The following is a 52,873-nucleotide window of genomic DNA, read 5'->3' as shown; positions in this document are numbered from 1 at the left end:
ATTGAAGATATGCTTGTGGTGACGTACTAATGACAATAGCTGTTTTACTGAGGAGCGCAGTGATGGGAAACTATCATGCTGCGTTCTGGAGAGCAGTGGAGGGGGCGACCTCTTCACTGACTTTAATCTCAAATTGTGGCTTTAAAGGTGGTAAGCTAGACCTTCAGGTAAGAGAATGGGAGTGTCTCAACTGCGGTGCAAAACATGATAGAGACGAAAATGCAGCAATAAATATATTAGTCGCGGGCGGGCAGTCCGAGACATTAAACGGACGTGGAGGCAAGCGTAAGACTACTGCAAAAGTAGCAGCAGCCTGTGTTAGCGGAGCTTTGCGCCAGCAAAACGTCAACTCGCCGAGGAGCTACGGCTCAGTAGGAATACCCGCGCCTTTAGGCCGGGGAGGATGTCAAAAGTAGGTGCTGAAGACTTATCGCATGCTGCTGGTTCTGCACTAGCATTCGATACATTCATTGCCAATGCTACCGTCAAGGCTATTATGAGCAGACAAGCAACGATCAAGCAACGATTTTCAAAGCTTTTTTCATTACTTTCTTGATCCTTGTTTCTTTTTTTTGTCAAGCTTGTTCTATCCTTAAGACGAACTTACTCGGCTTTTTCTGACAACTTTCCTAATACAGCGGTTTTCATTTGGGTAGACCACAGTAGGGACGTTCCATGGAACGTCCCTACAATGTTTTGCTTGTGAAGATGTGGTTCATCAATTTGAAAAGCGCTGTAAGTTTTTCAGTACTTGAATAATAGACTTGTCGCTTAATAAGGTAAAGTAAGGGTTGGTATTTGAAGATGGGATGGGAAAATGCTGGACATCAATCGAGTGCTAAAAGAAGATCGACTGTTAAGGGCATTAACGGGACTAAATCGTAAGGCATTTAATGAATTGTTGGAAGCTTTTTCTGTCCAGCTTGACTTGGAAGCGATCGCTAGTACTCAAAAGCCACGACTCCGAGCCTGAGGGGGAGGTAGAAAAGCCAGATTGCTGGAAGCTTCATAAAATCGCTATTTTTTATTTTGTTCTACTTCAAATGCTATCCCACCTTTGATGTGGCTGGAGTATTGTTTGACTTGCACCGCAGTCGAGCACACCGTTGGATGTTAAGACTACAACCAATATTGGAAAAGTCATTGGGAAAAAAAATGGCCTTGCCAGAACGTAAGTTGGAAAGCATCGGAGAATTTATGACCAGATTTCCATCTGCCAAAGAAGTAATGATTGATGGTACAGAACGCCCAATTCAACGTCCCAAAGAGCAGCAGAAGCAAAAAAATCATTACTCAGGTAAAAAAAAGCGTCATACTCGTAAACATTTAATAATGACAGACGAGAATAAAAGAGTTTTAGTGCTTTCCAAAGCACGAGAGGGTAAGGTGCATGACAAACGGCAACTAGATGAAGAAAAACTGGTAGAATTTGTACCAGATGAAGTAACAATTCATGTAGATTCAGGCAATCGCGGGATTACAGAAAGAATTTGTGAACATCAAAATACCGACGAAAAAGCCAAGAAAGAAAGAATTAACATACAAAGAGAAACAATCAAACACAGAAAAAAGTAGAGTTCGTGTCAAGTGCGAACACACGATATCAGGTGTCAAGAGATACAATGCAACAACAGCAATCTATAGAAATCGGATTAAAGATTTAGACGATCGCTTCATGTTAACTGCTGTAGGACTCTGGAATTTCTACTTGATGGTAGCATAGGTTGGTGGGTACAGCCGAAAATTTGACAATATTATTTTCCTACTTTTAAGATTTTATTTAGCGACAAGTCTAATATATCCCACTTTTGTCAAAGACAATAAGTATTAACACTCGCCCGTTAAATCAAAGATTATAACGGGAGATTCTTGTTTGAGATCCCGAAAATATCAGGAAGGGGAAAATATCAGGAACGGGCAAGATGCTCATTTCACAAAACTATTAAAATCATCCTGCATTTTTGGAGCTTTGCTCAAATCCTCGTTACAAAAATAACTTCTGACTTCTGACTTCTGACTTCTAAATTCGTTAAATCATGTCCGGTTGAATAGTTATAATTCAAGCTTGTAGTAGGACTTTAGCTCTAAGAATAGATATTGCTCAAACCCTACTACAAACTATCACTGATTATCCGGACATCATATTCATTGATGTAACTCGATCTTAAACATACTCTACCTGGATCGAAATATAAGGAGAATAATCAAACACCTTAATGAAACTGATGTTGATATGATCGTTATAATACCAAGCATTGCTGGTAGCATTTTGCAGATGCTGACTGCGTTCTTCTGGAGTAGCACCTTTGATCGCTTGTAAGTATTGATCTTGGAGAATCACACCCCTCAAAGGACCAGTAGCACCCCGCTGCTCGCTTGGATCATGCAATATGGCCACGAAGAAATACTTCTCGAAAGGCGGCGTATACCCGTCGTGGACGCGCTCCACTTTAATTTCCCGCATCTTTTCGCTAGTATAGCTGTGGGTAATCTTGGTCTCGCGATATTCGTCGTTGGCGTTTGGATCGTCCACATCTGCTTTGGGAGCAGAAGAACGGCTCACCCCGTCGTCCAAATACATACTGTATTCCCCTTGCTCCCCTGGATAGACATTCAGGGTAATAGGATTGGGCTTACCTTCTGCATTCAACTGTCCCACATATTGTTCCACTTCGATAGTCGGAATAATTGCCCCTGCACGGACGTAGATTGGAACAATAAAGTGAATGTGATCGCCATTGACATTGATGTTGGCATCAAAATCCCGTATCGTTGTGCCTCCTTCTGTCGCAGCACCAAGAGGCATAACGTTATCCACAAAGCAATACCAGTTGCTACCTTTGGGCAAATAGACATCCCGCCGACCATTGTTGTTGTCTTCATATTGAGGGCGCAACACTGGAGCAATCAGCAGATCCTTGCGGACAAAGAATTCGTTGTTTAGGAATTCGTCTTTATCATTGTAGAGGGATTCATCTTGAGGATCGTTGAGGAATAAAGGACGACAGATGGGCATTCCATTCAGAGTGTTCTCAAACAAGGCATCATAGAACAACTGCATCAGTCGGTAGCGCAATGTAATGTAATGCCGACAAATATCGGGAACCATGCGATACAAATCTTGGGGTTCTGGGATATTACCGCCCTTATAGTTATTAAACCACTCTACATATTGGAAGGGTTCTTGGAACTCTTTGCGCCCTTTACGAACGTAGTGATTACGGAACCAGGGTAAGAAAGCCCCTGCACCAGTCCAGCGGATCAGCAATTCTGGATTCGCCCACTTGCCGCTATCATAAGCTGCCTCTTCAAAGCCACCGATATCTTGACCTGTGACTGCCAAGGCGTGCATACCTAGAGACAGGACTTGGGAAATATTCATCTGGAGGAAATCCCAGTCGGAAGAGTTATCCCCAGTCCACAACCCTGCATATCGGTGAGAACCAACATAGCTACCACGTCCAATGATAAAGTTGCGCGTGTTCTCCCGTCCGGGTAGTTTATTGAGTCCTTCGTAGGTGGCTTTGTGCAAATTGTAGGAGTACAAGTTCCAGACTTTGAGAGATGGCTTCAACTCCACTGTTCCTTCAAAGTCGCTGTTCACCAGCAGTTTGAATGGTAAGCCCTTCATATCCCCACGGTTTTGACGGATCGCCGGAGTGGTCATATCCTGCCAGACAAATTCTAGTCCCTGATCGAACAGATATGTATATTGCTTACCCCACCATTCACGGACTTCTGAACGGGCAAAATCTGAGTAGTGACCTGGGCTTCCCATAGGTTGGCCATTGGCATCTGGTCCGTAGTACACTTCACCGATGTAAGGTTGGCCACTGTTGTAACTGTCACCTTCAACCCAGCCATTATTGGGACAGCCTACCGTACCGGGACCATAGAGACCCCACAGTTGGTAGTATTTGCTGTCTGGATTGTCCGCATCGTACCGCTGGTCTGTGATAAAGTAGCCCTTCTCTAATCCCTCTTTATAGGTTGAGTAGTAACCAGGGTTGTTTTTATCTTGGCTGCTGATCACGGGGGTGATGTTGGTGCTGCACTTGACACCTTGTGAACGCAACCAACTGAACATCTCCTTATGACTGCCGAAGGTTTGCTCGTAGGGCGCGTTCTTATTCGTTTGGTAATCTGGCTTGATGGTGAAAGTCCGGTAGTTTTCTTGGATATCCACATCCACCGCCAGACCATCAAGGGGAATTTGATACTGCCGATATTTTTCCACAGCCCACTTGAGGTCGGCGGCACATTCGTACCCATAGCAACCTTGGTGATATCCCAGGGCATAACGCGGTTTCAACTCGGCGCGGCCAACAATTGCGGTAAAGCTATCCAAGATGTTCTTCGGGTCTTCTCCCAAGAGCAGATAGTAGTCCATGTCCCCAAAGCGGGTGCCTAACATATAGCGACCGGAGTTACTATAGCCAATATCAATGAAGACTTGAGAGGGGTTGTCCAGGAGAACAGCATTGACGTTCTTGCTGCCGGGAATGCCATTGAACTCGTAAAAGAACGGCTCCGAGTGGTAAAGAGGCTCGCGGTTATCTAAAGGTCCGCGATTGTAGACCTGTCGATACCGCATATTATCGAAGTTGAAATAATTCAACTGGTCGCTATTTTTGCTGAGTTTGGTTCCTCCCTGTTCCCCAAACCCAATATATTTGCCATTAGAAGGCTTCTTCACCGCTTGGATGATGGCATAATCTTCTGGGTTATTGGGGTCTATTGAATGGGGAGTGTAGTAAATTGGTGTGTCTGCGGTTTGCCAGACTGGAATTTCTGCATATTCCGAATTGGATGGGGAGTTGTTGAAGACATTGATTCCAAAGGGAGCCAAGGTGACAACTACTTTCATCACGATCTGGTTATATTGAGACTTCGTTGTCAAGACGATCTGGCCGTTGTCTTCTTTATAATCTAGATCGAAGATATATTGTTGCCTGGTTTCCTCGTCCGCCTCATCGAAGTTGCGGTGTTTCAGCAAGTGACTGAAACTGCTGTATTGGGCCTCTGTTGATTTGGTTGGGTTAAAGCGCACCCGCAATGTATCGTTCTGAATTACCTCGATCAACATCAGGCAATCGCTGCCATTGGCCTTCTTGAATTTCAGGCTCAAAGTCTTTTTATCCCCATTGAAGGAATGACTTTCTACCGATCCCAGTTGCTCCCATTCTTTGTAGCGGTCAAAATATTCTTCTACCTTGAGAAATTTGTATACGCGATCGCTGGGAAAAATTTCGTTGGACATAATTTGACTATTCTCCTTGGTTAGAATTCTTTTTTTGGGTGATATTCTATAGCCATCCAGATACAGTCTGTATCTGAGTAATACTGGTGCCACGGATAGGTATATTGCTGGTTTTCGTGGACTTCACAGAAGGGTACTATCTGAGTGTATCCCTCAGTCATAATCAAATCTTCATAGAGACTATCAAACTTTTTGACTTTGAACTTCTGCATTCGTCCTTGTCCAAAGACTTGAGTATGAATCTCCAAAAAGTCATGTTGATTGTGGATAGCACAATCAGTATGAGAAGGAGCATACCATAGGTTGACCTTGACAGCAAATTTTTCTTGCTGACTTGGCTTTGTTGATTGCCTTGCCATAAAATATGGATCGACCTCTATGATACCCGCTTCATCTTGGGGAGACTTCCAAAGGGTTACATCTTTAGGAAAGTCGGAACCAGGGAAATTGCCTAATAGATCCCATCCAGATTCAAAAACAATCTTACCAATGTTTTTAGTTTCTACAACCTCAAGCAAAAGTAGAGATTTTGCTTCTTTAATGACTGTATCACTAAGGATAGTTGATGAGAAAGCTGGAATAATACTTAAATTAGTTTCGTTCAGATATGCATCTGACTCTTGAGTGTTGACGACAATAGTACGGTTTTGACACTCCACGGACTAAAGTCGCGTGGATTCTTCAGAGGAGCTGTAAATCGGGTTAAAATCAGGATTTTCACATTGCTCGAAACAACCACATTGCCAGTACCGTACCGTAGTACGTATACAGCAGCAGTCCACGCTTACGGTGCCAATTGCCACTACTCTCTCCGACCAAAAGGCCACTGAGTCTACTTTTTAAGTTATTAATTAATAATAACACATTTTTTTGACTACGCTTTATTGCCCGTCGAGTCGTTTCCATCCACCGCTTAAAAGACGGTGGTTTCCCACTTACCGAATTTTTATGATGAATGTGATAGTTTTCAACATTTTCCACATACTTTGCGTCTATGTATCCACCAGAAAAAAAGTTAAGATGTTTGATTTTGTTAGCTGTCATCAATTTTTAACTAATTTTTTTGGGGACGGATCTTTGTCACATTGAATTAAATCTAACAAACTCATCCTACTCACCGATCTATCCAAGTGTCAAGAGAATTTTGTTGATTTTAAGAAACAATACAATCTAGATAATTTGTATTTTTTAATACAGTTTTTTTGATCAAAAAAAGAGGAAATAATATAAAATAAATATAAATAAAATATAAAATAAATATAAAATTTGATAGCTTGATATCATCTCCGTTTAATTAGCCATCGAAAAAGTTTCTCCTCCTAATACTTTCTTTCTCCCTGCTGATCTCATGTCCGGTTGAATAGTTATAATTACAGCTCGTAGTATTGCTCTAGCCTAATATAGGTATCTCACTGGCTCAAGCAATTCTAAAAACAAAAACTTTTTTGGTCACTAATTATCCGAACATGATATAATGCACCACCACCGTAATATCAATTCTATCTAACTTGAAAATCATTAGCTACTAACTCTGGACTGCCGTCTAATGTGGCAAATTGAGCGCCACTACCAAACCCATCTTCAGTACCGTTGGCATTATAATACAATGCTCCACTAGCGGAGTTGTAAACAATTTCAGCTTCAGCAGTTGCAGCATCAACTTCACTAGAAACAATGGCAAAATCATCTGTAGATAAACCAATACCAGGGGAACTATCTAGAGCAGTAAAGGTTCCCAAGCCAAGCAAAATTCTATCTTGCCCACTATTAAAATCATTAATTTGGTCTATACCTATGTCTTGAGAATCAAACTCATCGTTAGTGTTAAAGATAAATCGGTCTATGCTAGCTCCACCGTTTAACTCATCGTTTCCAGGGCCACCATTCAGGCGATCGCGACCTTGCCCACCATTGAGAGTATCATCACCATCTCCACCAAGCAATATATCGAACCCAGGGCGACCTACTAAAAGATCATTACCATCCTGGCCTAATAGAGTATCGTTTCCATTAGCACCAATTAGATAATCCCTACCATCACCACCAATGATGCGATCGTCACCTGCGAGTCCATTTAATCGATCGTCTCCAGCAAAACCTCTTACTATATCGTTAGCAAAACCTGCATCAATATTGTTATCCCGGTTGTCTCCATTAAAAACCACATCCTCTTGAGGAATTACAGTATCCAAATCTTCTAATATCACCTGTCCGCGCAACTCACCACTGGGATTATTTACTGTGTGCAGATTAAGATAAACTTCTCCTGACTCTACTGCTGCAACTTCAGTTTCATCCAGAGTAAAACTACCAGAGAAGAAACCTTCACCAACACCATCAGTTTCAACTACAGTCAAGTTGCGTAAAATATCACCATTCTCGCCAAGTCCACCCAAATGAAGGTGAACTGAACTTTGAGGGTTTCCCTCTGAGTCCTCGGAGGGTCCGACATTCAACAAATCACTTGATACAACGGAAAAACCACCGGATATATTGAGAGTATTGCCAGAGAGAGCCGCATAAAAAGATCCTGAACCGTCGCTAGGCGCGACTGGATCGACTTGTTGAACAGTTGATATCGGTAAAAATGTTACTAGCTCGTCTCCTGTTGGATCTGTTTCGTTGAGCAGAACCTGAGTGCGTAATTCTCCACTCTGATTATTGTCTGTATGGAGGTTGATGTACAAATTCCCTGACTCAGCAGCGACTACTTCATCGGAACTTAAAGTAAAATTACCAAAAAATCCACCTGACCCATCACCATTATCAATTACATCGAAGTTACGAATAATTCCACCATTAGAATTAGCTAATCCCTGATGCAGATGAATGGCGCTCTGAGGATTTCCTTGTGAGTCTGCATTGCCAACTGGAAATAAATCGCTTGATAAGTCTGAAAAAGTTCCTTGTATTAATAAGTTATCACCAATCAAAATGGCATCTACTATTCCTTCTGCGGGGGTATCTGCTACTGGTGGTACCTCAAAAGCTTCTGACATGGGCAACCCTAGACTTACTGCTACTTCTAGATCGTCTAAAAAAATGACCTGTCCCCGTAGCTCTCCACTTTGATTATTATCTGTGTGTAGATTTATATAAAACTCGTCTGCTGCTGCTGCTTCTGTTTCTGCATCTGTGAGAGTAAAAGCACCATTAAATATACCCGTAGTATCATCAAACTCTGATACCGTTAAGTTGCGGACAATATCCCCATTCTGACCTGCTTCAGCCTCATGAACATGAATTGCGCTTTGAGGATTTCCCTCTGAGTCTACTGCTCCTACAGGAAATAAAGGGCTTGATAGTCCGCCATAGCGTCCCTCTATTAGTAATGTATTCCCTGGTAAAAAAGCATTGAAACTTCCTAAAGCTGGACCATCTGCTATTGGGGGGACTTCTTGTAGTTCTGACATTGGCAAAGAAAGCCCCAAGAAGTTTTCAAATAAATAAGTAGTCATTATTAATCTCTGTAATTTTTCAGTATGGTTAATACTAAACTATGATAGTTATATTTATTTTAAATATAAAATTTTTTTGGTATATATTTCTTACTTTTTGCAAACAAATATGACAGCTTGTCTTATTTTGATATTTATATTCATAAATTAGATTATTTATAGGTAAATTCTCTACAACAAGTTTGTTTTATTAAATATTATTAAATGCTATAATAAAAAATTACAGGTGAGATAGTAATTGCTCTCTACTATGTAAGCATTCAGCTGTCAGCCATCAGCCATCAGCTATTGTTTTTGGTTTTAGATAAAGCTTATTAATTAACGCCAAATTAGAACTTACTAAACTCATCTGAGTCTTATTGCTGTTTGCGTAGCATCCGGCAGGGAAGCGCTGACTTCTAATAGCTGTTTGCGCAGCAGTCCGTAGGAAATGCTTACCTACTATTGATCGATTGACAAAAAGACTGATGTATAGCACGATCAATTAAAGTTAGTATAAACAAATATTTAAACATAAGATATGCAGATAAAAGACATAAACACCGAAAATGATCGAGCAATTCCTGCAAAAGAAAGCAACTTTTTACAGCAAAATCCACATCTAAAATCTTTAACAGATAACCCTAGTTTTGACTCTCAAAAACCACCATCACCTGAATTAATTGATGCTTGTGTTCATTGTGGGTTTTGTTTGTCAACTTGTCCGAGTTATAGGGTAATTGGTAAAGAAATGGATTCTCCCAGGGGCAGAATTTATGCTATGGATGCTATTAACAAAGGAGAAGCACCGCTCAATGAAACTACCTCCCAACATTTTGATACTTGCTTAGGTTGTCTTGCCTGTGTAACTACTTGCCCCTCTAATGTTAAATATGACAAATTAATTGCTGCAACTCGTCCGCAAGTAGAACGAAATATTAAACGTTCTTTACCTGACAAATTAATTCGTAATCTCATCTTTAATATTTTCCCATATCCTCAGAGGTTACGACCATTACTCATCCCTCTATTAGCGTATCAAAAATTAGGATTCCAGAAATTTATTCGTGCTACTGAACTACTGAAAAAAATATCCCCCAGATTAGGAGCAATGGAATCTATTTTACCAGAAATTACTGCTGCTTCTTTTCGGGATAATTATCCTACTATTATTCCTGCTCAAGGAGAAAAACGTTATCGAGTTGGTTTGATTTTAGGTTGTGTACAAAGAATATTTTTCTCACCAGTTAATCAGGCAACAATTCGAGTTTTAACTGCTAATGGTTGCGAAGTTGTGATTCCTAAAAGTCAAGGTTGTTGTGCTGCTTTGCCAGAACATCAAGGGCAAACAAAACAAGCTCATACTTTGGCAAAACAAATGATAGATAGTTTTGCTAATACTGGTGTTGATGCTGTTATTATTAATGCTGCTGGTTGTGGTCATACTCTGAAAGAATACGGCAATATTCTCCAAGATGATGCTGAATATTCTGACAAAGCAAAAGAGTTTTCTAGTAATGTTAAAGATGTGCAAGAATTTTTAGCAAATGTGGGATTAACAGTCAAACTTTCTCCTTTAACTGAAGAGGAAGAATTGACCATAGTTTATCAAGATGCTTGCCATTTATTACATGGTCAAAAAATTAGTTTGCAACCCAGACAACTATTACAAAAAATTCCCGGAGTGAAGTTGCGCGAACCAATAGATGCTTCTTTGTGTTGTGGTAGTGCTGGTGTTTATAATATGTTGCAACCGGAAATAGCTGATGAGTTGGGACAACAAAAAGTAGAAAATTTATTGAATACAGGTGCAGAACTAATTGCCTCTGCTAATCCTGGATGTTCTTTGCAGATTAAAAAGCATTTAGAATTGCAAGGAAAGAAAATGATTTTAATGCATCCAATAGAGTTATTAGATTATTCAATTCGAGGAGTTAAGCTATAGAAAAAGTAGTAGATGCTTCCCATTGATAAGTAATAGATGCTTCCCATTGATAAGTTATAGCAATGCGTGCTTGCATATTTACCGAAAAATTGTGGGTATGCGCCTCCCCTTGGATAGGGGATAATAAGCGGTCGTTTGCGCAGCATGACCTAGGATGGGATGGCGAGGTCTCCTCGCCATATCCAATCGACTCCTGTGAAGAAAAATTTTCATGAATTTGTCAATCCTCTTCAATTTCTTTTCAAGGAGAGGTAATTATTCATTATTCATTATTCATTATTAATTATTAATTGTTGAAACATTGTTTGTTGTACACCTTTTCTAGATGCACTTATAGCTCTTAGTTGTAAATACCTGAGTGCGCAGCGCTATAATTTAAAATATGGAGAGCGGTCGCTCTGTTTTTTTTCACACAAATATTAACGACATGACTGCCCATTGCAAAGCAAAGCAAAGCAAAATTGTAGTAGCTTCAAGAATATTTATTGATACAAATGATGATATTCAGCTTTCTACTTTAAAAGTTCTTGCACCAGACTGGCGATCGTTTAAATGTACGGCGTTGCATAATTGCGGGATGATAATCACATTTGCACCCATCTGAAAATGTTGATAGGTTAAAACAAATTTTTTGACACATATCAAAATCATTCCATGATGATTTAACGCCAAATTTACAAATATTAACTTATCTGTACAAGCAAAATCAGCATCAGCATTATGCAATTGAATAGCAAAAAGCTATAAACAAAAAAGTCTATATTAATTCCAAAATAAAATCGATCATTTGCACTAAATGTTTCCGTGACAAAAGAATAAGTTAATACCTTTTGATTATTGTTAACGAATAAATTGGTAATAGAATAATTATTAGTATTACTTAGCTCAGAAGCAAATCCGAATTCTCCTGGGGAGAAAAATCTGTTATTCAAATCAAAGGAAACATTTGGATTTGGTGACAGGTCTAGAGTTAGCTCTGTAATATTTGTTTCATCAGGATATTCATCAAGGTTAGCCTCAAAAGAATTATTTTGGCCGAAGAAAGAATTAGTTCCAACAATTTTCTGAACTATAGCAGCTTCTACTATTCCTGCTGATAAGGCAATAATGACCGTTCCAACCGTAGTTAAAAATAGTTTTTTTGCAGTTATCATTCAAGTTTTCTCTTATTTATATTTTATATTTAAGGGTTTGATAAATTACTTAACACACCTAATGTATTAAGAATTGCAAATCTATCAAAGATTTGTCTAGGGGGTTGATGTCATCTTTACAAAATCTTGATAATTTAAAACTGAATAAATACTGTTATAAACGGTTGTATAGATTTTGTAGCAAGACTTACAACAAATTGCTGATGATTTCTGATATATGAAGAATTTGTAAAGTATTACAGCACTTTTTAGGATAGTGAGGTACGGTTGATTAATTCTCTGTTGCCTTCCGCAGCTGTGGCCTAAAGTCCTAAATTTTGTACCTCACTAACTCCGAAACTGCTGTAATATAGCAGGGAGCAAGCAACAAGCAACAGGCAACAGTGGGAAAAACATTGCCTAGTGTCAAATTCATCATTAGTCTATGTCCTAACCAACTAGTTCCTTGCTATAGTAGATAAAAAGAAAAAACTCGTAATCAATAGTTGAAAAAGAGATTTGTGACTATGGAAGGTCTCTAAATTGTGGTTAATTAATGTGACTTAATGTTATAAACTCAAGCTATCTCAATCAATAGTTATTTCTATACTAGAGTTGTTGGGAATTAAGCTAAAAAAATGGCTAAAACCTTTATTAGTCAACGTTTATAGTGTTTTTTTAACCCTCCAATCCTGAAAATCTTATATAGTAAGCTTTTGAGGCTTTTGAATTTTTATTTCCCAACAACTCTACTACATATATATACCATGTCCAGATGATTAAGTATAATAAAAATGTTCTCCTCTAAATGTTGAAGAAATATCTGGCATTTCCGGCAGTTCCAGTTGTTATCTCTTGAATTTACCGAAAAATTGGGTTTAAAGCCTCGCCCTTGTAGGGCGACTTTTTATTTTATGGGCAAGTGAATTGAATATGTGGTACAGTGCTATTAGTTGCCGGGGGGCACTCGGAAACTCTAAACGGATGTGGAGGGAAGCGTTAGACTACCGCCAAGGAAGCAGCACCCTGTGAAGCGTCAACCCGCCGAGGAGCTACGGCTCAGTAGGAATCCCCGTGCCTTTAGGCCGGGGAGGATGTCAAACCTACTACCTAACACCTAAGAATTTGATTATCACACTATTTATTAAGCAGAGATGATATTACTCAATCTAACAATATACTCTCAGGACCACCAGAAGGTTCATCCCTAATCATATTCTCCAACTCAAACGTATACAGTTTATAAATATCATCAACAACATCATTAGGGTCATTAAACAGATCCTCACTCGCGTCAAATTCTACTTGACCACTACTACTAGCAACTTCTAGATTTTGAATGTATGTGATACCAGCTTTTATAACTTCAGGTCTAGGTAACTCTCGTCTGAAAGTCAAATCAAAATCAAACTCTTTGAGCAAACTCTCAAAATAATTAACATTTTGCCCACTGCTATAACGCTTTTGCAACTTATTAAAATCAAGACTCTCACCACTCGAAACATTATCAGAATCAGAACTAGAATCAGATTCACCTCCTGCCTCAAGACTCCCGCCACATAAAGGTTTACTCTGACTACCTAACCCATGACTGCCAACGACACGACCATTACTATCAAACACAGGTCCCCCACTCATACCAGCAGCAGTTTCATCAGTATAAAAAATACTATAACCCAGATGCTCAGGAGCAGGGTTAATCTTTCCCCTAACTAAACCCCAAGCTAAACGGCGTTGTCTGCGAGCTACTCTGTTACGACATCTACCTGTCTGCGGGTCTTGCTCTCTTTCTGGGTCAGGCCAACCGGAAATATATACTCTATCGTTGATATTGACCTGTTTAGGGTCTCCTAAAGGAGCAACTGTATAATTGTTTGTGCTTTTAAAGGTGACGATCGCTAAATCTACACCTCTTATTTGATCTGTACCAATGCTGCGTTCAACTATATCTGTACCTGCAATAAAGCGATCGCGACAGCCAAATCTCACCAATACTGTTAATTTCGGATTGCCTTTTAGAGGACACCCTCGGTAGTCATTAACATCTTTAACAATATGAACTTTCCCATCATAAGTTCTAATTCCATAATAAGGAATACCTCCCAACTGCTGCCAATACTGTTTACTATCAAGGTGTCTTTGTATAAAATTATGAGCTACAGTTAAGACATAATATTTATTTCCTGTTTTAGCAATAATTACCCCTGAACCTGGATTCCAAATCCCTGATTTTTGTAATGGGTTATTACGATTTTCTTCTAAATCTTGTCGTAATTCAGGGGTTAGTGCAGGAGCAATTAATACAGTTGTTTGTCTAGCTATAGAATTAATTTCCTCTATTGAAAGTTCTGCCACAGCAGGAGTTGATGCTAGACAACTAAGGAAGATTCCACCGATAAAGATAGATAATTTTTGAGTTTTTTTTATGAAAAAATATAGCATTTGCCCTGCCTGCATCTATTACATAATTTTTTTCATTAAACCTACTTTATATTTTATGATGTTTCAATTACCTATAATAGATCTGGTTTTTTATCCCGAATACGAGTTTCTAGATCAAAATTAAAAATTTCATATATATTGTCTATCTTATCATTAGGGTCTTCAAACCACCCCTCTTTTGTTTGATTTGGATCGATCAATTCAGGTGTTTGGTTTGGAGTTATCAATTCAGGATTTTCTAGTATTGTTATATCTGAATTTCTCGACATAGAATTTTCGATTTGGCTACTTACACCAGGAATCTTAATTTGAGGAATTTTTGTTATTTCTGATTGAATTATCCTTTGTGAAGGAGCCTCTAATTTAAAAGATAAATTCATTTCTATCTCCTGAATCAACTTTCGAGAATAATTAACATTTTGGGCACTACTATACATTTTCTGTAAATCATAAATTGATTTTGAAGTATCATCCAAGTCTAATGTAGAATTATTTTGATTTTTATTTGAGCCATTCTCTAAGTTCTTTTGAGATTCAAATTCTGGATATCCTGGGAAATCACCTTGCCTCTTCTGCTCTTCATTTTTCAACCTAGTATTTTCAGACTCAAACACGTTAAAAGGGTCTGAATTATTTTCTGCCTCAAATTTATTTTTTGAAGTAGAATTATTATTAGATATTGGTTCATATATTTGTCCACAAATAGGTTTATTTGTCGAGCCTCGTCCGTGAATTCCAACTAGCTCTCCGCCACTATTAAACACAGGACCACCACTCATTCCTGGACGAGTATAATCTGTATAATATAAGCTATAACCATTATCCTTTTCAGTAACAGGAATAGAAGCTTTTAATGGTCCCCATGCTAGGTGTCTTTGCCTTTCAGGTGCAGGATCTTTACAAATTATTTTTCCTTCGGAATCTAATTGCATAGTTCCATCAAGTTTTAGCTTCGGTTCCGCTTCAATTTTCGGCCAACCAGAAATATAAACAATATCTTCTTCTTGTAATTTACTAGCATCTCCTAAGGTCGCAACAGGATAGTTTTTTTTACTTTCAAAACTAACTATTGCTAAATCATAACCATTTATTTCTTGATTGTTAAAACAACCAAATCTTACTAAAGCGGTTTCTACTTTTTTATTTTTTATTGCTTCTAAGAATCTATTAGTACATTCTCTACCATCGTTGATTTTTGTAACTTGATGAACTTTTTTGTCACTTGTTAGTATGCCATAATGTGCATCTTGACTTACTTGTTCCTGACTAAAGTTATGAGTTACTGTCAAAATATAGTATGTTTTATCTTGTTTAGCAATAATTACTCCTGAACCTACTGTCCATCTAGCTACAGGTTTTCTTTTTAATAAATCATCTTTTTCACGTTCACTTAACCTGGGGGCAATTAGAACAGTAGTTTGTTTAGATATGGAGTTAATTTCTTCTACTGTTAATTTTCTAGGAACTGCATCTACTCCCTTACCAATACTGAGAATAATTCCAGTCAGATAGGCAGTAAATATATGTCTTTTTTTTATCATATTTTTTCACACCTATTCCAAATTTTTGTGTCAAAAAAAATCTCAAATAACTAATTTTAATCACCCGATAAATCACTAATATTTGTCTTTACTATCTCTGCAAAATCATCCCGTTGATTCAACTTAGCAATAGGAATTGCCCAGCTAGCACTCAGGAATTCATCAAGTAGCTCTTCTGATGGTTGACTACCATCAGAAAATCGATAAGCATCAAAGCCACCAAAAGCATATTTTGCCCGACCAATAATCCCAACTAACTCACCATTTTGATTCAAAACTGGTCCCCCACTCATCCCAATTTCAATCTCATTACTCATGCCAATTTTATAACCTCTCTCCAAGGATAAATTAAGTAGATGAATAACCTTACCCTTAGTCAAATTGTATGGTTTAATTCCTAAATCTACAGTAGTAACTAAATTTACTGCCTTCCTTTCATAGTTAGGAAATCCAGCCACATAAACTTGTTCTCCTAAACTTAAGTTAAAATTAGCATTGACAACAGCAACTTTATACTCATTATTTGTGGAAAATTTAACTATTGCCAAATCCAGTTCTCTAAAATTAAATCTAGTATCTTTATGAGCAGTATATTCTTTTCCATCTACAGTTAAAACTGCGAATTTATTTTCTTGATTTGAATCAAGTACATGAGCGCAAGTTAGAACAAAATATTCGCTACCTTTCCGAGAAATAATCACTCCTGAGCCAGCAATATTTTTCCCTATCAATCTAACAGTCAGAGGTCTAGCGATCGCTTCCACAGTTGGATTATACTTAATAGTAGAAACAGAAACTGCCTGAATTTGCGGGAGATTAACTCTGAAGGAGTTTGATGCTACCTGAGAAAGGCAAAGTTCCCAAAAAGTAGGAATTATTGCCATTAAACTTATCAATTGTTTCATTTGAGTTAGTAGGAGTTTCTTTGTCCCTAAAATTTTTGTTTAACAATTCTCATTTCCAGCCTTAAAACTCCTGATTTTCCATTTTTTTTTGTTCTTCTATAACTTGAAAAATCAACTTTGCCATATCCACCTCCAGCATTTTTTCCTGATTTACTGATGATGCTTTCAACCCATCAATAACTGCTAATTTTTCTACCCATTCAAGGCCTTGATTTTCCACAACATCGCTACTTTCAATTATTAACGAAGCACTAGCATTACCTCTGAGAGAACTTACTAAATTCATCAGAATTTTACCGTTAGTAGCTCTATTATTATTTCTGAGAGTCCACAACAAATTACTAGAGTTACAACCTCCTGCTTTAGCAGCACAAACTACAGCCATACCATTAACAACTCCTTCACTTAAAGGAGGCATCTTTGGTTTCTCTCCCTGTATAAAATGCTGATTAAATCTATCTGTAACTGCCTGACAACGAACTTCCGGAGTATACTTGTCACCAAATTCTACGGAACCTCCCTTTGTCCATTGAATTAGAGGTCTTTTAGTCGCTTCCTTCCAGGATGTAACTATTTCACCCTGACGACTACGACGTGCTTGATATATGACTAGCGCAGTTTGATTTTCTGGTGTACAATCAAACTTATATTTGTATGCGTAACGGCGACTGTAACGTATATTTTTAGGGTTGACTGCAGGAGTGGGACTATTATCTGGTTTTTCATCAGATTTACTAAGTTGAGTAACTGTAGTATTTAAGTTTGTTAGTTGGGCAAAACTGGACTGTACTTTGATAACTAAGAGTTGAGCAGCGATCGCTACTGCACAGACCATAGGTAATATTTTTCGGTGTTCCATAATTAATATTTCCTAGCTTATAGTTGAGCAAAAACTTTAAGTTTGCTATTTTTTTCATCGTTCCTTTCTCTGTTCTATTATTCAGGACATTCCTATTCCTCATCAAATTTTTCGCTTTGTTCTTCAATTTAACTTCCCTGGGGGGAAGTCCCGCGCTCTCCCGCACCTTTAGCGTCGTATGGTCAAGCCAGGGCCAAGATTCGGATACCTTCATAAGCTAAACGTTCATATGCCCTTGACAAGCTAGGTACATTTTGTTATGGTAAGGTCCAACACAGGGAGAGGACATCACCTCTGTCTAAACAGCGGTCAGGGTTTCCCAGACTGAAGAATCCCGCGTTGTCCCGTAAGGGCAACGTCGGGAGTATGTCAATACTTGCATTTAGGTTTCTGTGTATAGATATGCCACAGTCAGGACAATCATAAGTTCTCAGATTTAATGGCATATCTTTGATTTTACCGCATCTACTCCCTCTGGTTCGGTAATTTTTTCCACAACTCTAATATATTCCCTCTACGGTCTCGTCGTGCTTGATAAATAGCTAAAACTGTTTGATTATTTGAGTTACATTCAAATCGGTATCTAATAGCACGAGGACTATAACCTGTAGTTTGACTATTAGGAGAGTGAGTAGAAATACTCGTTCGAGCCTTTTTAGGTTTATTTTCTGGAACTACTATGATATTAGGCTATGATATATATAGTGCCTATTTAAGCTTGTGCTGTTAATATTATTGCTAGTAATTGATAGGTTACTGACCTGCACAAGCTAGAGATAACAGGTATTGATCCATCAAAAAAAACCTCAAATATACCCCATTTGCGTGACATACTCCCACACTAACCTTGCGGTATAGTGTGGGCTTCTCGTTTCGCAGTCCCGGTACCCCGTCGGACAAGCGCGTGCTTTAAGGACGGAATGCCCTACCGCCCTATTTTTGATATTTATTGCTGCATTTCCTAGGTCATGCTCCGCAAACACATCACGATCGATCACAATACCGCAATGCGGACAAGAATGAGTTCGTATGTTTAATTTTTTGGGAACTTTTTTTCCACAGTTTGAGCAATTTTGGCTGGTATTTTTGGGGTTCACTGCTATAGTTTTCACCTCCAGCATTTGCCTCCTCCGGAGGAGCTGCGCTAACGGCTTTGACAGTTAAAATAGTTAGAAATTGTCCCCAGCCAGCATCATTAATTGATTTACTCAAACGAGTCTTTGCTAGCCCTTTAATGTTTAAATTTTCATGGGCGATAACTTCGGCTTTTGATAACAATTCATTAGCTGTTTTGAAATGAAAATCTTTACGTTTATCGGCTACCTTTTTGTGTTGTTTCGCTACAGATAGAAGAGCTTTTAACCATCTTTTACTACCTTTCTTTTTACGAGATAAACGTTTCTGTAGAGTCTTTAATCGCTGCTGAGATTTTCGATAGTATTGAGGTATGGGGACAGATTCTCCAACACTTGTTACTAAGAATTCCTTGAGTCCCATATCAATTCCCAGAGTGTTTTTTAATGTAGGTTCAACTTCAGTTGTTAAAGCTGGAACTGATTTGTCTTCTAGGGATAAAGTCACATAATAACCATCTGCTTTACGACTAATTGTCACTGTTTTAATTTGAAAACCTTCTGGCAACGGTCGATGTTTAATTAACTTTACCTTGCCTATTTTGGGCAAATTAATTTGATTTTCTTCTATGCAGTCAAGTTTGATTTGAGGATAAGTAAAACTGCGATAACGCCCTTTTCCTTTAAACCTTGGTTTTCCTAATTTATGTCCATTTTTGTCGGCCTTCAACCATCTATCAAAGGCAAGTTTTACTCGTTTTATGCAATCCTGCAGGACCTGAGAGTGAATTAGCTTGTATTCCGGAAATTTGTCTTTGGTATTGACTAAATCTTTTTTTTGAGAGTAATAATCTGGATGGTCTCTTAGTTGAGGAATTGGCATGCACCTTGGGGCAGGCGTTAACTGGGCAGCGATTTTCTGACCACCATGAGAATCTTTCACCTAACCGATAGTTGTACTGCCGACGCAACAATTCCAACCACAATTCTATGGTGGCTATTTGTTCTTTGTTGGGCCTTAATTTATATTGGTAGGCAGTGCGCATGGTGGAAAATTTCCAGGGTTATTGCAATATCATAATACAAGTTTTTCAACTAGGGCGAAGATTTTTGCTGGGATAGCATGCAAATTGAATGGGCATCGAACCCATTAATCGGCCGCCGATTCATCTCACACTCCTCTTTAAAATTATGGTGTGAGGTTCAAGCGCGGTTTAGCTAAATTCTTCTGATATTAATTTTTGATCGAAAAGCCAGACTTAAAGTAGCAAAGATCCACGTCCAAATTCAAGATTCAAGGCTTGAGTATACACACAAGCTAACATACGTCACCAGTCCGACAGCTTCTCTACAACTAATTCAGAGAAAATCAAACTGTTGTGGTTGAGGATTTAGCAGTAAAGAATATGGTCAAGAATCATCACCCACCCCCATCCCCTCCCCAGGGTCAATTTATTGTCACCCTGAGAAAAAGGGAGTGGGGGAGTAGGGGAGCAAGAGGGGTGGGTAGTGATGCCAACTGGTCCGAGTTAGTTAGACAATTAGACTATAAGAGCTGATTTATCAAGTGAATATTAAGAGGCTAAATTCCTTGCAATACAAGGGTTTGGGGAATTTCACTAAAAACGGCTAAATCCCTGAGAGTTAGATTAAATAAGGGTTTTAGCTAAGTTTACAAATCAGCTCTAAAGCTGAATGGTATGGACGGAAATTAATCAAGATTGATCGATACTTTCCCAATTCTAAGCTTTGTTCTGATTGTGGGCACATAGTAGAAAAATTACCTCTATTTAACATCCAGTCCGCTTAACCATGAAAAATATTAAAAAATATAAATTATTTTTACTGTTTTGCAGAATGTATGTTAAAAATTCATCCAAATTCAGATAGCAAGGAAGGACTTGGTTAGGACACAGACTGATGATGAACCTTAGACAGGGAAATACTTTTCCCACTCTTGTCTGTTCCCTGTTCCCTGCTATATGCAATCTAATTTCGATTCTTGTTTAAATTATTTAGTCAAAAAAAGCAAAACATTTGATAGCCTCTATAAGGCTGTAAGTATTATGCAAAGCAGAGTATAGCTTTTTTTATCAGTAAATTACTTTGGATTAAATGTAAACATATGTTACAATATTAGAGTCAAAACGGTTTAACTGCTTGACATTCCCTAGAAGAATAGTTAATGTAATATACATACCCGGGTAAACAAGTTGACTGTCATATGCAAGACAAGCAAAAAGTTACGTTATACATCCAACCAGAACTGCATCGCAAGCTCAAAATCAGGGCAGCAGTTGACTCGGAACCAATGTCATCAATAGCAGAGAGAGCTATCCTTTTCTATCTGGAACACCCAGAAGTGGTCGATGAACTAAGTTCAATATATGGACAAACCCACCGGGTATACACTTGTCCAGAATGTACGAGTTCAGTTGTAATGCGAGAAGGAGAACTGGCCTCCCTGAAAAATCAGCCAAGTGTATTGGCAGACCAAAATATTCCAGTTAAAGAAACCCCGGAAACAGAAAAATCTAAAGCTCAACCGGGAGAGCAAGAGTTAGTTCCCTGCTGATGAATGTAGAAACGACTACATCTGATGACTATAGAGTAGTAGAAATGACAGTTAAACCTCTAAATAATTGCTCATCATACTGCTAAGGGTCGTAAGCATAACCTCAATTAAGCCGTAATCAATTGTACCGTTTCTATTGGATCGAGGACTATGAAAGAAGAAATTAACATTCTAATCCAAGCTCAATATCCCTTGATCTACCTCATAACATCTGAGGAAGAGCGGTCAGAAGAGGCAATTGCAGCTATAGCTCAACTTAAACCCCAGTCTCAGAAAAAAGTATTTGTTTGGACAGTAACTCACGGAATAGTAGAGTATGGTCAAAGCAAAAACACCACTCAGCATAATACAGTCTCACCAGAGGCAGCTATAGAGTGGGTAATCAGACAGCGAGATACTAGCAACAACGCTGGAATATATATATTCAAAGACTTACATCCATTTATTGACTCACCGCCAGTTACTAGGTGGTTAAGAGATGCGATCGCTAGTTTCAAGGGCACAAATAAGACAATTATATTGATGTCCCCAGTGCAGAATGTTCCGATAGAACTAGAAAAGGAGGTAGTTGTACTTGACTTTCCACTACCAAATATGAAGGAGTTAAATAGAGTCCTATCACAACATCTAGGGAAGCGTAACATTTCTACAGAGACAAGGGAAAAGCTCCTCAAAGCAGCTTTAGGTCTGACAAAAGACGAGGCTGAAAAGGTATATCGCAAAGCTCAAGTAACAGCAGGACGTCTAACTGAACAAGAAGTTGAGATTGTACTGTCTGAGAAAAAGCAGCTAATCAAGCGTAATGGCATATTAGAGTACATCGAAGAGGATGAAACTATTAATGCTGTAGGTGGGCTAGAAGAACTTAAACACTGGTTAAGACAACGTTCTGATGCTTTCACAGAGAGAGCTAGAGAATATGGCCTACCTCAGCCAAAAGGTATGTTAATCCTGGGAATACCTGGATGCGGGAAATCTTTGATAGCAAAGACTACATCTCGCCTGTGGGGTTTACCATTATTGCGCTTAGATATGGGACGGGTCTACGATGGTTCAATGGTAGGACGTTCTGAGGCTAATTTACGAAATGCTCTCAAAACAGCCGAGTCAATATCACCAGCTATACTATTTATAGATGAATTGGATAAAGCTTTTGCTGGTAGTACTGGTTCCGCAGACTCTGATGGAGGTACTTCCAGTAGAATATTCGGTTCATTCCTGACTTGGATGCAAGAAAAAACTTCCCCAGTATTTGTTATGGCAACTGCCAACCGAGTAGAACGTTTACCGGGAGAGTTTCTGCGTAAAGGTAGATTTGACGAAATTTTCTTTGTGGATTTACCAAATAAAGGGGAACGCCAAGATATCTTCAAGATTCACCTAGCAAAAAGACGTCGAGAAATTGAACGCTTCGATCTAGATCAATTATCTAATGTTTCCGAAGGCTTTTCAGGTGCAGAAATAGAGCAAGCTATCATCGCTGCTATGTATGAGGCATTTGCTCAAGATAGAGAATTTACACAGCTAGATATTATTGCCGCGATTAAATCTACACTACCGTTGTCGAAAACCATGACAGAGCAGGTAACTGCACTACGAGATTGGGCAAGACAACGTGCGCGGCCTGCTGCAGCTTCAGTCGCCGAGTATCAAAGACTGGAGTTCTAAAAGCTTTCTCCTGGTCCAAACAGGAGTAAAGGCTAGTAATATGGATAAAGTTACTAGCAGTGCCTAAAAAAAACCACTTTGACTCGATATCAACTTAACGATTCTGAGCAGTGGTAATATTTCATAAAAACCGTTGTTGTTTCTGTTTTCAGTTTAAAATTAGGAGGAAACTCGAATGTCTCACTTCAGCACACTGCGTACCAAGATCACTGACTCTGAAATCTTAAAAACTTCTCTGCGTGACTTGGGCATCACAGTTAAAACTAACGCTGATGTTCGTGGCTACAATGGCCAACGTGTACGTTCAGATATCGTTGCTGTTCTCGAAGGTGAATATGATTTAGGTTGGTCTGCCAACAGTGATGGTTCTTTTGACCTAATCGCTGACCTGTGGGGTGTTGCTAAAAAGCACAATCAAACAGAGTTGATCAACTCCATCAATCAGAAATATGCCGTTAACAAGACTTTAGCTGCTGTTAAGCAACGTGGTCTGCAAAACGCTAATGTCAAGTTGGTTGTGCAGAAGTAATCTATTTGCGCGTTCCCAAGTTTGCGGGTTAACCAAGATTCGGGTTAGCCCGTTTTTTTAGTGATTTTGGCAGAAGGAAGAAGGAAGAAGGAAGAAGGAAGAGGGAAGAGGGAAGAGGGAAGAAGGAAAAATATTGCTTTGTCTGAATTTTAAGCTTTTGACCTATCCTAATACCAATTACTATGCATTAATGCTTAACTTAGGTAGCACTTCAATTATTAAGTAATTAACACAAATATAATCACCTTTTTGATAATTAGCACCCTAGGAGCGCATTAATTATTATTATGTTTACTTCTCCCCCTATTCCCCTCCTGGGAGGGATTAGGGGTGGGTTCCCCACTCCCCTGCTCAAGATTCGGGTTGAAAAGTTTTTGAGAAATGATATAACCTTTCCTTCAATGGCTATATTAAATATTCAATTTAAATTAAGTTTGCAATAAGCAAAGAATAATGATAAGGTAGTATTCCTTTAATTTAATCAAACTTAGTTGAGATAATTAAGAATAAAAATATAATTTGGCTTAACTAAAAAACTCCAGTTATGATAGCTGTAGAGTTGAACAATATCAAGATACGACAAAGAGCAGTAATTTTCATGCAGACAGAAGCTTTCAGCGAGCTTTTTCCTCTGTTTAAGGGAGCAAACCCAGAAACCTTGGAATGGCTACTTTCAGTTGCAGTCAAACACGAATATCCCTCAAATAGAGTAGTCCTAATGGAGGATGCTTGGGGTAATGCAGTTTACTTCGTGGTATCCGGTTGGGTCAAAGTTAGACGCAGATTGTCCCCTGACAACTCAGTGGCACTTGCTATTCTAGGGAGAGGAGATTTTTTTGGAGAAATGGCTATTCTAGATGAGTCACCACGCTCAAATGATGTCGTTGCCTTATCGCCAGTACGTTTGATTAGTATTTCAGCTCAAAGATTTATTCAAACTCTCTTCAAAGACCCTCAGTTACATCATCGAATGCTTCAACTTATGGTCAAGCGTCTCAGGCAAACAAATATTCGTTATCAACTGCGTCATAGACCCCCTGCAGTTAAACTGGCTAATACATTAGTTGAATTAGTAGAAAATTACGGTCAGACTACAGAAAAAACCTGTGAAATATTTAATATTTCTGACCAAGATTTAGCTGATGTTACAGATATAACAATCGAAGAAGCTAGCAAAATTATGGCAAAACTACAGATTAAGGGGTGGATGAATAGAGATATAGAACATCAAGTAATTCACTTACTTAATCTCAAACATTTAATGCATTTAGCAAGTCAATAGACTAATGCCGCTACGCGGAAGTTAAAAGTCAAAAGTCAAAAGTCAAAGTATTGATTTGTAATTGTTTGAAGATTTTGTAACTGGTCAGTTATTTCCGCCATCCTGCACTAGATTAATAATAATGTTTGAAATATTCAAAATTCAATCAAAAGTTTTGTCTAAAAAATTAGATTAATTAATATGTGATGAAGTATAGCGTTTCTCAGACTAATGAGGTAAACCTATCTTTATTTATATTGTATTCCCTATTCCCTGTTCCCTAAAACAAACGAATGTTGTACTTTACCGAGAAATTGTGGTCTAAAGCCTCCCGTTTTAAGGGGATAAAAAAAGAGAATATTCCTGATGTCAAGCTTCCTTATTGCAGAAGTACTGATAACTGATAACTGAAATGACCAGTATGGGAATTGCTATAGCAATATGATTTTAGTTGTGAGATATTGGATATTTTTAGGCAACAGCTCCGGAAGGCAACAGGCAACAGAGAAGAAGAAAAAAACGAATATATATAAGTAAGATAACTGCTATATTCTATACTTTAAAGGAACATCTCAATTCTCACATCTGATTCCTGATTGCTATAAGAAAATATATAGGAATGTGCGCTGGCATATTTACAAATTACAAGAACTGTCCAATAACTAAAAGTCTTATACTATCGTTTTTTTATTCCCGCTGTTGCCTGTTGCCTGTTGCCTGTTGCCTGTTGCCTGCGCACAGCGCTATATATACTAAAATCAAATGGAAATAGTTAATATCAAAAATAAATAACCATGACTGAAGCTAGAGCAGTATCCCTCAGTCCCACCATTAAAAAACCAGCAATTCAATATCAAGTATTTATGCCTCATCCAGAATCTCATCTGTTTGAGGTTAGTTTGCGCGTCAAATTTGAACAACTATCTCCTTCATTTCAAAAAGCTGGAAAACTGGATTTAAAGATGCCAGTATGGACACCAGGTTCTTACTTAGTTAGAGAATATGCTAAACATTTACAAGATTTTTGTGCTTATAGTGAAAATGAATGTTCTTTACATTGGCAAAAGCTCAGTAAAAATCATTGGCAAATAGAAACTGCTGGAAATTCTGAAGTAATAGTACAGTACAGGATATTTGCAAATGAATTAACGGTACGCACTAATCATTTAGACTCTACACATGGTTATTTTAATGGTGCAGCTTTGTTTTTTGATATTCCTGGAGCTGAGAAAAATTCGATTTGGATAAAGATTATTCCACCTAAACCTGATTGGAAAGTAGCGACTTCTTTACCAGAAATTCCAGGTTCTGATAATACATTTGAGGCAGTAGATTTTGATACTTTAGTAGATAGTCCTTTTGAAATAGGTACTCATCAATTATATCAATTTGAAGTACAAGGAAAAGCACATCAGTTAGCTATTTGGGGAACAGGTAATGCGGAACCAGAAAAGTTAATTCCAGATATTAAAAAAATTATTGATATGGAAGCAAACTTTTTTGGTGGTTTACCTTATGAAAAATATCTATTTCTATTGCATATATCTGGACAGGGGTTTGGTGGTTTAGAGCATAAATTTAGCTGTACTTTAAATTATCCTAGATTCAGTTTTAGGAGTAAGGAAAAACGCGATCGCTTCATGCAATTAGTCGCCCATGAATTTTTTCATTTATGGAATGTTAAGCGCATCCGACCTAAAGCTTTAGAAGTATTTAATTATGAACAGGAAAACTATACTCCTTCTCTATGGTTTTGTGAGGGTACAACTAGCTATTATGATTTATTAATTCCTTTCAGAGCTGGTGTTTATGATGTTCAAACTTTCTTACAAGGATTAGGGAAAGAAATTACACTTTTCCTAACAATAATAGGACGAAAGGTACAGCCCCTAAGTGAGTCTAGTTGGGATGCTTGGATTAAACTTTATCGTCGGGATGCTAATAGTAATAATTGCCAGATTTCTTATTATTTAAAAGGAGCAATGGTATCTTTATTACTCGATTTATTAATTAGGGAAAAACATCAAAATCAATACTCTTTAGATGATGTAATGCGCCGAATGTGGGAGCAGTTTGGTAAACCAGAAATAGGCTTTACTCCCGAACAACTGAAAAGTGTAATTGAAGAAGTAGCAGGAGTAAATTTGGATGACTTCTTTGAGAGGTATATTCATGGTGTAGATGAGTTACCTTTTGATGAGTATCTCAAGCATTTTGGATTACGACTTAAGAGAGAAGACAATAAATGGCCGAATTTAGGGATGAATGTCACCACTAAAAATGGTAAAGAAATAATTAAATTTGTCGAAGCCCAAGGGCCAGCACAATTGGCGGGATTGGATGCAGGTGATGAGTTATTGGCAATAGATGGTTTTCGGGTAAGTGCAGATAAATTGAGCGATCGCCTCAAAGATTATCAACCAGGAGATTCGATTGAAGTGACGGTTTTTCATCAGGATCAACTTCTGACTCATAAGGTAATTTTAGCAACTCCTAGTCCTAGTAATTACCAAGTAGTACCAGTGAAAAACCCTACATCCAAACAATCAGAAAACTTTGCAGGATGGTTAGGAGTGTCATTGGAATCTATTTAGGGGAATAGGGAATAGGCAACAGGCAATAGTGGAAAAAGTTTTTGCTTGTAGTAGGGCTTTAGCCCGTTATACCAAATCTGGAGCCCGTGAGACCAAATCTGGTTATTATAGGGTAGTTACCAAAGTGCCAAAATTATTATCAGACAAGGGTTTTGAATTTTGTGAATATCTCCTTAATTAAACCAGATTTGGTATGAGATACCTATCTTATTGCTCAAACCCTACTACGAAGCTCTAACTTATAACTATTCAACCGGACATTATATAATATCATGTTCGGATAATTACTTATAATAAAATTTTTGTTTGTAGTTGGGCTTTAGCCCTTACAATACTTACTATTAGGGCTAAAGCCCAACTACGAGCCTAATTATAACTATTCAACCGGACATGATATAACTTCCTAATAGTTTGAAAACTCATTGGTAAAGGCTAAAGAATTGCAACTTAATCATTCATTCTAACAACCTAATACTTTGAGAGTGGCTTCCATAATATCTGTAGTTTGAGCTGAAACTGTATAGACTAAAGCCTCGCGATAAACTCGTTGCGCTCCATGATTTTTGTGATTAGCTGCACCACTAGAAACAGTAACAGCAGCAGCAGTACAACGTTGGGCTAAGTTAATAGCTGTTACTCTGAGGTGGAGTTTTGTGTCAAAATCTGTATCAGGATTTTTATTAGCTAGTTCTATAGAATTTCGACATTGATTAACTTCTGTTGTGAGGGAATGTATAGCATCTGTAATAAAAGCTAGAGATTTCTTTTTTGAAACTTCTTTTATAATATCTATACCTGCCAAAGCACATCCTAAAGCAAAGGGAGTAAAGCGTAATATTTTTTTTCTGTCGTTTTCTTGAATCCAATTTACAGGTTTAATAGAAACTAAATGTTCATTAGGTAAAAACCAATTTTTGACTGTAGCACTAACAGTATTAGTTGAATTAATAGCGCACAAAGGCATAACTTCTGAGAAAGTAATATTGCCGTTTGATTGCTCATTTTCAACAAAAGGCATCATAGCAAAAATTGCTCTGCCATCGGGTAATTTGGCTGCGATAATAAACTCCTGAAATATACCCCACCCACTTATCCAAGGAACAATTCCTTCTATATAATATCCACCTGTAGTCGGGAAAGCTTTGACTGGTGCTTCCCCAGAGCGTCGGAGTTGAGAAAAGCCTACTCCTAATAAAATTTTGCCGTGGCTCAAATGGGGTAAATATTGTTGTTGTAGTTGATAATTTTCACTTGCTGCTAATATTGCTCCTGCACTTTGATGTTGGGTTTGGAGAAAAGATAATGCACCAGAATATCTGGCTACAAGTAATTGATAATTAAAATAATCTTCTTGATTTAATTCTAAACCTCCCCACTTTTGGGGAACTTGTAGTGCTAATAAACCTGATTTTCCTAGAGTCATTAAAGCTGTTTTTAATGTTTCTCGATCGCTATCTATTTCATTAGCTAGGGGAGCTACGAATTTTTGTAAAATTGAAGCTTCAATTTGCTCTATATTTGGGATAATTTCTGAGTTTTTAGGAGGGAGTGAAATGGTCATTGACAAATCCTGAACGTTTTTTTACTTATTATATCAGAATTAATTTTCTTGCTTGATTTGAACAAAATTATCACTATTTTATCAATCTTTTTCCCTGGAGTAAAAGGAAATGAGCTAGACTGTCAGGAAAAAGGTTTTTTATCGCTAATTATCCAGAGATTATCAAATATAGTTGTAAAGATAGGATATAAATAGATATTATTTCTTGGACAAACTGCTAATATTCAAGGGAAATGTTAGGCGATGAAAATTACTCTTTTACAAAATTATCAAAATACTTTAGAACAGTCGTTAGAAAAATTAAAAACTTCTAGTACTCCACTATCAAAGCAGGAAGTTATCGAAATTTTATTAATTAGAGATGCTATTCATAAGGCTTTATCAAATAAAATTAAGCCTTCTGCTAATGCGATATTAAAAATTGAAGTATTAGACATAAAACTTAGAGAAAATGCTGAGAAATTAATTCAAGATATTAATTTAGCTGAATATCGAGAAAATTTTCCTAAAACCCCTAATGCTTGGTGGTGGTATTTAGATAATTATGTTGAGGAAAAAGCAAAAAAATTCCACCCTTGGAATCGTTTTGATTGGTTGGTGAGAGTAATCAGAGTTATTGTTTGGACAGGAAATTTAGCTCTTTTAGGAACCTTGGCTAGTCTTTTTCTGAGTAGTGCTTCGGGGTTAGGGGGTGCAGTAACTATTGCTATTCCTAGTATTTTATCTTTACTGCAAGCTCAAAGTGAGTTAACGGAAACGGGAAAAAAAGGGTTTGATAAAGTTTTAGATAAAGTCAAAATTCCTCAACATTTTCACGAGGAGGCAAAGCTTGTTTATAGTTTATTAATGACAGGATTGTTGTTAGTGATTTGGTTGAATTTACCATTTTTTTCTAATCGCTACAAACTGGCAGGTAAAAAATTACAAGAACAGGAAAAATTAGCTTCAGCAGAAGAGAAGTATTTACAAGCAATTAAATTAGATTCAGAAAATTTAGATGCTCATTATAAGTTAGCAACTCTCTACGAAGAATTACAAGATTTTTCTAATGCTAAGAAGCAATACATAATAGCAGCTAAAGGTGGGTTTCTAGATGCCTATAATAATCTTGCTTATTGGTACATTCGGGAAAATAAGAATGGGGAAGGAATAGATCTACTTAGACAAGGTTTACAACTTTTAGAGGAAAAAGAAAAGAATTTTGAGCAGTTAACGGATAAGGAAAAGCTGAATTTACAGACCCAAAAATATAACATATATAAAAATATAGGATGGGTAAGATTTAAGCAAAAGCGATATGATGATTCTGTAGCCTATCTTTTGCCTGCAATGGCGATTGCTAAAAATAGCAAATATCAGCAATATATCCGGAATCCAGGGACAGCCTTTTGCATCTACACTCAAATCTTGTCAAGGACAAATAAACCATCCTCTAAAGTCAAAGAAAATTGGCAACAATGTCGTCAATTAATTGAATCTCGTCTAGCTGCAGGTGAAACTATTAATTCTGAAGAAGATGAATGGTTATATGAGGCTAAACAACAATTAAAAATTAACAATTAACTGGCCAGGGGGAATTAATTATTAGTATGTCATTGGGACTGGGACGCAGTGAAAAGAAAAAATCTCAAGGGTTGAGGTTGATGCTCCATTTTGTTAGATAGTGAAGTCTATTCAAATCGTTTAATATTTAGTTTATTAATTAATTAGCTTTAAACCTTAATCATCAATTATTAATTATGAAACTGAATTGGAAAACGACAACCCAAGCTGCATTGACTTTAATACTTATGGGATGGATAACTCCTGTATTGAGCAGTCCCATTCATATCCTAATTGATGTTCAGGGGAATGTCCAAGTAAAAAAGGCACAATGGAAAGATTTTTATCAAGCAGAGTCTGGTATTACTCTCAGTGGTGAAGACGAAATTAAACTAGGAAGTAATGCTTCGATAACAGTTTATTGTAGTAATCAGAATCAATGGGTAATGGAGCAACCCGGAACATATCTTATTTCTCAGAAATGCCCTGAAGGAAAACCTGTTCCTGAATTATGTCCAGATTGTAACAACCGTGATGGAACTACTCGGTAGTACAATATCGTGTTTGTTAAAATACCTATTTTTGTATCTACAGTCAAAAGTAAAAATGGTAAGTTCTATGTTGAATTGTCGTTTTCCAATTCAAGCTACATTGACCTTAACACTTATGGGATGGGCAACGCCTGCGTTAAGTAGTCCCATTCATATCCTAATTAATGTTCAAGGGAATGTTCAAGTAAAAAAGGCACAATGGAAGGATTTTCATCAAGCAGAGTCTGGTATTACTCTCAGTGGTGAGGACAAAATTAAACTAGGAAGTAATGCTTCGGTAACAATTTATTGTAGCGATCGCAATCAATGGACAGAGAATCAACAAGGAACGTATCTTGTTTCTCAGGGATGTCCTGAAGGAGATGTTGTTATTAGATTATGTCCAGATTGTAATAACGAAAAAAGTCGCCCCCTTGTTTCAAAAGAAGAAAGGTGATTCAGCAGCAGAAATTAAGTCAGGAGCAAGAGGGGTTAATTTTAGCCTATTTTTACCGAGGAAATGAATTAAATTTTGAGCCCCTACTATTGCAACATTTTAGGCGTGTCACGCCACTACTGGACTTCTTCTTCAATTAATTATTTATTTGTAAATTTCTGTGGTTTTCTATGCGATCGATTTTTGCTGTTAATCTAGTTAAGTTACTGTCAATAATTCGTTGGTTGGTAACATGATCGTAAGCTTCCCATTCTTGAGTAACTTCTGTATCTTGCCAAATAAACCAGTTCCGATAAATTTCTCCACTATCAATATCGTTACATAGTGGCAACCAATCATCTCCTGTAAAATACTCTGTTTCTTGAATGACTAAATCTAGACCAATTAAAGTTAATAATGTTTCTAAATTATTCAATTCTGTCTGAGATGGTTTATGGGTTTTTCTATGGTTAATAAGTCTGATTTTCATGTTTTTTTATTGATTTTGTGAAAGAAAATTTTAATGTATAGCAGAAGGAAGAAGAAAGAAGGAAGAAGGAAGAAGGATAAAGTATTGCGTTAATGAATTCATCCATTTTTAAAATCTAGATTGTGTATTGAATATACATTTTTCAAGGTATATTAAAAATACTTCTGTAATTTCTGAATCTAAAGTTTATAATCCTTCTGCTATTGCTGAATTAGTATTATCATAAAACTCTAAACTATCTGGAATTTGAGCCTCAATCTCAGATATTCTTTGCTCAATCTCAGCTTGTTTAGCAGCAAAACTATCATAACTAAAATAAAAATGACCTAGAACTTTTCCTTGATAACTACGTTTGGTAAATTGCCAACCAGGTTCTAGAAAAATTTTCATCATTCCATTACTAAGTCCGCGACTTCTACCAATCAATTTTTTATCTCCTGTCAAGGAAATGCCAAATAATTTAATTTCACCACCAACGTTTTGCAAAATTAATCTATGACTAACTGATAAATCATTACCATCTACTCGAATTGAATAACCATTACTATCAGTAGCTCTTCCACAAATGCCAGAAAAATTAAAGTCTAACAGCAAAGGTTCAACTAAAATTGGATATAATCCTGCTTCACTTTCACTCCAGCAAGATTTTTCATTAGAACGCTGCTCTAAAATAATTAGTTTATAACCAGAATATCCGTTTAGATCGCTCAGAGGCATTGCCATGGCAATAACTTGATTTTGGTCAATTTCTACCTCGTCAAAAGTAAAATTTGCTTGGGCAGATGTCGCAGTATTAAAAGTAAAAAATATTGTGCTAAAAATAGTTAAAATGGAACGATGAAAAATATTTTTCATTGGCTTGCTCCCTGTTTTGTGTTTCTCTAGATACTTTAAAAAAATCAGCTTTTTTTTGTAGAGAACATTAGGAATTTAATTAAACCAGCTTTAAAAAAATCTAGAAAAGCCTCAATTATGTTAGGCAGTATAGTTTCGAGATAAAAGCAGTTAAAATGTTGTTAATTAGTTAACTTCCTTAAATTAGAAAGAGTTATCTATCTTCGTTAAAGTAGCATTCAGCAATCAGCTTCTCAAGGTGTATAATGGAGGTTTGAGTCCCCATTCACAAGCATCACGCGCTTTTTTATCAAAATAATTGGGTCTAATATCATGTCCGGTTGAACAGTTATAAATAAATAACGACGGAGGAGTCAGGAGTCAGGAGTCAGGAGTCAGGAGGGAAGAAAGAAGAAGTAAGAAGAAGAACTGGAGTTGAAGGAGAAAGTTTTTTATCACGCTCTTATCCGGACATGATATAAAACTCTGCCTTTTAAAGCGAAATATTTTTGGAGAGTTGCTCACGCATCCCCTACTTCCCCTCCTGGGAGGGGGAGGGGCGAGGGGTGGGTTAACTTCTGTAGGGGCGAACGGCCGTTCGCCCCTACTGAGTTCTGACTTCGTTAAAGTGGGGGAGTCAAACCCTTGAATTTTGGCGTTGCTGAATTGAAGTATGAATGTGCGATTGTTTGGTTCTGGTCAAGCCCCCGCGCATCCCCCAATTTTGAGGAACTTTTAGAGTTTTATTCCCCCCAATTTTGGGGGGCTAGGGGGGCTTGCATCATACCTAGAATCAGCAACGCCTGAATTTTTAGCTGACCGCTATTTGCGTTTACGTAGCATTTTGTAGAAAAGTATTCCGGAACAGAAAAGCTGATAGCTAGTTAAAATCATTTACAGCACTTTTGAGGAAGCGTGAGGTACAGTGATAAGACTATTTATTCGTATATTTCCTGTTCCCAGCTCCGGTGTTCCCTAATAACTTCTGACTTGTGACTTGTGACTTGTCACCCCGTGAGGTGGGGGACTCAAACTCTTGAATTTTTAGCTGACCGCTATTTGCGTTTGCGCAGCATTTTGTAGAAAAGTATTCCGGAACAGAAAAGCTGATAGGTAGTTAAAATCATTTACAGCACTTTTGAGGAAGCGTGAGGTACAGTTATAAGACTATTTATTCGTATATTCCCAGCTCCGGTGTTCCCTAATAACTTGTGACTTGTGACTTGTGACTTGTCACCCCGTGAGGTGGGGGACTCAAACCCTTGAATTTTTAGCTGACCGCTATTTGCGTTTGCGCAGCATTTTGTAGAAAAGTATTCCGGAACAGAAAAGCTGATAGGTAGTTAAAATCATTTACAGCACTTTTGAGGAAGCGTGAGGTACAGTACTTTTGAGGAAGCGTGAGGTGCAGTTATAAGACTATCTATTCGTATATTTCCTGTTCCCAGCTCCGGTGTTCCCTAATAACTTCTGACTTCTGAGTTCGTTAAAGTGGGTGACTCAAACCCTTGAATTTTTAGCTAACAGCTATTTGCGTTTGCGTAGCATTTTGTCGAAAAGTATTCCGGAACAGAAAAGCTGATAGCTAGTTAAAATCATTGACAGCACTTTTGAGGAAGCGTGAGGTACAGTTATAAGACTATTTATTCGTATATTCCCAGCTCCGGTGTTCCCAGCTCCGGTGTTCCCTAATAACTTCTGACTTCTGAGTTCGTTAAAGTGGGTGACTCAAACCCTTGAATTTTTAGCTGACAGCTATTTGCGTTTGCGTAGCATTTTGTAGAAAAGTATTCCGGAACAGAAAAGCTGATAGCTAGTTAAAATCATTTACAGCACTTTTGAGGAAGCGTGAGGTACAGTTATAAGACCAGGACTTACGCAAATTTTTAGACAATACGCTATCTGTAGAGGGCGAATGCCATTCGCCCCTACTAGATATGGCTGTTATGCGTAAGTCCTGAAGACTATTTATTCGTATATTTCCTGTTCCCTGTTTCCTAGAGCAATAAAACTTTATACCTCATCAACTCGATAACTGCTGTAAAATAAATAACAATAAAAATACAAATAGGAAGAAAAAGTGGAAAAAAAATCAAAGCGCGATCGCGGACGAATTCTCACAACTTCTGGACTGAAAAAACTGAATGAAGCTATTGAAGAATGGAAACAACAGTACAACCTCAGAGCTACTCTTGCAGAAATTGAAGCTGAGTCTGGGGTGGGTTCGGACACCATCAGTAAAATTAGACAAGGGCGAGTGGGTGCAGACTTGAGTAAAATTCAACAGCTTTTTGCTTCCTTTGGTCTGACATTAGATGAAGCAGACCACCGTTCGGGAAAACAGAGTCAACCTTCAAGTGAAACAGAACCCATTGGAGAACTTTTGCCACTGCTCAATAACGAAGAAATAGTGAGTCACAATAGTTCCCAAGTTTTCATCAGTTATTGCAGTCAAGACCCGGATCGAGAATTGGCACGACAATTTGAAACGGCGTTGAATGCTGCTGGTCATCAGGTTTTTATGGCAGCAGACCGCATCCGTTTGGGAGAAAATTGGTTTAGGCGTATTAATGAAGAGTTGAAGCGGTGTGACTACTTACTGTTATTTTTGCCTCCCCAGTCCGTGCAAAGTGAGTTACTGACCTATCAAGTACAACTTGCAAGGGAGTTACAATTTTCCCGACCCAACCGTAAACCTGTAATTTTGCCGATACGGGTGGGTTTTTCCCTGAGTACACCCCTCAACCACGATCTGCGGGGTTATCTCTATCGCATTCAACAACGAGAGTGGCGATCGCCTGAAGATAGTGTGGTTATTCTGAGGGAAGTTTTGACTCTTTTAGCTACTCCACCGGAGAATATTGCGTCGGAAGTAGAGGAACAACAAGAGACTTTACCTGCTGAAGAAATTAGTAGCATTGCATCAACAAATAGCGCTCCTTTACCCTCTGCTGAACCTGAAATACCGGGGGGACAAATTGATGTGGCATCTACTTTTTATATTGAGCGTCCACCTATTGAAGAACGTTGTTATCAAGCTATTTTGCAACCAAGTGGGTTGGTTAGAATTAAAGCGCCACGACAGATGGGTAAAACTTCTTTAATGGCAAGAATTTTACACCATGCTACGTTGCAAGGATATCGGACTGTACCTTTGAGTTTTCAGTTAGTAGATAAAGAGGTTTTTAGTAATCTTGATAAATTCTTAAAATGGTTTTGTGCTTATGTGGGACGAGAGTTACGTTTGCCTAATCAATTAGATGATTATTGGGATGATATTTTTGGTAGTAAAGTTAATTGTAAGGATTATTTTGAAAAGTATTTATTGGCTCAAATAGATAATCCTTTAGTGTTGGGTTTAGATGAAATTGATAGAGTTTTTCAATATCCTGATATTGCCGAAGATTTTTTGGGATTATTACGAGCTTGGCATGAGGAATCAAAGCGACGAGTTATTTGGAAAAAATTGCGATTATTGGTAGTACATTCTACGGAAGTTTATATTCCCATGAATATTAATCAATCTCCTTTTAATGTTGGGTTGCCTATAGATTTACCAGAGTTTAATTCACAGCAAGTTCAGGATTTAGCATCGCGACATAATTTGAATTGGTCGGAGTCAGAGGTTGATAAATTAATGTCAATTGTTGGCGGGCATCCTTATTTAGTTAGGGTGGCTTTATATCATATTTCTAAACAAGATTTAACTCTGGAAGATTTGCCAGAAAATGTAACTGCTGAAACGGGAATTTATAGCGACCATTTGCGACGACATTTGTGGAATTTAGAAGAATATCCAGAGTTAGCTGAAGCGATGAAAAATGCGATTTCTGAAAATTATAATGGGCAGTTAACAGGAATGTTAGGTTTTAAGTTAGATAGTTTAGGTTTGGTGAAATGGCAGAGTAATAAATGTTATCCCAGATGTGAGTTATATCGTCAGTATTTTCAAGCGCATTTGTTATCGGAGAAGGAAGAAGGAAGAAGTAAGAAGTAAGAACGAAGAAGGAAGAAGTAAGAAGGAAGAAGGAAGAAGGTGTTTAGTTATAAATAAACGATGGAGTCCTCAGGAGTCAACTCACCCCTAACCCAACCCACCCCTAACCCCTCCCAGGAGGGGAACGACCGAGTCAGGAGGAAATAAAGAAGGAAGAAGATGTTTATTTATCTAGGAAAGAAGGGAGTTTAGTTATTTAGGAGAGAAGGAAGAACTCAAGGTACTGGTGGATTATAATGGTATAACTAGTGGGAGCATCTTGCTCCCGTTTTAATTATTTTGATGTGCTCCTGTTCTAACTGTTGCTTGCTCCCGTTTTAATTATTTCGATGTGCTCCCGTTCTAACTGTTGCTTGCTCCTGTTTTAATTATTTCGATGTGCTACGCAAATAGATATTTCTAAGTCAAAAGTAGTAATAGCAGTTGCTATAGTATTATAGCAGTCGAAGGAAAGGTGAGGATATCGGGTAATTATGATGATTCATAACGCGAGCAAGATGCTCGCACTAACAACGCCAGATTTTTCCTTCTTCCTTCTGCCTTCTGCTATAAACTATGACTATGGCAGTCTTTCTTCTTGCCGCCATATTTGATATAGCAATGTGCGCTAGTATATTTACAAATTACAGGAACTTTCCAATAGCTAAAAGTCTTATATTATCGGTTTTTTATTCCCCCTGTTGCCTGTTGCCTATTGCCTGTTGCCTGCGCACAGCGCTATATTTCCTAATTATCTGATAAATTTCTAGGTGGAGTTTCTCGACCTTGATAAAACTGTTTTTCTAATTGATTTAACCCTAACCAAGAAACAACTCCAACAGGTAAACTTAAAATCATAAAAATCATCCCAATTATATTTAAATCTTCCAAAATTAACAGTAATAATAGGATAATCATCAACATAGCTGAAGTAGCAATTATTATTCCTATTTTAATTCGTTGTAAATTTTTTAAAGCATTGCGACAACTACTACATTTTTTGGTATGAGAATGATATCTGTCTAATAATATTTCTGAAGAAAGAGCAGGACTTAAACTTGCATTAGGAAATAACTGAGCATTATATTTATTCACCCAAGAACGCAATTCAAATACAAATAAATCTGCTTTTGTCGGTAAATAAAAAGCCTTTGAAAAATTTCCACTACCACCTTTTGCTTCCAAATACCGTTCCTGATGATGTAAAAATATTTGGTCATCTTCCAATACTCCATTTTGCCCAATATGAGAATACCAACGAGGGCTTAACTGAATAAAAAATTTGGGAAATGGAGAAGAAAACTTAAAAGGAAAACGAGCAAATAAACGACATTCTCCTTTCCGAATAGGTGTTGCATATACAACTGTTAATGTACGACCAAATTGTTTAGAAGTAAGGTCGTGCCACATCATTCCAGGAGCCATAAAAGTAGTTTCTTGTCTTCCCAAAGTTCCCTTTCTCGGACCTTCTTCCCAGACTCCTTTAAACCCCCACTTTCCTGATTCTACTACTTCTAATTCTACAGGAGCAACATTAGCACGGTTTCCCACAGTACGATGATGAGTATAAGGAATATGACTAGCATCTAAAACATTTTCCATTAATGTTAAAGCATCATAAGGTAAATCTCGAAAAGTATTTAAACAAACCCATTCATTAGAACTTTCATCTAAAACATCAACTGTAGGAATAGGTGTTTGATCGGCATTTTCTACTTTTCCTGCATAGACAAATAAAAGACTTTGACAGACTTTTGTAGGTAGAAATTTAACCGTTGCTCTTGATGATTTTTCTGCCTCTCCTCCTTCTTTTTGTTGAGGAATAATTTCACAGTTTCCTCTGCCTGAAAATGCCCAACCATGGTAAGGACATTCTAAACATCCAGCTTGATTAATTCTACCTTGAGAAAGGGGTGCTAAACGATGAGGACATTGGTCTTCAAATACTCGCCATTGATGGTTTTTTTCCTCCCACCAAATCACAATATCTCGTTCTAATAATGTAAAAGGTGTAGGTTTAGTTTTGTCTAAATCTTCTACATAATGAACTGGATACCAAACTTCTTGCCAGTCAAAATATTCTGGGTCAGTTCCACCTGCACTTAAAGGTATATTGTGGGAATTTTTTACAGTGTTAGTAATCATCAGAATGTTAATTATTTTAGTTAAGGTAATTAGTATAATATAGTTTTATATCCAAAGCAGAGGGCAGAGATAATCACTTACCGAAAAATTGTGGGTATGCGCCTCCCCTTTTAATATCAAATCCGTTTAATTCGGTATAAAAAAATGTTCCATCACAAACGCCATTGCCAAATCTTTTCCCTACTCCCCTACTTCCCTACTCCCCTACTCCCCTACTCCCCTACTCCCCACACTAATTACACCAATGCTACCGGATTTGATATAAGGGGATAATAAAAAAAATTTTCATCTCTTTGTCAATCCTCTTCTTTTCAAGGAGAGGTAATTATTCATTATTCATTATTCATTATTAATTGTTGAATAGCCCTGTTCAATATTCTCCTGTGGCAGCCTCCATTTGCCATCTAATCCGCAAGCTCATTTAATTATTTCAGGACTTACCCATGAAGTAAAAAAAAACTAGGATTTGAAATTGCTTCCCTGTTGGTGGCAATGACGAAAATCGGTTGTACTGCGTAAGTCCTATATTTATTAATATTAATATAATTTCTTCTGAGGGTGATAATTTGGGTTATCTACTACCTCCTGCTGCAATAATTATGACTTTTTTAAATTGAGATAATTATTGTATATTATTGTGCATTTTGATGTTATTTATTTCCTTGTCTTAATAGCTCTTATATTTGTTCATATTTAATCCCTAATAAATGTTGTGTTTATTGGGGAGAGTTTGGGATATTTTAGAGTATATTATATCATGTCCGTTGGTATCGTTTGTGTATAAAGTTGGGGAAATATCTAGCGCCATATAAGGTTTTTCCTTCTCTTAAAGCTTCTTCCTTCTTCCTTCTTCCTTACCTTCTCTATACAATACCGATGCTACCGGACATGATATTACTCATTCATTAATTGATCATGGAACATGGATAATTACCTCTGGTTAAAACCGTTATTGATTGAATTTCAGGAAATATTATTTCTTTATTTTCCCCTTGAAAAGAGAGGCTTCAAGGCGCGAATTATTTAATTAGAGTTGTTGGGAATTAAGCCAAAAAAATGGCTAAAACCCTTATTAGTCAAAGTTTATAGTGTTTTTAAACCCTCAAATCCTGAAAATCTTATATAGTAAGCTTTTGAGGCTTTTGAATTTTTATTTCCCAACAACTCTATTATTAATTATTAATTATTCGGTAATTAGCTACTAAAAATTACATTTTCGATCATTCGATCACAATTTGTGGATTTTTCGGAGGTATCTAAGAGTTGGACTTTCACAAAAAAATGAAGTAAACTAGGCTTAATATCATAAAATTTAGACTCAACGACTAACAAACCAAGCCAATGATTGAGACAAAGACAATTAAAATCGCCAATTATCAAGGCTTTGAACTAATTCATGAAAGTAGTCGCACCGAAGTCTATCGCGGTCACAATTTGGAGAATGGACAACCAGTCATCATCAAATTGATGCGCAATCAATATCCATCCTTTAGAGAATTGGTGCAGTTTAGAAATCAATATGCAATTAGCAAAAATCTAGAGATAGAAGGCATCATCAAAACATACACCCTCCAACGTTACGAAAACCGCTACGCCCTAATTATGGAAGATATGGAAGGCGTATCTTTGGCCGAGTATGAAGGAAAATCGTCCTTCTGTGTCCCCCAATTTCTTGATATTGCCATCCAACTAGCAGAAATTCTACACCAACTCCACAATAACTCAATTATTCATAAAGATATTAAGCCAGCAAATATAGTAATTCACCCGGAAACCAAACAAGTAAAATTAATCGATTTTAGTATTTCTACCCTCTTACCGAAAGAAACTCAAACCGTTCAAACCCCTAATGTCTTAGAAGGAACCCTAGCTTATTTGTCTCCAGAGCAAACAGGACGGATGAATAGAGGAATTGACTATCGCAGTGATTTTTATTCACTCGGAGTCACATTTTATGAATTACTGATGGGAGATGTACCCTTTCGCAGCGATGATGCCTTAGAACTTATTCATGCTCATATCGCCGTTTCTCCCGACCCTCTGAGCAACTGGGTAGTATTGGGTGGAGATTTATGTCCGCCAATTCTCTCGGATATTGTTCTCCATCTGATGGCCAAGAATGCCGAGGAACGCTATCAAAGTGCTTTGGGACTGAAATATGACTTAGAGAAATGTAGAAAGCAATGGGTGGAAACTGGGAAAATAGAGTCTTTTGAGTTAGGAGAGCGGGATATTTGCGATCGCTTCATCATCCCAGAAAAACTCTACGGACGGGAAAAAGAAGTGCAAGCACTACTGGATGCCTTCGAGCGAGTGTCTAATCCCCCCCAAACCACTCTTACCAAGGGGGGAGGTAGAGCAGAAATGATGCTAGTTGCTGGATTTTCTGGTATTGGGAAAACAGCCATCGTTAATGAAGTTCACAAACCCATCGTCAAACAACGAGGTTACTTTATCAAAGGGAAATTCGACCAATTCAATCGCAATATTCCCTTCAGTGCCTTTGCGATCGCCTTCCGCAGTTTAATGGGGCAAATTCTCAGCAAATCTGATGCGGAATTAGCCAATTGGAAGACTCAAATTTTGGCAGCGTTGGGCAATAACGGACAGGTCCTCATTGATGTTATCCCGGAACTGGAAAGGGTAATTGGAAAACAACCTCCTGTCCCAGAACTTTTCGGAAGTGTGGCACAAAATCGCTTTAACTTACTATTTGAGAAATTCATTGCCGTCTTTACCACCAAAGAGCATCCCTTAGTCATCTTTCTCGATGACTTGCAATGGGCAGATTCGGCATCATTGAATCTGATCGAGGTATTGATGGGTAATAGCACTACAGGATATCTACTGCTTCTGGGAGCATATCGCGATAACGAAGTGTTCCCCACCCATCCTCTGATGTTGACCTTAGCAGACTTGAAAAAGCAGGAAGCAGGTATTTCCACTATTATCCTGGCTCCCTTATCCGTGCATCATATCAATCAACTCGTCGCAGAAACAATGAATTGCCAAGTCGAGCAATCTCAACCTCTGACAGAATTGGTTTATCAAAAAACTCAAGGGAATCCCTTTTTCACCACACAGTTTTTGAAAGGATTATATGAAGATGAATTGATTGTATTTAATCGCAATTTTGGATATTGGGAATGCGATTTGGTGGAGGTACGAGATGCTGCTATTACTGATGATGTGGTGGAATTTATGACAGGACGGTTGCAGAAACTGCCCGCAGCAACACAGGAGGTGTTAAAGTTAGCTGCTTGTGTTGGCAACCAGTTTGATTTGGAGACTTTGACTGTTATTTGTGAAACTCCCTCAGAAGAAGTGGCGAGCAAGCTTTGGAGTGCGCTGCAAGAAGGAATGATTTTACCCCTTGGAGAAACTTACAAGTTTTTCCAGGGGGAGATTGATTCTAGTCCAACCGAGGGGATAACTGTAAATTATCGCTTCCTGCACGATCGCGTCCAACAAGCTGCCTATTCCATGATTCCAGAAGACACAAAACAAGCAACTCATTATCAAATCGGCCAACAGTTTCTGGCAAGGTTATCGATAACAGAGCGTGAGGAGCGAATCTTTGATATTGTCAATCAAATCAATATCGGTCAAAGTTTGTTGGTTGAAGAGACTGAGAAAAAACAACTGGCCGAATTGAATTTAAAAGCAGGTCATAAAGCTAAAGCTGCCACTGCCTACGAAGCAGCAAAAAATTATTTCAAAATCGGCATTAGCTTGCTAGAAAGAAACAAACGAGATTTATATGAGATAGTATTTGAACTCCATCTCAATCTAGCAGAGACAGAGTTAATGACTGCAGATTTTGATGCTTTAGAAAAAAGCATATCTGCATCATTCAATTTAGCTAATTCTCCTGTAGATCAGGCCAAGATATACGTTATTAAAATCAATCAATATTCTTTACAAGGATTGTATATTGAAGCAATTGAAACGAGCTTAGAAGGCTTGAATTGCTTGGGAGTTGATGTCAACAGAGATAGTGTCAAAAAGATAGTTGAAGAAGATTTATGCTATCTCGAGCAAACCCTAGAAAATATCCCGATTGAATCTTTGCTGGATTTACCTGTTGGAAACAATCCAGAAGTCAAAGCGACCATAGAGCTATTGATGAATGTACTATCTGCTGCATATAACGTTTCTGACATAAATTTATATACTTTTACTGTGGTCAGGAATGTTCGTTTGTCAATAGAGCATGGTAATATTCCTAAGTCAGTTGCTGGTTATGTTAACTATGCTTGGCTTTTAGGAATAGCAAAAAAGCAGTACCAACGAGCAGCAAAATTTGCCGACCTTGCCCTAAAACTGAGTTATAAGCTTAATAGCAAGTCTCAGCAATCAGGTGCTTGCTTCTTATTGGGTACTGGAATTCATTGTTGGTCGAGACCGATAGAGGGTGCTGCCGAGATTAATTACGAAGGGTTTTTGGCAGGGATAGATTCTGGCGAACTTCAATACGCTGGATATAATTTATTTGCCAATATCCTCAATAGGTTATTTAAGGGTGAAAACCTAGCAAATATTGTCGCGGATATAGACAAATATTGGTCGATCGCAGAAAGAATACACAACGATCTTGCGTTGAGCATTCTTGCAGCTTGTAAATTCTTTATAGATAAACTGCTTCAAACTCCAGAAAATAAAAATGGCGAAGTTTTATCAACAGAAGAAATAGCTTGGATAGAACGCCATAAAGCATCACAATCTCATCTGCCTCTCGGCATTTATTACATTGGCCAAATGCAAGCAGCTTTTTTGAACCAGAATCTGGATCGAAGCATTGACTATGAAATAGAAGCTCGTAAATTTCAGGCAGCTTGGGCAGGTTCTGTTGGAGCTATTAACTATTACTACTATGCTTCTCTGAATTTATGGGCAATTTATGATAGTTTCAGCAAAACAGAACGCCAGAATGCACTAGAGAAAATTGCAGATAATCAAGAGCAACTGAAGATTTTATCTGATAGTTGTCCGGAAAACTTTCTGCATAAGTATCTGCTTGTAGAAGCGGAGCAATATCGGGTTGAAGGCAACAAAATCAAAGCAATAGAACTATACGACCGCGCAATTTCCGGAGCAAAAGAAAATGGTTATATCCAAGAAGAAGCTCTTGCCAATGAACTATTTGCCAAATTTTATCTTGACTGGGGACGAGAAAAAGAGGCTTCGGTATATATGCAAGAAGCCTACTACTGCTACGCTCAATGGGGAGCTAAGACGAAAACACAGGCTCTCGAAGTCTTTTATCCCCAACTGTTAAAACCTATTTTACAACGAGAAGATACTTCTTTATCTTCCAGTGCCAGCATTTCTCAAATCACCAGCAATTCTTATTCCCAAACCGCAACGGTTGCTAATATTTCCTCTATTCTCGACTTTTCTTCTCTCTTAAAAGCCTCTCAAACCTTATCTGGAGAAATCGAACTAGATCCCCTCCTCTCCACAGTCATGAAGATTATCATCGAAAATGCCGGAGCTACCAAAGGTGCATTATTATTAACCAGTGAAACCGGATTGACCATAGAAGCGATCGCCACTCGTACTGAAGATAGCAGTAAATTAACCATAGATTCATTAAATCAATCCATTCCCCTAGAAGAAAATATTGACTTACCTGTAGGATTGATTAACTATGTCCGACGCACCACAGAAACTGTACTTTTAGATGGCAAAGCTGCCCAACAACAGTTTGCTGCCGATAACTATTTATTAAGTTTTTCTCCTCAAAGTTTGCTATGTATGTCTTTACTAGAGCGAAGGAAATTAATCGGCATTCTCTATTTAGAAAATAGTTTAACTGCTGATGCGTTTACCAGCGAAGGTGTAGAAATTCTTGATACTCTCTGTGCTCAAGCAGCAATTTCTCTAGAAAATGCCAGATTGTATCAACAAGCGCAACAAGCTCTCAAGGATTTACAAGAAGCTCAACTGCAATTAGTACAAAATGAAAAAATGGTAACCTTGGGCAATCTGGTAGCAGGAATTGCCCACGAAATTAATAATCCCGTTGGGTTTATTGGAGGAAATATTAAGGTCGCTCTTGAGCATTTGCAAAATTTACTTGATGGTCTTTCTCTGTATAAAAAATATGCCTCTATCCCCGATGAAATAATTGAAGAAATTGAACAGCTAGATTTGGATTTTGTAGCGTCAGATTTCCCAAAACTGATAGAATCAATGCAAGCAGGACATGATCGCATTTGCAATATCAGTACATCTTTGCGCACTTTTTCACGCACGGATACCAATGCCAAAACCGAGTTTAATCTACACGACGGAATAGATAGCACCTTATTAATCTTAAAATATCGCCTCAAAGCTAATGAAAACCGTCCAGCTATTGAAGTGGTGAAAAATTATGGCAATATTCCCCTAGTGAAATGCTATGCGGGGCAAATTAACCAAGTGTTTATGAATCTGTTGGCTAATGCGATCGATGCTTTGGATGAAAGCAATGCTGGAAAAACTTTTCAGGAAATAGAAAAAAAACCCAATCGCATTACGATTGAAACAAAATTAAGTAACTCTGATCATAGTGTAATTGTGCGTATTTCTGATAATGGAGTGGGAATGCCCGAAGAGGTAAAAGCGAAAATATTCCAACAAGGATATACCACCAAAGGAGTGGGCAAAGGAACAGGTTTAGGGATGGCGATCGCTCAGTCTATCGTCGAAGAAAAACACGGTGGCGCAATCTCTTGTCATTCGGAACTCGGAAAAGGGACAGAGTTTATTATTGAGCTGCCGATTGGTTGAATTTGACTATCACTTATCATCTTTGTAATAATTAATTGTCAACAATCAAAGAATCGGAGGTCTTTATGAACACTTACGATCATAACTTGTGGGTTCTCGACGATGAACGACACACAATTTCCCTCGCAAAATGGCAAAAGACCATTGATGTGATGGCTAACATTTTTCAAGCACCTGCAGGGTTTATCGTGCAGCATACAAATCAAGGATATCAGGTGGTCATTGCCAGTCAACAAGAGTCCAATCCCTATCCTGCGGGAGGAGGAATTATTCCTCTCAATTGTAATATATTCTGTCGCAAAATTATGCAAACTCGTGAAAAGCTCTACGTGAAAAATGCTAAAGTCGATCCCTATTGGGATGATAATCCCGAGGTTGCGCAAGATGGTTTTATGTCCTACTATGGCTTACTCGTAAACTGGCCTGACAATACTCCCTTTGGCACAATTTGCGTGATGGATTTCAAAGAGACAGATTACCAGAAAGACTATTTGGATTTGATGGAAGAACTGCGAAATCTCGTTGAACACGATCTACGACTTTTTGAACAATACCAAACTACAGCCAAACTCGCAACGAATCTGGAAAAAAACAATTACGAATTAATGGAAGCAAAAAAACAGGCCGATATAGCCAACCAAGCGAAAAGCTCCTTCATCGCCAATATGAGCCACGAATTGCGATCGCCCCTTAACGCCATCCTCGGATTCACGCAAATCATGACTCGTTCTCAAACTCTCCCCCCAGAACATCAAGAAAGCGTCGGCATTATCAACCGCAGTGGAGAGCATCTTTTAACCCTAATTAATAACGTCCTCGACCTCTCCCAAATCGAAGCGGGACGCATTACCCTCAACGAAAAAAACTTTGACCTGCATCGCCTGCTCGATGACATTCACGATATGTTCCAACTCAAGGCCAATGATAAAGGCTTGCAGTTGCTCTTAGAACCCGCAGAAAATCTCCCCCGCTACATTCGCACCGATGAAGTCAAACTCCGCCAAATCCTGATTAATTTGATTAACAATGCCCTCAAATTTACCGAACAAGGAGGCATTTCTATTCAAGTAAGCCAGCAATCCTCGCTTACCAAGGGGGGGAAGGGAGAAGGGGGGATTATCCAACAACCAACAACAATATATTTTGCAGTCGAAGACACCGGGGCAGGAATCGCCCCGGAAGAACTCGACAAGCTCTTTCAAGCCTTTAGCCAAACTGAAAGTGGCAAACAAGCGCAGGAAGGCACTGGGTTAGGACTCTCCATCAGTCGTAAATTTGCAGAGTTAATGGGGGGAGAAATGAGGGTGACCTCTCGCGTCGGAGAAGGAACAGTCTTTAGTTTTGATATTCAATATCAAGAAGTGGCAGCCACCGATGTAGAAGTATTAAGAGCTAAACGTCGCATCATTGCCCTTGAACCCGGTCAACCCCGCTATCGCATTCTCATTGTCGATGATAAACCCGTCAATCGCCAGCTTTTAATCCATTTGCTCAATCCTTTGGGTTTCGAGTTGCAAGAAGCCAGCAATGGTAAAGAAGCTATTAAAATCTGGGAGGAATGGGAACCCCATCTGATTTGGATGGATTTGCGGATGCCGGTGATGGACGGATTTGAAGCCACCCAAAAAATTAAAGCCAGTACCAAAGGAAAAGCGACGACAATTATTGCTCTGACTGCCAGTGTTTTAGAGGAAGAACGGGCGGTGGTATTATCGGTAGGATGCGATGATTTTCTGCACAAACCCTTCCGAGACGAACAAATCTTTAAAGCTCTCGAACAACATATAGGAATTCGTTACATCTATGAAGAGATAGAGCCTCCCTCTGAGGACAATGCTCAACAAAAGGAAGTACTGACAGCAGAAAATTTGCAAGCACTCTCCCCAGAACTGCAACTGCAATTGCGTCAGGCGGTGATTAGTGCGAGCAAGAAAAAAATCGGGGCAGTGGTAGCGGCTATTGCAGAACAAAATCCGGCTTTATCGGAAGCTATCGCTACTTGTTTCCATAACTTTGAATATGATAAAATTTTAGATTTTATCCCCAAAGAGGAGGTTTAAAGATGAATGCGGACTCCATGTCACTCGGTCAAATTGCTGTGGTAGATGATACGGCAGCGAATTTGCATCTCCTCTGTAATCTGTTGGAAAATGCTGGCTATGACGTCCGTCCTTTTCCAAGGGGAGCAATTGCCTTAGAAGGGATTTCCTATTCGCCTCCAGATTTGATCCTGCTGGATATTCAAATGCCAGAAATGAATGGCTACGACATCTGCGAGAAACTGAAAAGCAATGAATCTACGGAAAATATTCCCGTGATTTTTATCAGTGCGTTCAATGAAACCTTTGATAAAGTGAAAGCCTTTCAGGTTGGAGGGGTGGATTATATTACCAAACCCTTCCAAGCGGAAGAAGTTCTCGTAAGGGTGGCTACTCACCTCGAACTGTACCAAATTAAAAAGCAGTTGCAAACAACCAATAGCGTTCAAGCAGAACAACTTGTAGTACAGAATGCTCAACTCCTGCATCTCAATCAATCTTTACAACAGGCAAATCAACAATTGCAACGCAACTATGAGAAACTCAAACAGACTCAACTGCAACTGATACAAACAGAAAAGATGGCGACTTTGGGGGACTTGGTAGCAGGAGTGGCTCACGAAATTAATAATCCTATTGGGTTTGTTGAAGGGAATCTTCGTGCAGCCTTTGAGTATTTGCAAGATTTACTGACTATACTTTCTTTATATGCAGAAAATACCTCTCCACCAGAGTCAATTATCTCAGAGATTTCGGTTCTAGATCCGAAATTTATTGCGGAAGATTTTCGTCAACTAATGGTATCAATGAAAAAAGGATGCGAACGCATTCGCAAGATCAGCATATCTTTGCGTATCTTTTCCCGCAAGGATACCGCCAGTAAAACTGAGTTTAATTTACATGAGGGAATTGACAGCACCTTGTTAATCTTAAAATATCGCCTGAAAGCAAATAAAGATCGTCCAGCCATTGAAGTGGTTAAAAATTACGGTAAAATTCCGCCAGTGAAATGCTATGCGGGGCAAATTAACCAAGTATTTATGAATCTGTTGGCTAATGCGATCGATGCTTTGGATGAAAGCAATGAAGGTAAAGTTTTTGAAGAGATAGAAAAAAGGCCGAATTGCATTACAATCAGCACAGAGTTAAGTAGCTCGGATAATAGTATAATTGTGCGTATTTCTGATAATGGAGTGGGAATGCCCAAAGAGGTAAAAGCGAAAATATTCGAGCAAGGATTTACCACCAAAGGAGTGGGTAAAGGAACGGGTTTGGGCATGGCGATCGCCCATCAAATAGTTACAGAAAAACACGGTGGTCAGATTACCTGTAATTCTCTAGTTGGGCAAGGTACAATTTTTACAATCATGATTCCCAGATAAAATCTGGCATTTCTTTCCCAGCAAAAACCACCAAGCAAGCATTCCGGTTGCACTAATAATTCACATAGACAACTGTAAATATATCTAAGAGTTGGACTTTCAGAAAACAATGAAGTAAACTAGGCTTAATATCATAAAATTTAGACTCAACAACGAGCAAACCAAGCCAATGAATTATACCAATTTCATAAAATATTGCTACAGTCTCAACACGGGCAACAGCTCCGGAAGGCAACAGCGGTGCGACCCCGCGACGACGCCAGCTCGCTTGCGGAATGCGCACTCCTGTGAGGTAACAGGCAACAGGGAAAGAAAAACTGGATAAAAAAGGGGGAAAAATGCTTAACTTTGAAATTTGATGGATATATACAATTTTTAATTGTAGCAATAAATCACAAATTAAGATGTAACTACCTTTTTTGAATTTGGTATTACTTCAATCGGCGAATATCCTAAATGCTAGTCCTTGTTCGCATCTTCTCCCTCGTAAATGAGTTCGCTGAAATCCTAATTTTTTGACAAAACAACAACCAGATCTATTAGACTTTATTAATGCACTTCAACACTTAATATCAAATCCGTTGGCTTCGCAGTAATATAATTCTGTTGATCGTCATACAATGTGTAAGGGCGCAATTCTGCAGCTTTGCATTAGCAAATGGCCATTCGCCCCTACAATTCTTTAATACTGAATAATATCATGTCCGAAGGCAATCGTTTGTGTAAAAGTTAGCGTGGATATCTACAGGGAATTTAAGTTTCTTTCTTGTCTTAAGCCTTCCTGCCTTCCGGAGCTGTTGCCTACCTTTGCTATACAATACCGATGCTACCGGACATGATATAACACCGATGCTACCGGATTTGATATAACTCCTATGTTAGAACCAATAACCCCCTCTAGTCCCTCAACTGTCCCACGTCGTTTCAAACTCCCCCTCCGCTCGGTTTTAATTATCCCCTTTATTTTGCAAATCTTTGTGGCGGTGGGATTAGTGGGTTGGTTCTCCTTTCGCAATGGACGGCAAGCAGTGAATAATGTTGTCGATCAGTTAAAACAAGAACTGACTGACCGCGTAGAAGCAACAGTCCTTTCCTTCCTAGAAGTTCCTCACCAAGTCACTCGCATTAATCTAGATGCTATTCGTCAAGGTTATTTGGATGTAGATTCTTCCATTGATATTAATCTACCCTTGAGACGTTACTTCCTCAATCAAATTCAACAATTCGATACAGTTAGTGTCATTGGTTATGCTAATGAAAAATTAGAATATCTTGATTTAGAAAAGGAAATCGTTGGGGATGACAAGAATCTGATCGTCACCCTATCCGGTCAATCAACAGGTTACACTCAAGTTGTTTATGAGATTGACGAGCAAGGATATCTCGGACGAGCATTTTCCAAAACCCCTAATTACGAACCGACAGAGCGTCCCTGGTATAAATCAGCAGTTGAAACTGGAGAAGCGGTTTGGTCCCCCATCTTTGTGTTTGTGAGTCAGCCAAAAATTGGCATTGCTGCTGTAACTCCTGTCTTTGAAGCAGACTCTAAAACTGTAAAGGGTGTCACTGGAGTCAATATCACCCTCGAACACATTAGCAATTTCTTGGAAAAGCTAAAAATCGGCAAATCAGGGCAAGTGTTTATTGTTGAATTGGATGGTTCTTTAGTTGCCACATCTACAGGTGAACCCCCCCTCCGGATTAAAAAACAGAATCAAGAGTCAGTCACCAAAAGAATCACAGCAACAGAAAGCCAGAACAAGTTAACTCGTGCCAGTGCTGAGTATATTGTAGGGCAATTCGGCGTGTTAGACCAAATCAAAACCACCGAAAAACTCGACTTTAAATTGGATGGGGAGCGTCAATTTTTGCAAGTAACTCCCCTTATAGACGAGCGGGGTATTGAATGGCTGATTGTCCTCGCCATTCCCGAAAAAGACTTCATGGAACAGATCGATGCCAACGGTCGGCAAACCATCGCTCTCTGTTTGCTTGCTCTAGGAGGAGCAACTACTCTAGGTCTGTTCTCATCCGAGTGGATAGCAAAGCCGATTTTGCGCTTGCAAGAATCCGCAGGGGCGATCGCCAATGAAGGCCAACTCATTCACAAAGTTGACATTCGAGGTATCACTGAATTAGAGAATCTCGGCACATCCTTCAACAAAATGTCCGAGCACTTACAAGCATCCTTTAGTGCTTTAGAACAAGCTAATACCCAACTTGAACAACGAGTGCAAGAGCGAACCGCCGAATTAGAAGTCGCCAAAGAAAAAGCCGAAGTGGCGAACCAAGCCAAAAGTTCATTTATTGCCAACATGAGTCACGAGTTGAGAAGTCCATTGAATGCTATCCTCGGTTTTGCCCAAATGATGACTCGTTCCCAAAGTCTCCCTCTCGAACACCAAGAAAACGTTGGCATTATCTACCGCAGTGGAGAACACCTCCTGACTCTGATCAACAACATCCTCGACCTCTCCAAAATAGAAGCTGGTAAAACCACCCTTAACGAAAAGAACTTTGACTTGCACCGACTCCTTGACGACATCCACGATATGTTCCAACTCAAAGCTGATGGCAAAGGGTTGCAATTGTTACTCGAAAGAGACGAAAGAATACCACGTTACCTGCGCACCGACGAAGTGAAACTACGTCAAGTCCTGATCAACCTGCTCAACAATGCCATCAAATTCACCGAAGTAGGAGGTGTTATTCTGCGAACTAGCACCGTTGATAACCCCAAAAATTCCCAGCTCAAAGGGATATCCTTTGCTGTGGAAGACACTGGAGCAGGAATTGCCGCAGAAGAACTAGACAAGCTCTTTGAAGCTTTTGTTCAAACTGAAACCGGAAAACAGGCGCAAGAAGGAACAGGGTTGGGGTTGCCCATATGCCGTAAATTCGTGCAGTTAATGGGTGGGGATATTCAAGTCAGCTCCGAAGTGGGAAAAGGGACAATCTTCAGTTTTGAGATTCAAGCTGAAGAGGTGGAAGCAGAAAACGTAGAAAGTCAAAAACCAAAGCGGAGAGTTATCGCTCTCGCCCCCGACCAACCCCGCTATCGTATCCTGATCGTAGATGATAAAATCCTCAATCGCCAGTTGTTAGTGAAATTGCTCAATCCTCTAGGGTTTGAACTCAAAGAAGCGAGCAACGGCAAAGAAGCCATCGAAATTTTCGAGGTATGGGAACCTCATTTGATTTGGATGGATATGCGGATGCCAGTCATGGATGGTTATGAAGCCACTCAGAAGATCAAAGCGACAACAAAAGGACAAGCAATAGCAATAATTGCCTTGACTGCAAGTGTGTTAGAAGAAGAAAAAGCGATAGTCTTATCAGCAGGGTGTAATGCTTTTATGAGGAAGCCATTTCGAGAGGAAGATATTTTTGATGCGATGCACAAGCATATCGGAGTAGAATTTATCTATGAAAAAACACAAGAAAAAACAACAAAGCAAACCAGAGAGATATTAACGCGAGAAAATTTAGCAGCATTACCCGAAGAATGGCAAAGAGGATTAGAGGATGCTATCCTGAGTTCAGATCGTAAAACTATGAATGGTATACTGGAGAAAATTTCTCTGGAGCATGAGGAGTTAGCAGAGGCTTTACAAAAATGTCTTTATAACTTCGAGTATGAAAAAATCTTGAATATTTTATCATGTCCGGATAATTAGATATCTCCAGAAAAGAGGCAACAGGCAACAGGGATAAATAATTAGACCTCTCCGGAAAAGAGGGAGTAGGGAGTAGGGTATAGATTGAGAGTGTGGGGAGTGTGGGGAGTGTGGGGAGTGTGGGAGGTGTGGGGAGTGTGGGAGGTGTGGGAGGTGTGGGGAGTGTGGGGAGTGTGGGGAGTGTGGGGAGCGTGGGGGGTGTGGGGAGTGTGGGGAGTGTGTGAGATCGGAAGACAGCACGTCGAAACTCAAGTCACTCGTAATC

37 protein-coding genes and 2 pseudogenes are annotated in these 52,873 nt (G+C 38.5%); 20 read left to right on the top strand and 19 right to left on the bottom strand.

Features of this window, described 5'->3' with window-relative positions; all coding sequences use genetic code 11:
- Positions 1-29: 29 nt before the first annotated feature.
- The 4 genes from F6K23_RS31095 (at position 30) to F6K23_RS31080 (ending at position 1,723) form a co-directional block, all read left to right on the top strand.
- Complete coding sequence (locus tag F6K23_RS31095; RefSeq protein ID WP_367267870.1) at positions 30-416, top strand: zinc ribbon domain-containing protein; 387 nt, start codon at positions 30-32, stop codon at positions 414-416.
- Positions 417-817: 401 nt separating this feature from the next.
- A complete protein-coding gene (locus F6K23_RS31090) occupies positions 818-973 on the top strand; it encodes a hypothetical protein (RefSeq protein ID WP_293163196.1) in 156 nt (51 codons plus the stop codon).
- 56 nt (positions 974-1,029) lie between these two features.
- Entirely contained in the window at positions 1,030-1,575 is a 546-nt protein-coding gene (locus tag F6K23_RS31085) for a transposase family protein (protein WP_293163193.1), read from the top strand.
- On the top strand, positions 1,493-1,723 hold the full coding sequence (locus F6K23_RS31080) for a transposase family protein (RefSeq protein WP_293163190.1): 231 nt from the start codon (positions 1,493-1,495) through the stop codon (positions 1,721-1,723). The genes F6K23_RS31085 and F6K23_RS31080 overlap by 83 nt, the downstream gene beginning before the upstream one ends.
- Before the next feature lie 441 nt (positions 1,724-2,164).
- On the opposite strand, the gene F6K23_RS31075 is transcribed toward F6K23_RS31080, so the two are convergent.
- The 4 genes from F6K23_RS31075 to F6K23_RS31060 all read right to left on the bottom strand — a co-directional run bounded on the left by F6K23_RS31075 (position 2,165) and on the right by F6K23_RS31060 (position 8,718).
- Positions 2,165-5,260, bottom strand: a complete 3,096-nt coding sequence (locus tag F6K23_RS31075) for a TIM-barrel domain-containing protein (RefSeq protein ID WP_293163187.1) — start codon at positions 5,258-5,260, stop codon at positions 2,165-2,167.
- Positions 5,261-5,280: 20 nt separating this feature from the next.
- Positions 5,281-5,919, bottom strand: coding sequence for a hypothetical protein (locus F6K23_RS31070; RefSeq protein WP_293163185.1), 639 nt, complete (start codon positions 5,917-5,919; stop codon positions 5,281-5,283).
- Between the two features lie 58 nt (positions 5,920-5,977).
- Entirely contained in the window at positions 5,978-6,304 is a 327-nt protein-coding gene (locus F6K23_RS31065; protein WP_293163183.1) for a hypothetical protein, read from the bottom strand.
- A gap of 455 nt (positions 6,305-6,759) precedes the next feature.
- Positions 6,760-8,718 carry a CHRD domain-containing protein gene (locus F6K23_RS31060; protein ID WP_293163182.1) on the bottom strand — a complete coding sequence of 653 codons (1,959 nt, stop codon included), beginning with the start codon at positions 8,716-8,718 and terminating at the stop codon, positions 6,760-6,762.
- Positions 8,719-9,238: 520 nt separating this feature from the next.
- On the opposite strand from F6K23_RS31060, the gene F6K23_RS31055 reads away from it, so the two are divergent.
- Complete coding sequence (locus F6K23_RS31055; protein WP_293163181.1) at positions 9,239-10,642, top strand: (Fe-S)-binding protein; 1,404 nt, start codon at positions 9,239-9,241, stop codon at positions 10,640-10,642.
- 504 nt (positions 10,643-11,146) lie between these two features.
- Here the strand turns inward: F6K23_RS31055 and F6K23_RS31050 are convergent.
- The 10 genes and pseudogenes from F6K23_RS31050 to F6K23_RS42285 all read right to left on the bottom strand — a co-directional run.
- Positions 11,147-11,314, bottom strand: coding sequence for a hypothetical protein (locus F6K23_RS31050; protein ID WP_293163180.1), 168 nt, complete (start codon positions 11,312-11,314; stop codon positions 11,147-11,149).
- An 11-nt stretch (positions 11,315-11,325) separates the two neighbouring features.
- Positions 11,326-11,796 (bottom strand): hypothetical protein, encoded by a 471-nt coding sequence (locus tag F6K23_RS31045; protein WP_293163179.1) that lies wholly within the window; start codon positions 11,794-11,796, stop codon positions 11,326-11,328.
- Between the two features lie 1,143 nt (positions 11,797-12,939).
- On the bottom strand, positions 12,940-14,217 hold the full coding sequence (locus F6K23_RS31040) for a serine protease (RefSeq protein ID WP_293163178.1): 1,278 nt from the start codon (positions 14,215-14,217) through the stop codon (positions 12,940-12,942).
- A gap of 71 nt (positions 14,218-14,288) precedes the next feature.
- On the bottom strand, positions 14,289-15,758 hold the full coding sequence (locus tag F6K23_RS31035) for a serine protease (RefSeq protein ID WP_293163177.1): 1,470 nt from the start codon (positions 15,756-15,758) through the stop codon (positions 14,289-14,291).
- Positions 15,759-15,814: 56 nt separating this feature from the next.
- Positions 15,815-16,663, bottom strand: coding sequence for a serine protease (locus F6K23_RS31030; RefSeq protein WP_124144554.1), 849 nt, complete (start codon positions 16,661-16,663; stop codon positions 15,815-15,817).
- Positions 16,664-16,724: 61 nt separating this feature from the next.
- The gene (locus F6K23_RS31025) at positions 16,725-17,522 is read right to left on the bottom strand and encodes a COP23 domain-containing protein (protein WP_293163176.1); all 798 of its coding nucleotides are present in this window, start codon (positions 17,520-17,522) and stop codon (positions 16,725-16,727) included.
- A gap of 257 nt (positions 17,523-17,779) precedes the next feature.
- Positions 17,780-17,980 (bottom strand): annotated as a pseudogene (locus F6K23_RS31020) (hypothetical protein); the annotation flags it as partial.
- A gap of 348 nt (positions 17,981-18,328) precedes the next feature.
- A complete protein-coding gene (locus tag F6K23_RS42290) occupies positions 18,329-18,619 on the bottom strand; it encodes a zinc ribbon domain-containing protein (protein WP_367267869.1) in 291 nt (96 codons plus the stop codon).
- Positions 18,507-19,538, bottom strand: a complete 1,032-nt coding sequence (locus tag F6K23_RS31015; RefSeq protein ID WP_367267868.1) for an RNA-guided endonuclease InsQ/TnpB family protein — start codon at positions 19,536-19,538, stop codon at positions 18,507-18,509. The genes F6K23_RS42290 and F6K23_RS31015 overlap by 113 nt, the downstream gene beginning before the upstream one ends.
- A gap of 28 nt (positions 19,539-19,566) precedes the next feature.
- A pseudogene (locus tag F6K23_RS42285) lies at positions 19,567-19,641 on the bottom strand (helix-turn-helix domain-containing protein); the annotation flags it as partial.
- A 632-nt stretch (positions 19,642-20,273) separates the two neighbouring features.
- Here F6K23_RS42285 and F6K23_RS31005 point away from each other — a divergent pair.
- From F6K23_RS31005 to F6K23_RS30980, 6 genes are all read left to right on the top strand, one after another.
- Positions 20,274-20,405, top strand: a complete 132-nt coding sequence (locus F6K23_RS31005; RefSeq protein ID WP_367267871.1) for a zinc ribbon domain-containing protein — start codon at positions 20,274-20,276, stop codon at positions 20,403-20,405.
- A 414-nt stretch (positions 20,406-20,819) separates the two neighbouring features.
- Positions 20,820-21,170: a hypothetical protein gene (locus F6K23_RS31000; RefSeq protein WP_293163175.1), complete on the top strand. Its 351-nt coding sequence runs from the start codon at positions 20,820-20,822 to the stop codon at positions 21,168-21,170.
- 150 nt (positions 21,171-21,320) lie between these two features.
- Positions 21,321-22,838, top strand: a complete 1,518-nt coding sequence (locus F6K23_RS30995; protein ID WP_293163174.1) for an AAA family ATPase — start codon at positions 21,321-21,323, stop codon at positions 22,836-22,838.
- 175 nt (positions 22,839-23,013) lie between these two features.
- The gene (locus F6K23_RS30990; RefSeq protein ID WP_293163172.1) at positions 23,014-23,367 is read left to right on the top strand and encodes a DUF1257 domain-containing protein; all 354 of its coding nucleotides are present in this window, start codon (positions 23,014-23,016) and stop codon (positions 23,365-23,367) included.
- A 598-nt stretch (positions 23,368-23,965) separates the two neighbouring features.
- Entirely contained in the window at positions 23,966-24,649 is a 684-nt protein-coding gene (locus F6K23_RS30985) for a Crp/Fnr family transcriptional regulator (protein ID WP_293163199.1), read from the top strand.
- Positions 24,650-25,422: 773 nt separating this feature from the next.
- Entirely contained in the window at positions 25,423-27,222 is a 1,800-nt protein-coding gene (locus F6K23_RS30980; RefSeq protein WP_293163170.1) for a M61 family metallopeptidase, read from the top strand.
- Between the two features lie 460 nt (positions 27,223-27,682).
- Here the strand turns inward: F6K23_RS30980 and F6K23_RS30975 are convergent, their stop codons facing one another.
- Positions 27,683-28,783 (bottom strand): acyl-CoA dehydrogenase family protein, encoded by a 1,101-nt coding sequence (locus tag F6K23_RS30975; RefSeq protein ID WP_293163168.1) that lies wholly within the window; start codon positions 28,781-28,783, stop codon positions 27,683-27,685.
- A 243-nt stretch (positions 28,784-29,026) separates the two neighbouring features.
- On the opposite strand from F6K23_RS30975, the gene F6K23_RS30970 reads away from it, so the two are divergent.
- The 3 genes from F6K23_RS30970 (at position 29,027) to F6K23_RS30960 (ending at position 31,312) form a co-directional block, all read left to right on the top strand.
- On the top strand, positions 29,027-30,346 hold the full coding sequence (locus F6K23_RS30970; RefSeq protein ID WP_293163166.1) for a tetratricopeptide repeat protein: 1,320 nt from the start codon (positions 29,027-29,029) through the stop codon (positions 30,344-30,346).
- A 176-nt stretch (positions 30,347-30,522) separates the two neighbouring features.
- A complete protein-coding gene (locus F6K23_RS30965; protein WP_293163164.1) occupies positions 30,523-30,876 on the top strand; it encodes a hypothetical protein in 354 nt (117 codons plus the stop codon).
- Between the two features lie 55 nt (positions 30,877-30,931).
- A complete protein-coding gene (locus F6K23_RS30960; protein WP_293163162.1) occupies positions 30,932-31,312 on the top strand; it encodes a hypothetical protein in 381 nt (126 codons plus the stop codon).
- Positions 31,313-31,448: 136 nt separating this feature from the next.
- On the opposite strand, the gene F6K23_RS30955 is transcribed toward F6K23_RS30960, so the two are convergent.
- Together F6K23_RS30955 and F6K23_RS30950 are read right to left on the bottom strand one after the other, a co-directional pair.
- The gene (locus F6K23_RS30955) at positions 31,449-31,781 is read right to left on the bottom strand and encodes a hypothetical protein (RefSeq protein ID WP_293163160.1); all 333 of its coding nucleotides are present in this window, start codon (positions 31,779-31,781) and stop codon (positions 31,449-31,451) included.
- A gap of 186 nt (positions 31,782-31,967) precedes the next feature.
- Positions 31,968-32,636: a DUF3747 domain-containing protein gene (locus F6K23_RS30950; protein WP_293163158.1), complete on the bottom strand. Its 669-nt coding sequence runs from the start codon at positions 32,634-32,636 to the stop codon at positions 31,968-31,970.
- 2,059 nt (positions 32,637-34,695) lie between these two features.
- Between F6K23_RS30950 and F6K23_RS30945 the strand changes: the two genes are divergently transcribed.
- Positions 34,696-36,612, top strand: a complete 1,917-nt coding sequence (locus F6K23_RS30945) for an AAA-like domain-containing protein (RefSeq protein ID WP_293163156.1) — start codon at positions 34,696-34,698, stop codon at positions 36,610-36,612.
- A gap of 726 nt (positions 36,613-37,338) precedes the next feature.
- Here F6K23_RS30945 and F6K23_RS30940 read toward each other — a convergent pair.
- On the bottom strand, positions 37,339-38,736 hold the full coding sequence (locus tag F6K23_RS30940) for a Rieske 2Fe-2S domain-containing protein (RefSeq protein ID WP_293163154.1): 1,398 nt from the start codon (positions 38,734-38,736) through the stop codon (positions 37,339-37,341).
- Positions 38,737-40,077: 1,341 nt separating this feature from the next.
- Here F6K23_RS30940 and F6K23_RS30935 point away from each other — a divergent pair.
- From F6K23_RS30935 to F6K23_RS30925, 3 genes are all read left to right on the top strand, one after another.
- Positions 40,078-45,510: an ATP-binding sensor histidine kinase gene (locus tag F6K23_RS30935; RefSeq protein ID WP_293163152.1), complete on the top strand. Its 5,433-nt coding sequence runs from the start codon at positions 40,078-40,080 to the stop codon at positions 45,508-45,510.
- 65 nt (positions 45,511-45,575) lie between these two features.
- Positions 45,576-47,570, top strand: coding sequence for an ATP-binding protein (locus tag F6K23_RS30930; protein ID WP_293163150.1), 1,995 nt, complete (start codon positions 45,576-45,578; stop codon positions 47,568-47,570).
- 2 nt (positions 47,571-47,572) lie between these two features.
- The gene (locus F6K23_RS30925) at positions 47,573-48,931 is read left to right on the top strand and encodes a response regulator (protein WP_293163148.1); all 1,359 of its coding nucleotides are present in this window, start codon (positions 47,573-47,575) and stop codon (positions 48,929-48,931) included.
- A gap of 52 nt (positions 48,932-48,983) precedes the next feature.
- Here F6K23_RS30925 and F6K23_RS30920 read toward each other — a convergent pair whose 3' ends face one another.
- Entirely contained in the window at positions 48,984-49,214 is a 231-nt protein-coding gene (locus tag F6K23_RS30920) for a hypothetical protein (protein WP_293163146.1), read from the bottom strand.
- Between the two features lie 592 nt (positions 49,215-49,806).
- On the opposite strand from F6K23_RS30920, the gene F6K23_RS30915 reads away from it, so the two are divergent.
- Both F6K23_RS30915 and F6K23_RS30910 read left to right on the top strand, forming a co-directional pair.
- Positions 49,807-52,608 carry a hybrid sensor histidine kinase/response regulator gene (locus F6K23_RS30915; protein ID WP_293163144.1) on the top strand — a complete coding sequence of 934 codons (2,802 nt, stop codon included), beginning with the start codon at positions 49,807-49,809 and terminating at the stop codon, positions 52,606-52,608.
- Positions 52,609-52,692: 84 nt separating this feature from the next.
- The coding region (locus F6K23_RS30910; RefSeq protein ID WP_293163142.1) for a hypothetical protein at positions 52,693-52,873 on the top strand (181 nt) is incomplete at its 3' end.

It is taken from the genome of Okeania sp. SIO2C9 (genome assembly GCF_010672455.1).
Classification (GTDB): Bacteria; Cyanobacteriota; Cyanobacteriia; order Cyanobacteriales; family Microcoleaceae; genus Okeania.
The sequence above is the reverse complement of the archived record's forward strand: the minus strand, read 5'-3'. Positions and strand labels throughout refer to the sequence as shown.

Bases quoted from the DNA above. Each gene is read 5' to 3' on its own strand.
- F6K23_RS30975 (WP_293163168.1), bottom strand. From the start codon at position 28,783: ATGACCATTTCACTCCCTCCTAAAAACTCAGAAATTATCCCAAATATA.
- F6K23_RS31000 (WP_293163175.1), top strand. From the start codon at position 20,820: ATGCAAGACAAGCAAAAAGTTACGTTATACATCCAACCAGAACTGCAT.
- F6K23_RS30935 (WP_293163152.1), top strand. From the start codon at position 40,078: ATGATTGAGACAAAGACAATTAAAATCGCCAATTATCAAGGCTTTGAA.
- F6K23_RS30970 (WP_293163166.1), top strand. From the start codon at position 29,027: ATGAAAATTACTCTTTTACAAAATTATCAAAATACTTTAGAACAGTCG.
- F6K23_RS31035 (WP_293163177.1), bottom strand. From the start codon at position 15,758: ATGATAAAAAAAAGACATATATTTACTGCCTATCTGACTGGAATTATT.
- F6K23_RS30915 (WP_293163144.1), top strand. From the start codon at position 49,807: ATGTTAGAACCAATAACCCCCTCTAGTCCCTCAACTGTCCCACGTCGT.
- F6K23_RS30980 (WP_293163170.1), top strand. From the start codon at position 25,423: ATGACTGAAGCTAGAGCAGTATCCCTCAGTCCCACCATTAAAAAACCA.
- F6K23_RS31055 (WP_293163181.1), top strand. From the start codon at position 9,239: ATGCAGATAAAAGACATAAACACCGAAAATGATCGAGCAATTCCTGCA.
- F6K23_RS30990 (WP_293163172.1), top strand. From the start codon at position 23,014: ATGTCTCACTTCAGCACACTGCGTACCAAGATCACTGACTCTGAAATC.
- F6K23_RS31075 (WP_293163187.1), bottom strand. From the start codon at position 5,260: ATGTCCAACGAAATTTTTCCCAGCGATCGCGTATACAAATTTCTCAAG.
- F6K23_RS31045 (WP_293163179.1), bottom strand. From the start codon at position 11,796: ATGATAACTGCAAAAAAACTATTTTTAACTACGGTTGGAACGGTCATT.
- F6K23_RS31040 (WP_293163178.1), bottom strand. From the start codon at position 14,217: ATGCTATATTTTTTCATAAAAAAAACTCAAAAATTATCTATCTTTATC.
- F6K23_RS31030 (WP_124144554.1), bottom strand. From the start codon at position 16,663: ATGAAACAATTGATAAGTTTAATGGCAATAATTCCTACTTTTTGGGAA.
- F6K23_RS31060 (WP_293163182.1), bottom strand. From the start codon at position 8,718: ATGACTACTTATTTATTTGAAAACTTCTTGGGGCTTTCTTTGCCAATG.
- F6K23_RS31025 (WP_293163176.1), bottom strand. From the start codon at position 17,522: ATGGAACACCGAAAAATATTACCTATGGTCTGTGCAGTAGCGATCGCT.
- F6K23_RS31095 (WP_367267870.1), top strand. From the start codon at position 30: ATGACAATAGCTGTTTTACTGAGGAGCGCAGTGATGGGAAACTATCAT.
- F6K23_RS30955 (WP_293163160.1), bottom strand. From the start codon at position 31,781: ATGAAAATCAGACTTATTAACCATAGAAAAACCCATAAACCATCTCAG.
- F6K23_RS30960 (WP_293163162.1), top strand. From the start codon at position 30,932: ATGGTAAGTTCTATGTTGAATTGTCGTTTTCCAATTCAAGCTACATTG.
- F6K23_RS30940 (WP_293163154.1), bottom strand. From the start codon at position 38,736: ATGATTACTAACACTGTAAAAAATTCCCACAATATACCTTTAAGTGCA.
- F6K23_RS31090 (WP_293163196.1), top strand. From the start codon at position 818: ATGCTGGACATCAATCGAGTGCTAAAAGAAGATCGACTGTTAAGGGCA.
- F6K23_RS30985 (WP_293163199.1), top strand. From the start codon at position 23,966: ATGCAGACAGAAGCTTTCAGCGAGCTTTTTCCTCTGTTTAAGGGAGCA.
- F6K23_RS30995 (WP_293163174.1), top strand. From the start codon at position 21,321: ATGAAAGAAGAAATTAACATTCTAATCCAAGCTCAATATCCCTTGATC.
- F6K23_RS30925 (WP_293163148.1), top strand. From the start codon at position 47,573: ATGAATGCGGACTCCATGTCACTCGGTCAAATTGCTGTGGTAGATGAT.
- F6K23_RS30965 (WP_293163164.1), top strand. From the start codon at position 30,523: ATGAAACTGAATTGGAAAACGACAACCCAAGCTGCATTGACTTTAATA.
- F6K23_RS30930 (WP_293163150.1), top strand. From the start codon at position 45,576: ATGAACACTTACGATCATAACTTGTGGGTTCTCGACGATGAACGACAC.
- F6K23_RS30950 (WP_293163158.1), bottom strand. From the start codon at position 32,636: ATGAAAAATATTTTTCATCGTTCCATTTTAACTATTTTTAGCACAATA.
- F6K23_RS31065 (WP_293163183.1), bottom strand. From the start codon at position 6,304: ATGACAGCTAACAAAATCAAACATCTTAACTTTTTTTCTGGTGGATAC.